49 protein-coding genes and 2 pseudogenes (2 of these 51 only partly in view) are annotated in these 56,384 nt (G+C 71.6%); 25 read left to right on the top strand and 26 right to left on the bottom strand.

Annotated features, from left to right (window positions below; genetic code table 11):
• Positions 1–284, bottom strand: partial view of an alpha/beta hydrolase gene (locus QQK49_RS21035; protein ID WP_284305703.1) — the beginning only. 1,204 nt of this gene lie to the left of the window's left edge; 284 of the gene's 1,488 nt are visible here — the first part of the coding sequence; its start codon is at positions 282–284; the stop codon falls past the left edge of the window.
• A gap of 430 nt (positions 285–714) precedes the next feature.
• Here QQK49_RS21035 and QQK49_RS21040 point away from each other — a divergent pair, with 430 nt between their 5' ends.
• Positions 715–1,755: a glycoside hydrolase family 26 protein gene (locus tag QQK49_RS21040; protein ID WP_284305704.1), complete on the top strand. Its 1,041-nt coding sequence runs from the start codon at positions 715–717 to the stop codon at positions 1,753–1,755.
• A 118-nt stretch (positions 1,756–1,873) separates the two neighbouring features.
• Here QQK49_RS21040 and QQK49_RS21045 read toward each other — a convergent pair whose 3' ends face one another.
• Together QQK49_RS21045 and QQK49_RS21050 are read right to left on the bottom strand one after the other, a co-directional pair.
• Entirely contained in the window at positions 1,874–3,043 is a 1,170-nt protein-coding gene (locus QQK49_RS21045; protein WP_284305970.1) for a glycosyltransferase, read from the bottom strand.
• A gap of 5 nt (positions 3,044–3,048) precedes the next feature.
• Positions 3,049–4,089, bottom strand: coding sequence for a DMT family protein (locus QQK49_RS21050; RefSeq protein ID WP_284305705.1), 1,041 nt, complete (start codon positions 4,087–4,089; stop codon positions 3,049–3,051).
• A gap of 532 nt (positions 4,090–4,621) precedes the next feature.
• On the opposite strand from QQK49_RS21050, the pseudogene QQK49_RS21055 reads away from it, so the two are divergent.
• Both QQK49_RS21055 and QQK49_RS21060 read left to right on the top strand, forming a co-directional pair.
• Positions 4,622–5,166 (top strand): annotated as a pseudogene (locus QQK49_RS21055) (alpha/beta-hydrolase N-terminal domain-containing protein); the annotation flags it as partial.
• 81 nt (positions 5,167–5,247) lie between these two features.
• Entirely contained in the window at positions 5,248–6,183 is a 936-nt protein-coding gene (locus QQK49_RS21060) for an alpha/beta-hydrolase family protein (protein ID WP_284305707.1), read from the top strand.
• Between the two features lie 42 nt (positions 6,184–6,225).
• Here the strand turns inward: QQK49_RS21060 and QQK49_RS21065 are convergent, their stop codons facing one another.
• Positions 6,226–6,918 (bottom strand): hypothetical protein, encoded by a 693-nt coding sequence (locus tag QQK49_RS21065; RefSeq protein ID WP_284305708.1) that lies wholly within the window; start codon positions 6,916–6,918, stop codon positions 6,226–6,228.
• A 130-nt stretch (positions 6,919–7,048) separates the two neighbouring features.
• A complete protein-coding gene (locus QQK49_RS21070; protein WP_284305709.1) occupies positions 7,049–7,471 on the bottom strand; it encodes a pyridoxamine 5'-phosphate oxidase family protein in 423 nt (140 codons plus the stop codon).
• Between the two features lie 280 nt (positions 7,472–7,751).
• Here QQK49_RS21070 and QQK49_RS21075 point away from each other — a divergent pair, with 280 nt between their 5' ends.
• Entirely contained in the window at positions 7,752–9,503 is a 1,752-nt protein-coding gene (locus tag QQK49_RS21075; RefSeq protein ID WP_284305710.1) for a BCCT family transporter, read from the top strand.
• A gap of 99 nt (positions 9,504–9,602) precedes the next feature.
• Positions 9,603–11,993, top strand: a complete 2,391-nt coding sequence (locus QQK49_RS21080) for a penicillin acylase family protein (RefSeq protein WP_284305712.1) — start codon at positions 9,603–9,605, stop codon at positions 11,991–11,993.
• A gap of 21 nt (positions 11,994–12,014) precedes the next feature.
• On the opposite strand, the gene QQK49_RS21085 is transcribed toward QQK49_RS21080, so the two are convergent.
• Positions 12,015–12,929: an alpha/beta fold hydrolase gene (locus QQK49_RS21085; RefSeq protein WP_284305713.1), complete on the bottom strand. Its 915-nt coding sequence runs from the start codon at positions 12,927–12,929 to the stop codon at positions 12,015–12,017.
• Between the two features lie 190 nt (positions 12,930–13,119).
• On the opposite strand from QQK49_RS21085, the gene QQK49_RS21090 reads away from it, so the two are divergent.
• The 4 genes from QQK49_RS21090 to QQK49_RS21105 are packed head-to-tail and all read left to right on the top strand — an operon-like array spanning position 13,120 to position 18,375.
• Complete coding sequence (locus tag QQK49_RS21090) at positions 13,120–14,142, top strand: 3-oxoacyl-ACP synthase III (RefSeq protein WP_284305714.1); 1,023 nt, start codon at positions 13,120–13,122, stop codon at positions 14,140–14,142.
• Complete coding sequence (locus QQK49_RS21095) at positions 14,139–16,874, top strand: alpha/beta fold hydrolase (RefSeq protein WP_284305715.1); 2,736 nt, start codon at positions 14,139–14,141, stop codon at positions 16,872–16,874. The genes QQK49_RS21090 and QQK49_RS21095 overlap by 4 nt, the downstream gene beginning before the upstream one ends.
• On the top strand, positions 16,871–17,896 hold the full coding sequence (locus QQK49_RS21100; protein WP_284305716.1) for an NAD-dependent epimerase/dehydratase family protein: 1,026 nt from the start codon (positions 16,871–16,873) through the stop codon (positions 17,894–17,896). The genes QQK49_RS21095 and QQK49_RS21100 overlap by 4 nt, the downstream gene beginning before the upstream one ends.
• Positions 17,893–18,375, top strand: coding sequence for a hypothetical protein (locus QQK49_RS21105; RefSeq protein ID WP_284305717.1), 483 nt, complete (start codon positions 17,893–17,895; stop codon positions 18,373–18,375). Before QQK49_RS21100 ends, QQK49_RS21105 begins: the two co-directional genes overlap by 4 nt.
• Before the next feature lie 100 nt (positions 18,376–18,475).
• Here the strand turns inward: QQK49_RS21105 and QQK49_RS21110 are convergent, their stop codons facing one another.
• The 4 genes from QQK49_RS21110 to QQK49_RS21125 all read right to left on the bottom strand — a co-directional run bounded on the left by QQK49_RS21110 (position 18,476) and on the right by QQK49_RS21125 (position 23,061).
• Positions 18,476–20,428 carry a PhoX family protein gene (locus QQK49_RS21110; protein ID WP_284305718.1) on the bottom strand — a complete coding sequence of 651 codons (1,953 nt, stop codon included), beginning with the start codon at positions 20,426–20,428 and terminating at the stop codon, positions 18,476–18,478.
• A gap of 156 nt (positions 20,429–20,584) precedes the next feature.
• Positions 20,585–21,355: a hypothetical protein gene (locus QQK49_RS21115; protein WP_284305719.1), complete on the bottom strand. Its 771-nt coding sequence runs from the start codon at positions 21,353–21,355 to the stop codon at positions 20,585–20,587.
• Positions 21,356–21,494: 139 nt separating this feature from the next.
• Positions 21,495–22,442, bottom strand: a complete 948-nt coding sequence (locus tag QQK49_RS21120) for a DMT family transporter (protein ID WP_284305720.1) — start codon at positions 22,440–22,442, stop codon at positions 21,495–21,497.
• A 61-nt stretch (positions 22,443–22,503) separates the two neighbouring features.
• Positions 22,504–23,061: a GtrA family protein gene (locus QQK49_RS21125; protein ID WP_284305721.1), complete on the bottom strand. Its 558-nt coding sequence runs from the start codon at positions 23,059–23,061 to the stop codon at positions 22,504–22,506.
• 173 nt (positions 23,062–23,234) lie between these two features.
• On the opposite strand from QQK49_RS21125, the gene efeU reads away from it, so the two are divergent.
• From efeU to QQK49_RS21145, 4 genes are all read left to right on the top strand, one after another.
• Positions 23,235–24,101 carry an iron uptake transporter permease EfeU gene (efeU, locus tag QQK49_RS21130; RefSeq protein ID WP_284305722.1) on the top strand — a complete coding sequence of 289 codons (867 nt, stop codon included), beginning with the start codon at positions 23,235–23,237 and terminating at the stop codon, positions 24,099–24,101.
• Positions 24,098–25,273, top strand: coding sequence for an iron uptake system protein EfeO (efeO, locus tag QQK49_RS21135; protein ID WP_284305723.1), 1,176 nt, complete (start codon positions 24,098–24,100; stop codon positions 25,271–25,273). The genes efeU and efeO overlap by 4 nt, the downstream gene beginning before the upstream one ends.
• A gap of 1 nt (position 25,274) precedes the next feature.
• A complete protein-coding gene (gene efeB / locus QQK49_RS21140; RefSeq protein ID WP_284305724.1) occupies positions 25,275–26,558 on the top strand; it encodes an iron uptake transporter deferrochelatase/peroxidase subunit in 1,284 nt (427 codons plus the stop codon).
• Positions 26,559–26,661: 103 nt separating this feature from the next.
• The gene (locus QQK49_RS21145) at positions 26,662–27,702 is read left to right on the top strand and encodes an NAD(P)-dependent alcohol dehydrogenase (protein WP_284305725.1); all 1,041 of its coding nucleotides are present in this window, start codon (positions 26,662–26,664) and stop codon (positions 27,700–27,702) included.
• A gap of 45 nt (positions 27,703–27,747) precedes the next feature.
• On the opposite strand, the gene QQK49_RS21150 is transcribed toward QQK49_RS21145, so the two are convergent.
• From QQK49_RS21150 to QQK49_RS21185, 8 genes are all read right to left on the bottom strand, one after another.
• Positions 27,748–28,695, bottom strand: coding sequence for a cation diffusion facilitator family transporter (locus QQK49_RS21150; protein ID WP_284305726.1), 948 nt, complete (start codon positions 28,693–28,695; stop codon positions 27,748–27,750).
• Positions 28,692–29,405, bottom strand: coding sequence for a cation diffusion facilitator family transporter (locus QQK49_RS21155; protein WP_284305727.1), 714 nt, complete (start codon positions 29,403–29,405; stop codon positions 28,692–28,694). The genes QQK49_RS21150 and QQK49_RS21155 overlap by 4 nt, the downstream gene beginning before the upstream one ends.
• Positions 29,402–29,776 carry an ArsR/SmtB family transcription factor gene (locus QQK49_RS21160; RefSeq protein ID WP_431310561.1) on the bottom strand — a complete coding sequence of 125 codons (375 nt, stop codon included), beginning with the start codon at positions 29,774–29,776 and terminating at the stop codon, positions 29,402–29,404. Before QQK49_RS21160 ends, QQK49_RS21155 begins: the two co-directional genes overlap by 4 nt.
• 76 nt (positions 29,777–29,852) lie before the next feature.
• Positions 29,853–30,917, bottom strand: coding sequence for a hypothetical protein (locus tag QQK49_RS21165; RefSeq protein WP_284305728.1), 1,065 nt, complete (start codon positions 30,915–30,917; stop codon positions 29,853–29,855).
• Positions 30,907–31,560, bottom strand: a complete 654-nt coding sequence (locus QQK49_RS21170; RefSeq protein WP_284305729.1) for a PHP domain-containing protein — start codon at positions 31,558–31,560, stop codon at positions 30,907–30,909. The genes QQK49_RS21165 and QQK49_RS21170 overlap by 11 nt, the downstream gene beginning before the upstream one ends.
• A 178-nt stretch (positions 31,561–31,738) precedes the next feature.
• Positions 31,739–32,392, bottom strand: a complete 654-nt coding sequence (locus QQK49_RS21175) for an NUDIX hydrolase (RefSeq protein WP_284305730.1) — start codon at positions 32,390–32,392, stop codon at positions 31,739–31,741.
• A gap of 54 nt (positions 32,393–32,446) precedes the next feature.
• Positions 32,447–33,346, bottom strand: a complete 900-nt coding sequence (locus tag QQK49_RS21180; RefSeq protein WP_284305731.1) for a threonine/serine exporter family protein — start codon at positions 33,344–33,346, stop codon at positions 32,447–32,449.
• Positions 33,267–33,713 carry a threonine/serine exporter family protein gene (locus QQK49_RS21185; RefSeq protein ID WP_284305733.1) on the bottom strand — a complete coding sequence of 149 codons (447 nt, stop codon included), beginning with the start codon at positions 33,711–33,713 and terminating at the stop codon, positions 33,267–33,269. The genes QQK49_RS21180 and QQK49_RS21185 overlap by 80 nt, the downstream gene beginning before the upstream one ends.
• A 490-nt stretch (positions 33,714–34,203) precedes the next feature.
• Between QQK49_RS21185 and QQK49_RS21190 the strand changes: the two genes are divergently transcribed.
• The 5 genes from QQK49_RS21190 to QQK49_RS21210 all read left to right on the top strand — a co-directional run bounded on the left by QQK49_RS21190 (position 34,204) and on the right by QQK49_RS21210 (position 37,785).
• Complete coding sequence (locus tag QQK49_RS21190; RefSeq protein WP_284305734.1) at positions 34,204–34,827, top strand: C40 family peptidase; 624 nt, start codon at positions 34,204–34,206, stop codon at positions 34,825–34,827.
• A gap of 500 nt (positions 34,828–35,327) precedes the next feature.
• Positions 35,328–35,810 (top strand): C40 family peptidase, encoded by a 483-nt coding sequence (locus QQK49_RS21195; protein WP_284305735.1) that lies wholly within the window; start codon positions 35,328–35,330, stop codon positions 35,808–35,810.
• Between the two features lie 69 nt (positions 35,811–35,879).
• The gene (locus QQK49_RS21200; protein WP_284305737.1) at positions 35,880–36,491 is read left to right on the top strand and encodes a DNA-3-methyladenine glycosylase I; all 612 of its coding nucleotides are present in this window, start codon (positions 35,880–35,882) and stop codon (positions 36,489–36,491) included.
• Positions 36,492–36,742: 251 nt separating this feature from the next.
• Positions 36,743–37,069 carry a Fic family protein gene (locus tag QQK49_RS21205; RefSeq protein ID WP_284305738.1) on the top strand — a complete coding sequence of 109 codons (327 nt, stop codon included), beginning with the start codon at positions 36,743–36,745 and terminating at the stop codon, positions 37,067–37,069.
• Between the two features lie 5 nt (positions 37,070–37,074).
• Positions 37,075–37,785 carry a Fic family protein gene (locus QQK49_RS21210; RefSeq protein WP_284305739.1) on the top strand — a complete coding sequence of 237 codons (711 nt, stop codon included), beginning with the start codon at positions 37,075–37,077 and terminating at the stop codon, positions 37,783–37,785.
• 138 nt (positions 37,786–37,923) lie between these two features.
• Here QQK49_RS21210 and QQK49_RS21215 read toward each other — a convergent pair whose 3' ends face one another.
• Positions 37,924–38,946 (bottom strand): glutathione S-transferase family protein, encoded by a 1,023-nt coding sequence (locus QQK49_RS21215; protein ID WP_431310562.1) that lies wholly within the window; start codon positions 38,944–38,946, stop codon positions 37,924–37,926.
• A gap of 245 nt (positions 38,947–39,191) precedes the next feature.
• On the opposite strand from QQK49_RS21215, the gene QQK49_RS21220 reads away from it, so the two are divergent.
• The 5 genes and pseudogenes from QQK49_RS21220 to QQK49_RS21235 all read left to right on the top strand — a co-directional run bounded on the left by QQK49_RS21220 (position 39,192) and on the right by QQK49_RS21235 (position 45,778).
• The gene (locus QQK49_RS21220; protein WP_284305740.1) at positions 39,192–39,647 is read left to right on the top strand and encodes a DUF3817 domain-containing protein; all 456 of its coding nucleotides are present in this window, start codon (positions 39,192–39,194) and stop codon (positions 39,645–39,647) included.
• Positions 39,648–39,656: 9 nt separating this feature from the next.
• Entirely contained in the window at positions 39,657–42,128 is a 2,472-nt protein-coding gene (gene hrpB / locus QQK49_RS21225; protein WP_284305741.1) for an ATP-dependent helicase HrpB, read from the top strand.
• Positions 42,129–42,217: 89 nt separating this feature from the next.
• Positions 42,218–44,770 (top strand): alpha/beta fold hydrolase, encoded by a 2,553-nt coding sequence (locus QQK49_RS21230; RefSeq protein ID WP_284305742.1) that lies wholly within the window; start codon positions 42,218–42,220, stop codon positions 44,768–44,770.
• A gap of 79 nt (positions 44,771–44,849) precedes the next feature.
• Positions 44,850–45,413 (top strand): annotated as a pseudogene (locus QQK49_RS23480) (alpha/beta hydrolase fold domain-containing protein); the annotation flags it as partial.
• 29 nt (positions 45,414–45,442) lie between these two features.
• Positions 45,443–45,778 carry an alpha/beta hydrolase family protein gene (locus QQK49_RS21235; protein WP_284305743.1) on the top strand — a complete coding sequence of 112 codons (336 nt, stop codon included), beginning with the start codon at positions 45,443–45,445 and terminating at the stop codon, positions 45,776–45,778.
• A 40-nt stretch (positions 45,779–45,818) separates the two neighbouring features.
• On the opposite strand, the gene QQK49_RS21240 is transcribed toward QQK49_RS21235, so the two are convergent.
• Both QQK49_RS21240 and QQK49_RS21245 read right to left on the bottom strand, forming a co-directional pair.
• Positions 45,819–47,699 carry a sugar phosphate isomerase/epimerase and 4-hydroxyphenylpyruvate domain-containing protein gene (locus QQK49_RS21240; RefSeq protein WP_284305744.1) on the bottom strand — a complete coding sequence of 627 codons (1,881 nt, stop codon included), beginning with the start codon at positions 47,697–47,699 and terminating at the stop codon, positions 45,819–45,821.
• Positions 47,692–50,274: an AMP-binding protein gene (locus QQK49_RS21245; RefSeq protein WP_284305745.1), complete on the bottom strand. Its 2,583-nt coding sequence runs from the start codon at positions 50,272–50,274 to the stop codon at positions 47,692–47,694. Before QQK49_RS21245 ends, QQK49_RS21240 begins: the two co-directional genes overlap by 8 nt.
• A 179-nt stretch (positions 50,275–50,453) precedes the next feature.
• Between QQK49_RS21245 and QQK49_RS21250 the strand changes: the two genes are divergently transcribed.
• Positions 50,454–51,431 carry an alpha/beta hydrolase gene (locus tag QQK49_RS21250; protein ID WP_284305973.1) on the top strand — a complete coding sequence of 326 codons (978 nt, stop codon included), beginning with the start codon at positions 50,454–50,456 and terminating at the stop codon, positions 51,429–51,431.
• 9 nt (positions 51,432–51,440) lie between these two features.
• Positions 51,441–52,139 carry a peptidylprolyl isomerase gene (locus tag QQK49_RS21255; protein ID WP_284305746.1) on the top strand — a complete coding sequence of 233 codons (699 nt, stop codon included), beginning with the start codon at positions 51,441–51,443 and terminating at the stop codon, positions 52,137–52,139.
• An 86-nt stretch (positions 52,140–52,225) separates the two neighbouring features.
• Here QQK49_RS21255 and QQK49_RS21260 read toward each other — a convergent pair whose 3' ends face one another.
• The 5 genes from QQK49_RS21260 to QQK49_RS21280 all read right to left on the bottom strand — a co-directional run.
• Positions 52,226–52,771, bottom strand: a complete 546-nt coding sequence (locus QQK49_RS21260) for a YceI family protein (protein ID WP_284305747.1) — start codon at positions 52,769–52,771, stop codon at positions 52,226–52,228.
• Positions 52,772–52,909: 138 nt separating this feature from the next.
• Positions 52,910–53,935, bottom strand: coding sequence for a DUF2332 domain-containing protein (locus QQK49_RS21265; RefSeq protein ID WP_284305748.1), 1,026 nt, complete (start codon positions 53,933–53,935; stop codon positions 52,910–52,912).
• 132 nt (positions 53,936–54,067) lie between these two features.
• Positions 54,068–54,730: a TlpA family protein disulfide reductase gene (locus tag QQK49_RS21270; protein ID WP_284305749.1), complete on the bottom strand. Its 663-nt coding sequence runs from the start codon at positions 54,728–54,730 to the stop codon at positions 54,068–54,070.
• Between the two features lie 39 nt (positions 54,731–54,769).
• Positions 54,770–55,687, bottom strand: coding sequence for a c-type cytochrome biogenesis protein CcsB (gene ccsB / locus QQK49_RS21275; protein WP_284305750.1), 918 nt, complete (start codon positions 55,685–55,687; stop codon positions 54,770–54,772).
• 3 nt (positions 55,688–55,690) lie between these two features.
• Positions 55,691–56,384: the 3' portion of a cytochrome c biogenesis ResB family protein gene (locus QQK49_RS21280; protein ID WP_284305751.1), read on the bottom strand. Its footprint extends 230 nt past the window's final position; only the last 694 of its 924 coding nucleotides appear in the window; its start codon lies off the right edge, out of view; the stop codon is at positions 55,691–55,693.

The raw sequence follows: 56,384 nt of genomic DNA on the forward strand, positions 1-56,384 counted from the left end.
TCGGGGGTGTCGTCGCGGGGGCGAGGGGGCAGGCGGAGTCCGGCGACCGTGAGGTCGGGGGCGCGCCGGCGGGCGTTCTCGGACTCCTCGCGCAGCCCGGCCACGAGGTAGCCGGCGGTGTACAACCCGACGCGAGTGCGTTGCACGAGGATCTGATCGGCGAGGGTGTCGTGCCGGCGCGGGAGTGCCGCGTAGGCGTCGTGGGCGCGGCGGGCCTGCGCGAGCGTGGCCTCGAGTTCACCGGCGAGGCGGCCCAGGGTGTCGGCGATGCTCTCTTCCTGCATCGGCGGCCCTCCCTCACCCGCGTCGTCGTGCCCTCCAACGTAAGCCATCGCACCTGGCGGGGCTGTGACCCGCGCGTCCCGCACGGTGTGATCCGGGCCCTACGAAGTGGGTCGCCGGCAGCGTCAATCGTCCTGGTACGTGAGATCCCTCCGTCCATCATGCGGGCAACTGCGTGGCCTCGGATGAATTCTGGGGGTCGACCGGCGTGTCGACCCCGGCCGAGGGTGCAGGGGCCGCCGCTCTACGAAGTTGGACGAATGTCCATTTGGGGCAGGGGTACCCGGATGAGTGACTCGTCCTCGGGCACGTGCCGTGGCCCGGCGTGCACAGGCGCGAGGGGTCTGCGGGCGCCGACGAGGGAGGAGACCGGCGTCATCCGGACGGTTACGGTGCACTCGCCCACCGCTGCTCGCATCGTCAGGACACACCATGTCTTTCCGCCGTACCTCGTCCGTGGTCGCCGCCGGCGCGGCCGCCATGCTCACCCTCGGTCTGGCGGTGCCCGCCCAGCCGGCCCACGCGGAGCCGCGCAAGGCCGGTGCCGCCGCCAAACGCATCCTCGGCACCAGCGCCTCCAGCAACTCCTGGTACTCCGGGGCGTGGACCGGGGGATACCTCAGCGGTCAGCGCGCCGCCGACTGGGGCGCGTGGCGCGGCTCGCCCTCCGACATGGCGACGACCTACCCCGAGCGCGGCTCGTGGAACGCGATCAAGAACTCCACCTGGCACATCGAGACCTTCCGCAGCTTCCGTGGCGGCCTCATGTACGGCGTGCCCCTGCTGCCCTCGGACGGCTCGGCCTCGCTCAAGGACGTCGCCGCGGGCAAGCACGACGCGGTCTTCCGCAAGGTCGCCACCGACCTGCGCAAGAAGGGCCGCGGCAAGGCCATCGCCCGCATCGGGTGGGAGGCCAACGGGCACTGGTACCCCTGGAAGGCCACGGCGGGCAACGCCGCCGACTACCGACGCGCCTTCGCCCGGGTCGCCACCGTCATGCGCAAGGCCTCCCCGCAGATCGTCATCGACTTCGACATCAACTGCGGCTCGTCGCTGGCGGGGCAGAGCAACCGTCTGGACTCCCTCACCAAGCTGTACCCCGGTGACAAGTACGTCGACCTCATCGGCTGCGACGTCTACGACTGGCACCAGACGGGCGCGACCAACGCCTCCCAGTGGCGCTCGGCGCTGCAGCCGAAGAACGCCCCCGGCCTCGCCGACGTGGCGGCCTTCGCCCGCAAGCGCGGCAAGGGCATGTCCGTCCCCGAATGGGGTCTGGCCAAGCCCGGCGCCGGCGGCAACGGCGACAACCCGTTCTACATCACCCAGATGCGGCGGTTCTTCGAGCAGAACAGCGACGTCCTCGTCGTCGAGAGCTACTTCAACGAGCACGCCGACTACATCCAGAACTCCCTCTGGACCGAGAACCCCCAGAACCTCAAGTCGGCCGCCGTCTACCGCAAGCTCTGGTAGTCACGACCTCCCCGGTCGGGGATGAGAGACCCACGACGTGAAGAAGGGCCCGGGCGGCGAGTGCCGACCAGGCCCTTCTTCATGTCCGAGGCTGCGGGTCGCCCGCCTCGACGGGGTGTCAGGCGGCGGTGCGCCCCTGACGGCCCGCGCCACGCACCGTCTCGTAGACGTCCTCGAACTTGTCGAGGGTGGCCTCGAGGCTGTGGCGCCGCACGATCTCGCGGCTGGCCGCACCCATGCGGCGGCGCATGTCGGAGTCGGTCAGCAGCCCGGCGAGACGGTCGGACAACGCGGCGACGTCACCGGGCGGGTAGAGCCAGCCGTTGCGGCCGGGGTGGACCAGGTGCGGCAGGGCCATCGCGTCGGCGGCGACGACGGGCTTGCCCGCCGACATCGACTCCAGCGTCACCAGGCTCTGCAGCTCGGCGACTCCCGGCATGCAGAAGACGTCGCAGCGCCCGTACGCCTCGAGCAGCTCCGCCTCGGACACGAATCCGCGGAAGGTCGTGTGTTCCTCGATGCCGCGGGCCCGGACCTGGGCCTTCCACTGCTCGCGCATGGTGCCGTCGCCGACGATCTCCAGGTGGTACGGCGTGGAGCGCGGCAGCGCGGAGACGGCGTCGATCAACTCGCCGACGCGCTTCTCCTGGTCGAGGCGGCCGACGAAGAGGATGCGCGGGATGACGTTGCGCGGCGCGGCCTCGGCGGCGGCGGCATACGGGGCCGCGTCGATGCCGCAGGAGATCGGCAGGGCGCCGCTGATCTTCGCCTCGGAGTCGAGGAGCTCGGTGGCCCGCGGCGTGGGAGCCGTGACGACCTGCGCCTGGCGGAACACCCGCGCCAGGTCGCGCCAGGCCAGGCGGCAGCCCAGGCGCGCGATGCTGCCGTGGACGGGGATGGGGAGCTGGTCGGTGAGGTTCTCCGGCATGAAGTGGTTGGTGGCCACCAGCGGGATGCCGAGCTCGGCGGCGCTACGCGCGGTGTAGCGGCCGACGACGAAGTGCGCCTGCGTGTGCACCACGTCGGGACGCACCCGCTTCATGATGGCCGCCACCTCCGGCCGGGTCTGCCACGGAAGGCAGATGCGGAACTCCTCGTGGAAGGGATAGCGCACCGAGCGGACCCGGTGGACGACGACGCCGTCGCGCTCCTCGACCCCCACGGGCCCGGTGGTGGACGGCGCGGCGACGTGCACCTCGTGGCCGCGACCGACCAGCCCGATCGACAGTCGCTCGGCGAAGCGGGCCGCGCCGTTGACGTCGGTGGGGTACGTGTCACACCCGATCATGATCTTCACGGGGTGTGCTCCTCTCGTGGCTCAGGAGTCATGCGGGACTCCGAAGGGGACGGACCGGGGCGGTCCCGGGGGTCGGTGGACGGGTGGTTCTCGGGATGATGACGCGCCAGCAGGACGACCCCGATGGCGGCGACGACGGCCGAGAAGGCCATGACGGCGATGTGGGTCGGCGCGAGATGGGCGCCCTCACCGAGGAAACCGATCCCGAACAGGACCGCGACGATGGGGTCGACCACGGTCAGGCTACCCAGGACGACGGCCGGTGGGCCGTTGGCGTGGGCATGTTGGATGAGCCATCCGCCGACGGCGAACGCGGCGATGACGGCGGTGGTGTAGGCGAGGACGTGCCAGTTCATGAGGCCGCCCTGCGCGATGAGCATCGTGTCGGTGCGCAGCAGCGCCGAGGCCAGGCCGTACACGACGGCACCGGCGGAGGCCCAGGCGACGCAGCGGACCCAGCGGGGGCCGACCGACCCCAGCAGGGCCAGTACGGCGGCGATGACGCCGATCCCGACGGCGGACCACGCCACCTCGAGCGCGTCGATGCGTTCGGCGTTCTTGCCGTCGCTGGCTGCGGCGAGGACGAAGGCCAGCACGGCGAGCATGGTGACGGTGACCGCCATCATCACCGACGCCGGCGGACGCTGCCGGTGCTTGCGGGCGGCGATGAGGACGGCGAAGGGGATGGCGAGGACGCCGATCGGTTGGACGATCGAGATCGGCGCGAGCGCCAGCCCGACGGCGTGCAGGCACCCGCCGACGACGATGATGCCGACGGAGGCGAGCCACGTGGGATTGCGCAGCAGCGAGGCCATCGCGCGCCCGCCGACGACCCCCTGGATGTGGGCCCGGTCACCGGGGCCCTGTTCGGCATCGACGGCCCGGCCGACGGCGTTCGACTGCAGGGACGCCCCGATCGCGAACACGGCGGCCGCGATGGTTGCGAGCACCACGGCGAGGGCGATGTACAGGGCGGCCCCTCCTCCCATGACCGTGCCGGCCCGACCGGTCGGCAGCGTCTGCGCCGCGCCTGGCACCCGACGTCCTGACCAGTCTAAGCACGCCGGTTCGGGCGTCTCCCGCCCGAAACCCGCATGTGGGCCGCTGATCGGCCCGTCACCACGAGTCAACACGCGGCGTTCGCCGTGCGCCATGGGTGAGGACCCTGGCCGGCCCCCGATGTGCGAGGTCGCAGCGCTGCGGCAGAAGATTCCAGCGGCCGACGACGCCTGTTCACCGCGACGTCGCCGTCACGTGACCGTCCCTGCCCGCGACTCGGCGTGCCGGGCCGGGCTCTGTACCGAGGGTCGTCCGCGACGGGTCGTCCCGAGCGGGTGCACGGGGGAGCGCGTCGTTCCGGCGATGCTCACCACCGATAATGCAGACGTGGAGACGGAGGCGGCGCGCGATCGAGGCGGGGACGTCCGGTCGCAGGTCGGGCGGGCGACCCGGACGGGTTCGTCGTCGACGACGCCGGTCTCGGCACGTCCGACCTGGCCGGGTCTGCTCGGAGCCCTCGTCCTCGGGGTGTCGGCGTTGTCGCCCAGCCTCATCCCGCGCACGTGGTGGATGACCGCGTTCAACCTCGGCATCTGTCTCACCTACGGCTACGGACTGGGTCTGCTGCTGGCCTGGATGGCCCGGCTCTTCTCGCGGTGGACGGGGCTGAGCATCCGCATGCGCCCCGGAGCCGCGCGGCTGGTCGGCCGGGTCCTGCTCGTCGCGATCCTGCTGGCCGCCCTGGAGATGATCCGCCGCAGCATCGAGTTGCAGGACGACATCTCCCGGCGGATCGGCGCCGACCCGTTTCCCCTGAGCGACCATCTGCTCGGCATCGTGGCCGGGGTGGCGCTCTTCGGGGCGTTGTTCCTGGTGTTCCGGACCCTGCGCGGGATGTGGCGCCTGCTCCGGCGCATGTCGCGGCCCTTCCTGCCGGGCATCGCGTCCGCGACGACGTCGCTGATCATCATCGTGTGGCTCGTCGTGTTCGTCTCCAACGACGTGTTCTTCGCCCGTTTCGTCGAGTCCGCGACGCGTCAGGCGGCCCTGGTCAACGCCCAGTCGCCACCGGGACGCACGCCCCCACCGAGACCACCCGCTCCGGTGGTCCGGGATCTCCCGAGACGTGGGCGACCCTCGGCCGACAGGGGCAGGGTGTCGTGGCCGACGGTCCCCGCCGGGACCGGATCGAGGAGGTGACCGGCCGCCCCGCCAAGGAGCCCATCCGCGTCTACGCGGGACTGCACGAGAGCCGCGATCTGGAACGCACCGCCGAGGCCGTGGTCGACGAGCTCTACCGCACGGGCGCCTTCGACCGCTCCGTCCTCGTCGTCATGATGCCCGCGGGGGAGGGGTGGATCCCCGAGTGGCATCCCAGCTCGGTCGAGTTCCTCACCGGGGGCGACAGCGCCATCGCCTCGATGCAGTACACCTACCTGCCGAGCGCGCTCGCCTACTACACCGACAAGGAGACGGCCGGTAAGGCGGCGCGGATCCTCTTCGACAAGGTCGAGGCCGAGGTGCGCCGGCAACCCGCCGACGGGCGGCCCAAGCTCTACATCGGCGGGGAGTCCCTCGGCGCGTACGGCGGCCAGGCCGTGTTCGCCGACAAGGACGACCTGCTCGACCGCGTCGACGGCGCCGTGTGGACCGGCACCCCGCGTGAGAGCCCCCTGTGGCAGGAGCTCACCGCACAGCGCCGTGACGGCTCACCCGAGATCGCACCCGTCGTGGACGACGGCCGGCACATCCGGTTCGTCACCGAGAGGCAGAACGCCGTCAACGACTTCTACGGCCGTCCGTTCGGGATGTGGGAGGCCCCGCGGGTCGCGTTCGCGCAGAACCCGACCGATCCCATCGTGTGGTGGTCGTGGGATCTGTTGTGGAACGAGCCCGACTGGTTGCGTGAGCGCGCCAGCCGCAAGGTCACCTCGGCGATGCGGTGGGTGCCCTGGGTGACGTTCTGGCAGATCGCGAGCGACATGCCCCGCTCGGTCCGCGTGCCCGGCGGCGAGGGGCACCGCTACCAGGAGGACCTCGTGCCGCTCTGGGCCGGAGTGCTCGGCCAGGACCCCATGGCCGACTACTCGAAGATCCAACGGGCCATGCGCGAGGACTACCGGGTCTTCTGAGGACCCACCTCGCGCGATCGACGTCCTCCGCGTGGCGCGTCGTCACGGTGTCGATGTCGGTGGCGATATCGGTGCCTCTGTCGGCACCGAGCCCGAGACCGGGAGCGGCCCCCTCGCCCCACCGGCGGCGCGGGCGGCCTCGACGAGTTCGCACGGCACCAGCGGAAAGCTCGCGTGGGTGGGCAACCCGCGGCACCGGACACTGCTCTCGGCGAACACCTCGGTCGGAGAGTCCTGTCCGCCCCCCACGCCCACGGTCGGCGCGTCGCCCGGGGCAGGCGTCCCGGCCGTGCCCGGGCCACTCCAGGTCGTCCCGCCGACGGCCCGGGCGAACGCAGCCCTCAACTCGGGCGGCCAGGAGGAGGCCTCGGCGTGGGCGATCTCGTGGGTCATCGAGGCCTCGGTGTAGCCGGGGCTCTGCCCCTCGAGGACGACGATGCGGCGTTCGGCGCGACTGCTCATCGCCGAGGTCGGTCGGTCCCCGGTCGCGGCGTTCCAGTCCGGCGGGAGTTCGGAGCGGCATTCGAGGGTCCACCCGGCGGGCAGGCTCTGGCGCGCGGCCGACTCGGTGCACGCCGTGCGGGCGGTGCCGGCGACCGGTGGTGAGGCAGGCACGGGGTCGGCGCCGGCGCTACGGGCGCCGCCGACGGCCGCCGCGATCAGCAGGAACAGCAGGGTGGCCCAGGCGGCCCGGCGTGGGACCTCGGGCGGCAGGGGGCGGCGGTGACGCGACACGGGAGACCTCCGAGCGGTGAGGAGTGGGCCTGATGCCACCCTCACCCGGTTCGGGGCGCCCGCCCGTGGTCGTCCACAGACACGGCGCGAACCGCGGCGGTGCGTCGGAGGTTGGGGAAACCCGAGGAGCTCAGGGTTGGGGGAACATCGACGTCCACGGCCGGTGCAACCGGTAGCGCAGCCCCGACATCTCGGTCGGCTGGATCGCCACGACGTACTGCTTCTCCGACCGGATCCACGGCCGCAGCCGCAACTGGTCGGCCCAGCGGGCGTCCTCGGGCGGTAGTTCGGAGGCCGGACCGCGCACGATCACGCTGGAGGCCCATTCGTCGCCGATGTCGTCGATCTCGAAGGCCACCGTGCCGCCGCGCAGGACGGCCAGGAGCTTGCTGCCCTCGGCGGTGCGGAACACCAGCCGACCGGAGTCGACGGCGTAGTTGATCGGGACGATGTGCACCTCGCCGTCGAGGGAGTACGCGAGGCGTCCGAACTCCTCGCGCTGCAGCATGTCCCAGCAGTCCTCGTGCGAGAGGGAGGCGACTTCGGTGGCCATGGGGAGTCCTCGGATCCTCGGGCAGACAAGCAGGTCGCGGGGTCGCGGCCAGGCCATCTCAGCCTAGGCGAGGCCCGGCCCGGGGGAGGTTTGAACACCCCTGGGTTTCCGACCTGGGCGGATGTCCACTATGGTCGGCACGTCACCGAGGAGGGGCGGACCATCGCTTCGCCGTCCTCGACGAGACGTTCTCGGCGCCTTGTCGCCCACTCATCACCGTTCGATCCGGGCCCCATCGGGCGCCGATCAGGGCCTCGTCGGGCCCGCGACCAGGAGGACCATGTCCACGACCGCGTCTGATTCATCTGCACCGTCTGCGTCCGAGCCCACCGCCGGCTACGAGAAGCCTCAGCAGGATCTGGTCCCACGGCGGGCCGCCTACTGGCCGGTGCTCGCCCCCGCCGGGCTGATCGTCACCGTCTTCGTGGCGGTCGCGGCCTTCGCTCCCACGTGGTTCGCCGCGCAGCTCGAGGTGGTCAACAAGCTCGTCGTCAGCAGCATCGGTTGGTACTACGTGCTGCTGGTGGCGGCGTTCGTCGTCTTCAGCCTGTGGTGCGGCATCTCGCGGTACGGCGACGTGACCCTGGGCCAGGACGACGAGGAGCCGGAGTACGGCCTGTTCTCGTGGTTCGCCATGTTGTTCGCGGCAGGCATGGGCATCGGGCTCGTGTTCTGGGGTGTGGCCGAGCCGCTCAACCACCTCGCGACGCCGCCGCCGGGCGGGCCCACGCTGGAGCAGAACCCCGGCGTCGCGGCGCAGAACGCGATGACGACGACGTTCCTGCACTGGGGTCTGCACGCCTGGGCCATCTACGTGGTCGTGGGTCTGGCCATCGCCTACGCGGTGCACCGCCGCGGCCGCCCGGTCTCGATCCGCTGGGCCCTCGAGCCGGTCTTCGGCGACCGCGTCAAGGGTGTCCTCGGCGACGTCGTCGACATCGTCGCGATCGTCGGCACGGTGTTCGGTGTCGCCACCTCGCTCGGGTTCGGTGTCGTGCAGTTGTCCGCGGGCCTGGAGGTCCTCGGGATCGCGGGGCAGTCGATCTCGCTGCTGCTGTGGCTGACGCTCGGCATCACGCTGCTCGCGCTGATGTCGGTGGTCAGCGGCCTCGACGTCGGCATCAAGTGGCTGTCGAACATCAACCTCGTGCTGGCCGGCGTGCTCGTCCTCGCCATGCTCCTCCTCGGCCCGACGCTGTTCATCCTGCGCGAGTTCGTCCAGAACATCGGCCTGTACGTCGCCCGCCTCGTCGAGCTGAGCTTTCGCACCATGCCCTTCCAGGGCCAGGACGGGGAGGCGTGGCTCGGCGCCTGGACCACCTACTACTGGGGTTGGTGGATCAGCTGGTCGCCGTTCGTCGGCATCTTCATCGCCCGCATCTCCCGTGGCCGCACGGTGCGCGAGTTCGTCCTCGGCGTGCTCCTCGCGCCGACGCTGCTGACGTTCACGTGGTTCTCGATCCTCGGCGGCAGCGCGATCTACCGCGAGCTGTTCGGCGGCGGCGGTCTCATCGGCGCCGACGGCAGCGTGGCCACGGAGGCGTCGCTGTTCTCCCTGCTCGCCGACATGCCAGGCGCGGCCGTGCTGTCGGGTCTCTTCCTCATCCTCATCGTCGTGTTCTTCGTGACGAGTTCGGACTCCGGCTCCTTCGTCGTCTCCATGCTGAGCGCCGGTGGGGATCCGCAGCCGCACGTCGCGATCCGCGTGTTCTGGGGTCTGGTCGCCGGCGCGATCGCGGCGGTCCTGCTCTGGGTCGGACACCAGCAGGGTGAGGGCGGTCTCGAAGCCGGTCTGTCTGCGTTGCAGACCATGGCGATCCTCGTGGCGGCGCCGTTCACCCTCGTGATGATCGCGATGTGCGTCTCGACGTTCCGCGCGCTGCACGCCGAACACCGTCGCACCGTGCGTCTGGAGCGTGCGACGCTCCGGCGCGAACTCGCGCTGGAGCTCGCGGAGTCGGGTGATCTTGCGCCCGCCGCCGACCGCCCCGAACAGCCGCGGGGGCGAAGCAGATTCGGTCGCAGGCGCTGAGGCTGGTCTCGACGCAGGTGAAGGGGCGTGTCCGTACGACGGACGCGCCCCTTCCCGTATGCCCACTCCTGGCGCCCGACGGGCTGACATGATCGGCCGGTGCGCACCGCTCGGATCGCCCGCCGCGTCCTGATCGTCCTCCTCACGCTCACCGTCGTGATCGTGACCCTCGGCCTGTCGGGAGTCGCGTGGCTCCGGCACGAGAACCGGCCGGCCACGGGCGAGGTGCCACTGGCGGGACTGCACGGCCCGGTGCAGGTCACGCGCGACGAGTGGGGCGTGCCCCACATCCGTGCCGACACCGACGAGGACGCCGTGTTCGCCCTCGGATTCGTGCATTGGCAGGACCGCTCCTGGCAGATGGAGTTCCAGCGGCGCATCGTCGGCGGCACGCTCGCCGAGGTCCTCGGCCCGGGGGCGGTCGAGAAGGACCGGTTCCTGCGCACGATGGGCTTTCGTCGCGTCGCCGAACAGGCCCTGCCCGCGCTGAAACCCGAGAGCCGACAGCTCATCTCGGCGTACACGGCGGGCGTCAACGCCGCCATGGGGCGCACGGCGCCGGCTCCGGAGTTCCGTGTTCTCGGCATCTCACCCGCGCCGTGGTCCGACATCGACGCCGTGTCGTGGAGCCAGATGATGTCGTTCGACCTGGCCGGCAACTACGTCGACGAGATCATCGCCGCCCGCGCGCACGCCCGCGCCGGTCAGGCGGGGATCGACGCCTTGTACCCGCCGGCCGTGCCGGGCAGCGCGACGATCCTCTCGGACGAGGATCGGGCTCGGCCCGCCGCTGCGGGTACCCGGTCGGACGCGGGCGCCGACCGCCGGGACAGTGCGGCCGTGGCCGCGGCAGGGGCGGGCGCGGTGCGTGCCGCGTACTCCCTCGGCATGGCGCCGGCGCCCGGTAAGGGCAGCAACAACTGGGTCGTCGACGGCTCCCGCACCAGGAGCGGCGCCCCGATCCTGTCCGACGACCCGCACCTCGGGCTGAGCTCGCCGATGCTCTGGTACCTCGCGGACGTGCGGGGCAAGGACCTGCGGGCCATCGGGGCGAGCATTCCCGGCCTGCCCGCGATCGTCATCGGCCGCACCGACACGTTCGCGTGGGGTGTCACCAACGTCGGCGCCGACGTGCAGGACCTCTACGTCGAACCGAAGGACGCGCCGCTGACGTCGCGGCAGGAGGTCATCGCCGTCAAGGGTCAGGACGACGTGAGCGTCACCGTGCGCGAGAGCCGGCACGGGCCGATCGTCAGCGACGTGGGGGTCAGCGACGCCCCCGAGGTGAGCGGGCCGGACGGGCAGCCGCGCACCCTGGCGTTGCGCTGGGTCGCGCTCGACCCGGGCGACACGACGATGGACGCGTTCCTCGACCTCAACTACGCCCGCACGGTGGGCGACGCCGTCACGGCCCTGCGGCGGTACGTCTCACCGAGCCAGAACTTCGTCCTCGCCGACACCGAGGGCACCATCGGCTACTACGCGCCGGGAAAGCTGCCGGTCCGCAGCTGGGAGGGTCACCTGCCGGTGCCCGGCGACGGCAGCCACGAGTGGTCGGGGTACGTCCCCTTCGATGAGGTGCCGCACGTCATCGGCCCGGCGAGCGGCGCCGTCGTGTCGGCGAACAACGACCCCGGCCCGCCCGAGGCCTCGGGTCCGCGCCTGGCCGGACCGCGGGTCTGGGCCGATCCGTATCGGGCGCAGCGCATCCTCGACATGCTCGGTGAGCGCACCGACCTCGACGTGGCGGCCATGCGCGCGATGCAGATGGACGTGCGCAGCGGGCCGTGGGCCGAGCTCTCGGCCCGGTTGCTGGCGACGACGCCGCTGGACGAGGCCGGGCAGCGGGCGCTGGACAGGCTGCGGACGTGGGACGGCGTCGCGACGCGCGACTCTGTGGAGACGACGATCTTCGAGGCGTGGCTGTACCGGCTGCGCGGTCTGGCCACGGACGAACTCGGTGAGGAGGCGCGCTCGCGCACCCGCGCGGTGGGCGCCCAGCTCGAGCAGGGCGTGTTCTGCCCCGACGCCGCGGCGGGCGTGAGCACCTGCGAGCAGGCGCTGGCGCACACGCTGCGCGAGACGACCGACGACCTGCGCCGGCGCCTCGGCGCCGACATGGACCGATGGACCTGGGGCAGCACCCACGACGCGGTCCACGGCCACGGCGCCTTCGACGGTATCCCCGTCCTCGGGCGGATCTTCTCCTCCCGCATCCCCAACGGCGGCGGAACCGACACCGTCGCCCCCGCCCGCCCCGAGAACGCCTCGCTGGAGCACCGCAACGGCGCGAGCTATCGGCAGATCGTGGATCTCGCCGAGCCCGACGCCAGCCGGTACGTCGGGTCCCTCGGTCAGGGTGGGAGCCCGTGGCACCCGCACGCCCGCGACCAGTTGCCGTTGTGGCGCGACGGCGCCGACATCCCCATGAGCACCCGCGAACAGGACTGGGGAGGCACCGAGCACCTCACGCTGACGCCGGCCGGCTGAGCGCTCCGACCTGCTGCCTGCTCAGCAGGTCGACAGGCCCCGCGCCGCGGCGAACTCGCCGACCTCGCGGGCGAACACCGCCGGTGCCTCCAGCGGCAGCCAGTGCCCCACCCCCGGCACCTCCACGAGGCGCGCGTCGGGCATCTCGGCGGCGGCGCGGCGAGACCCCTCGACGGGGACGAGCGGGTCCTGCGGGGAGTGCAGGAAGAGGGTCGGGACCTCCAGGCTGCCGAGCCGGCCGGTGAGGTCGTTCCGCATCCCGGCCGGCCCCACCGAGGCCTTGTTGTAGCGCCAGTACGCGTATCCCGCTCCCGGCGCCCGTGATTCGCGGACGTACTCGGCCACGACCTCGGGCGGGAGGGAGTCGACGTCGGTGACGCTCCTGGCGAACAGGGCCTCGCTCCACCGGCTCGAGAAGTCGGAGGCGGGCATGACGACGCCGTCGGGGAGTCGGGTCGCCAGCCACGTCACCCGATGCATCAGCGGCCCACCGAACCGGCCGATGAGGCCACCGGCGGCCACGGGCACCAGCGCGGCGACACGATCCGGGTGGCGCAGCGCGAGGTTCATCACCACGTCGCCACCGAGCGACACCCCGATGGCCACGACCTTCTCCACCCTCAGCGCGTCGAGGAGCCCGACGAGACGATCGGCGATAGCGGCGGCGGACCCGGCGGCCGCCACGTCGGTGGACCCGCCGCATCCGGGCAGGTCGGGGGCGTACACCGGACGGTCCCGCGCGAGGTCGCCGATCGCGTGGTACCAGGAGATCCCCGCGTGATCCGACCCGCCTCCGTGGACGAGGAGCGCGGGAACTCCCGCGCCTTCGTGGGTCCCGCGCAGGACCCGCCAGCGTCCACCGGCCTCGGCGGTCGTCTCGCGTGTTCCGGGCGGGGTGAGCAGACGTCGGGCGGAAGGCCGTGCCTTCGAGGTCATGCCACCATCGTGCGCCATCGCTGCCGCAGGCTGCGTCCAGACTGCTGTGCGACGCTCGTCCGGTATGCCCGAAAGGGCCCTGACCTGCGGCATCTCTCCCACGTGGAGCGGTCCTGCGGCCGCTGGGTAGACTCGCGGTCACCCTACGGCCCGGTGCCGGCCGATCGCCCGAACTCCCTGAAGGACGTCCATGAGCGAGAACGCCTCGTACCGCCTTGCCAACTGCTCGATCCTGTCGGTGAGTACGGTCGAAGCGCCAGAAGTCGTCACGTCCGATCATCTCGACGAGCTGCTGCAACCGGCCTACGCGGCCACGGGCATGGTGCCGGGACAGATCGAACGACTGGCCGGGGTGAAGACCCGTCGCTGGTTCGCCAAGGACGAGGACTACACCGACGGAGCCGTCGAGGCCGGACGCCGTGCCCTCGCCGACGCGGGCGTCCACCCCTCCAGCATCGGTGTCGTCATCAACGCCTCGGTGACCCGGCCGCACCTCGAGCCCGGCATCTCCTCCAAGGTGCACCACGAGCTCGGGCTGCCGCGCAACGCGCTGGCCTTCGACGTCACCAACGCCTGCCTCGGCGTGGTCAACAGCCTCCAGATCGCCGGAACGATGATCGACAGCGGTCAGATCGACTATGCCCTCATCGTCGCCTCCGAGGGGTCGCGGCAGATGCAGGAGTCGTCGATCTCGCGCCTGGTGAACGGCCACGCGACCAGGCAGGACGTCAAGGACGCCTTCGCCACGATGACCCTGGGCAGCGGTGCAGTGGGACTCGTCCTCGGCCGTTCCGATCGTCACGGCGACGCACACCGCATCGTCGGCGGCATCACCCGCGCGGGCAGTGAGCACCACCAGCTCTGCATCGGCGGCATGGACGGCATGGTCACCGACAGCAGCCGCCTCTTCGTCGAGGGGCTCACCCTCGCCACCGACGCCTTCGCCGACGCCGAGGCCGAGTGGGACTGGAAGAACATGGACTGGTACGTCGCCCACCAGACGTCCACCGTCCACATCGCGGGCCTGTGCGACACCCTGCACCTCCCGCAGGAGAAGTTCCCGATCAGCGTCGACACCTACGGCAACATCGGCCCGGTCGCGTTGCCGTTCACCCTGGGCCTCGCGCAGTCGTCCTTCGCCAAGGGTGACCGGGTGCTGCTCATGGGCATCGGCTCCGGTCTCAACACCTCGTTCACCGAGGTCGTCTGGTGACCGACGCGGTCGCGATCCGTGAACGTCTCGTCCGCCTTCCCGGCATCGACCCGTCGTGGTCGCGCACGGTCGAGGCCCCCGATGCCGACGGCATCCGGCGCACGTGGCACCTGCTCGACACGCACGCGACCGCCGAGGTGAGTTCGGTCCGGGGCACGGTGCTGGCCGTCCACGGCAACCCGACGTGGTCCTACCTGTGGCGCCGGTTGCTCGCGAGTCCGCCGGCGGGGTGGCGGGTCGTGGCCGTCGACCAGCTCGGCATGGGGTTCTCCGAGGACCCCGGGGGCACCATCGCCGCGCCGCGGTCGCTGGCCTCGCGCATCGAGGACCTGGGCCGGCTGACCGACGTGCTCGACCTCGGGCCGCGTGTCGTCGTGGCCGGTCACGACTGGGGCGGCATGGTCGCGAGCGGATGGGCGTTGGCGCACCGCGACGTCCTGGCGGGGATCGTGCTGGCCAACACCACCGTGCGCCACGACTTCGACTCCGGACTGCCGCCGGCGCTGTCGTTCAGCCGCCTCGCGCCGCTGCTGCGCCGGGTCACCGTCGACACCCCCGCGTTCGTCCGCGCCGCCACCGCGGTGAGCACCCCGCGCCCTCCGCGAGAGGTCCGCGACGCCTATGCGCTGCCGTACGGCTCGCGCCAGGACCGCCGGTTCGTCGGCCAGTTCGTCGCCGACATCCCCACCGCCTCCTCCCACGCCACCCGCGCCACGATGGACGCGCTCGCCGAGGGCCTGTCCGCGCTCGGCGCCGAGTCCGACACCCCGGCGTTGCTGCTGCGCGGCCCGGCCGACCCCGTGTTCTCCGAGGCTCACCTGCGTGACCTGCGACGACGCCTGCCGCACGCCGACGTGCACAGGTACGAGGGCGCCTCGCACCTCGTCCTGGAGGACGCGCCCCGCACGGCGACCGACATCGCCGACTGGATCGTCGCCCGCGTCGATCGTGACGTCCGTGACGGTCGCGAGGAGGACCCCGCTGCGGCGGAGGATCGCCCCGCGCCCGGTGCCTGGGCCGTCGGTACCTCGGCCCGCCCGTGGGCCGGTCTCACCGAGATGGCCCGCACGAACCCCGAGGCCCTGTGCGTGGCCGAGGTGCGTGAGGGACGACGTGCGCGGTCGGTGAGTTTCGGTGAGCTGGAGGCGGACGTCGAGCACGTGGCCCTCGGTCTGCGTGAGGCGGGGGTGCGGCCCGGTGACCGTGTCGGACTGCTCGTCGAGCCGGGTGTCGAACTCACCGTCGCGGCGTACGCCTGCTGGCGGGTGGGTGCCGTCATCGTCGTGGCCGACGCGGGTCTGGGCCTGTCCGGCATGGGTCGGGCCCTGCGCGGTGCCGGCATCGACCACGTCATCGCCATTCCCAAGGCGCTCGCCGCGCTGCCCGTGCTGCGGGTGCCGGGCACCCGGATCCTCGTGGGGGACATGCCGGCCGCCGTGCGCCGGGTGCTGTCGGTCGCTGCGTCCTTCGACGAGCTGCGCGCCACCGGGCGCCGGCTCGCCGCCGCCGGGCAGGTGCTGGAGGACGTCTTCACGGGAGACGCCGACGCCGCCGTCCTGTTCACCTCCGGGGCCACCGGTCCGAGCAAGGGCGTCGTCTACACCGTCGACCAACTCCGCGCGCAGATCGGCGGATTCGGGCACATCTACCGCCTGAGGCCGGGTGGGCGACTCGTCGCCGCGTTCGCGCCGTTCGCCTTGTACGGACCGGCGCTCGGCGTGGCCGGGGTCACCCCGGACATGTTGGTCACCGCACCGGCGACGCTCACGGCCGCCGCGCTCGCCGACGCCGTCGTCGCCGCCGAGGCCACCACCGTGTTCGCCTCTCCGGCCGCGCTGCGCAACGTGCTGCGCACCGGGGGTGACGTCTCCGAGGTCCAGCGCGAGGCCCTGGGGCGGGTCGAGATCCTCATGTCGGCCGGGGCGCCGGTGCCGGCGGGGTTGTTGCGCGAGCTCGGGGCGCTCATGCCGCGGGCCGAGATGCACACGCCCTACGGCATGACCGAGTGTCTGCCGGTCGCCGACATCACGCTGCACGAGATCGAATCCGTCCTGGCGGCAGCGGGCGCCGACGGCGACGGTGCCGTCGAGGGAGTGTGCGTGGGCCGCCCCCTGGACGGGGTGTCGGTCGCCGTCGCGCCGCTGCCCGATGAGCACGACGGCGAGGACGGCCCGTTGACCGGCGAGCCCGACGTCACCGGCGAGATCTGTGTTCGTGCGGCGCACATGAAGGACCGCTACGACCAGCTCTGGGCCACCGAACACGCCGCCGCGGACCACCCGCGGGGTTGGCACCGCACGGGCGACGTCGGGCATCTCGACGCCGACGGACGGCTGTGGGTCGAGGGCCGGCGCGTCCACGTCGTCCACACCCCGACCGGACCCGTCACGCCCGTCGGTATCGAACAGCGCGTCGAGGCCCTCCCGCAGGTGGCCTCCGCCGCCGTCGTCGGCGTCGGGCCCGCCGGGGTGCAGCAGGTCGTCGTGGTCGTCGTCCCGGAGTCGTCGGACTCGGAGTCCTCGACCTCGACGGACGTGTCGGGTCCGTCGCGGGCCGTACTGGCCGACGACGCCTTGGCGACGGCCGTACGTGAGTGCAGTGGGCATCCGGTCGCCGCGGTTCTCGTGCGTTCGTCCATGCCGGTCGACATCCGGCATCAGAGCAAGATCGACCGCACCGAGCTCGCCGGGTGGGCGCAGGACGTGCTCGCCGGACGGGGAGGGGCGCGATGAAGGTCCTGGTCACGGGCGCGTCGGGGATGCTCGGCGGGGGTGTCGCCCGGGCTCTGGCCGCGCGCGGTGACGACGTGAGCGTGCTGCAGCGCCGGCCGAGTGGGCTCGCCGACGAGGGACTGCGCGAGATCCTCGGGGACGTCTGCGATCCGGCTGCCGTCTCGCGCGCCGTCCGCGGTCAGGACGCGGTCGTGCATCTCGCGGCCAAGGTCAACGTGACCGGCGCCTGGAAGGACTACGTCCGCGTCAACGTCGGAGGCACTCGCGCCGTCGTCGACGCCTGCATCGAGCACGGCGTGCCGCGTCTGGTGCACACCTCGAGTCCGTCGGTGGCGCATGCCGGCACCTCGATCGTCGGCGAGGGTGCCGGGCCGGCCGATCCCGAGCGGGCCCGGGGCTCCTACGCGCGGAGCAAGGCCATCGCCGAGCGCATCGCCCTGACCGCGGACGCACGGGCCCGGCGCGACGGCCGTGGCCCGGCGGTGGTCGCGATCCGTCCGCATCTGGTGTGGGGGCCGGGCGACACCCAACTCGTCGCGCGCATCATCCGGCGGGCCGAGTCGGGCCGCCTGCCCGTGATCGGTTCGGGCGCAGCGCTGGTCGACACCACGTACATCGACAACGCCGTCGACGCGTTGGTCGCCGCGCTGGATCGGTGCGAGCAGATCCGGGGTGAGGCGTTCGTCGTCACCAACGGTGAGCCGCGGCCGATCTCGGAGATCTTCGCCGCGTGGGCGCGCGCGGGCGGGGTCGACGTCGAACCCAAGCGGATCCCCACGCGTGTCGCGCTGCTGGCGGGGAGTGCCGTCGATGTCGTCACCGCTCTGCGTGAGCGCCTCGGTGACGCCGACGACGTCGATCCGCCGCTGACCCGGTTCCTCGTCGAGCAGCTCACGACGGCGCACTGGTTCGACCAGCGCCGCACCCGTGAGGCGCTGGGCTGGACACCGCGGGTGAGCCTGGAGGAGGGTTTCGCCCGCCTCGCGGCCTCGGGTGGTGAGGCTGGCAGACTGGTTGCATGACTGATCACGCGGATGCAGCCCCGCTCGCCCAGGACCTCGACGCGCCGATGGTCGCGTTGTTCGCGGCCATGTCGGCCGTGTGGACCGCGCTCCCGGACTACGTGGAGAGCCCGGCCCGGCGCCGGTTGCTGAGGGCGGCTCTCGCCGCGGGCACGGTCGTCGTCGCGGCGCGATGGATGACCGAGCACGAGAGCATCGACACGCAGCGTCGGGGCGGAACCGAGAGCCGTCTCGACGCAGAGGCGCCGGTGGAGACGTCGCAGGAGTCCGAGGAGTCCCGTCCGTGGATGACCGCCGGGATGGTGGTCGGTGGACTGGGTCTGCTGGTCGGCGGCCTGGTGGCGGGGCAGAAGCTCGACGACGCGACCGCGGGCTGGTTCAGCCGTCGCGGCGTCCGCCACCCCTACACCGCGACCGGACTGCTGTGGGGCGCAGCCGAACTCGCCCTCCACCCGGTGGCCAGGCGCTGGGACAGCTGACACGCAGAGCCGTGTGAGCCCGGAGCCCGGAGCACAGGGGATGGAGACGCCGACGCCCGGCGGACCGCTGAGGTCCGCCGGGCGTCGGTCGCGTGGTGCGTCAGGAGCCGATGACGCCGCCGTCCTTGCGACGGATGACGATCGTCGACGGGCGCGGACGGCCCTTGGGGTCGTGCTCGGGCCAGGAGCTGACGGCCTGCGGGTTCTTCGCGGTCGGTTCGCCGATGGCCTTGGTGGACTCACCCGGGTGCTGGATGTTGACGAACATCGTGCGCATGTCCGGGGTCGCGATGACACCGGTGACCTCGCAGCCCTTCGGCCCAGTGAGGAAGCGGCGGATCTCGCGGGTCGTGGGGTCGGCGCACAGCATCATGTTGTTGCCCAGGTGCTCGTACTCCTTGAGGTGCTGCGTGGAGTTCGACACATCGGTCTGGATCCAGATGCGGCCGTGCGGGTCGCCCCAGATGCCGTCGGGGGAGCCGAAGGAGTCACCGTTGATGTTCACCATCGGGTCCTTCTCCGGGTCGCCCGCGATCACGAAGATGTCCCAGTCGAACTCGGTGCCCGTCTTGTCGCCGTGCTTCTCCATCCAGCGGATGATGTGGCCGTACGGGTTGGGCTTGCGCGGGTTGGCCGGGTGCGGGCCGGAGGAGCCGTTGGTCAGCGTGCAGAACACGTGACCGGTCTTGGTGTTCTCGGTGATCCACTCGGGACGGTCCATCTTGGTGGCGCCCACGGCGTCGCCCGCGCGGCGGGTGCGCACGAGCACGTCGGCCTGGTCGGCCCACCCGTTGGCCTTGGTGAGCGCGCCCTGCCCGAAGACGAGCGGCAGCCAGGTGCCGGTGCCGTCCTCGTTGAACCTGGCGACGTACAGCGTCCCCTCGTCCAGCGGGCTCTTGCCGCGGGCGCGCATGGAACGCCACGGGGCGGCGCTGACGTACTTGTAGATGTACTCGCCGTTCTGGTCGTCACCGGTGTAGACGACGACGCGGCCGTTGGACTCCGCGAAGTGGCAGTTCTCGTGCTTGACGCGGCCGAGGGCCGTGCGCTTGACCGGGACCTGGTCGGGGTCGAACGGGTCGATCTCGACGCACCAGCCGAACCGGAACTGCTCGTGGGGGTCCTTGACGAGGTCGAAGCGCTCGTCGACCTCCTCCCAGCGGTAGTCGGTGCCGCCGGTGGGCAGGCCGTACCGCTTCTCCTCCGCGGTGGCCTCGTGGCCCTTGGCGGTGGTGCCGAAGTACTGGTTCCAGTTCTCCTCGCACGTGACATACGTGCCCCAGGGGGTGTGCCCCATCGAGCAGTTGTTGAGCGTGCCGCGCGGCTCCGTCTTGGCCTTGAGCTTGGGGCTGCCGGCGGCGGGGCCGGAGAACCGGACCGGGGTGTTGACGTGCACCCGGCGGTTGAACGGGGAGTCCACGTTCTTCCACGAGCCGTCGCGCTGCTGACGCACCGAGACCACCGAGACGCCGTGCGCGTGCTGGTGCTTGCGGGCCTTCTCGAGGGTCATGTCGCCCTCGAGGCCGTCGATCGTCAGCATCGCCGGGTCGGTGTACTCGTGGTTGAGGACGAGCAGACCGGCGCCGTTGTTGTCGTGCTTGCCGCCACGGCTCTTCATGCGGCCACGGGTGTCGAACGGGAAGAAGTGCATGCCGTCGTGGTTGAAGCCGACCTGCACGGCCTGGTCACGCGCGCTGTTGGTCGCGTTCTTCTTCCACGCCGGGCCGTCGGAGTGGATGGGGGTGCCCCAGGGGATGAGGACCTCCGCGACGTACCCCTCGGGCACGTGCACCGTGTCGTCCTTGCTGACCGGGACGGCCTTGAAGCCGATGAGCGGACGCTTGGGGTCGCCGCCCGCGACCGAGGCGGTGGACGTCGCCGGCACGGCCGCCGCCTGGGCGACCGGGGCGCCGGCGAAGAAGCCGACGGCGGCGACGCCGATCGTGCCGCCCAGCATGTTGCGGCGCGAGACGTCGGCAGCGAGGACGTCGGCGAAGTGCCGGTTGCCGCTCGGGTTGGTGATCAGGTCGTCGGGGTCGAACGAGTCGCTCATATGGACCTCACGGAGTCGAAGAAGGGGTCATCTGACGGCAGGCCGAAGACATGCACGTATGCCGTGACGCTATGGAGGGGCGATGACGCGGGAAGGCCGCTGAGGCGAACTCTGAGTTCCCGGCAGGTGTCCACGAGGTTGCCTGGGGCGTCTCGATCACGCCGAGTGGTTCTCCCGGGCCGATTCCAGCCGTTGCCGGGCCTGTTCGTAGGCGTCCGCCGCCGTCTCCCGCTCCTCGCGGGCCGCCTGCGCGGCCTCGGCGCTCGCGCGGGACTCCGTCGCGGCCGCCTCCATCAGGCGCGTCAGATCGGCGAGGCGTCGGGCGGCCTTCTCGGCCAGACGTTCGCGCTCGGCCTCCACCAGGGAGGCGCGCGCCAGTTCGCGGTCGGCGTCCGCAGCCTCCTGCTCGAGCCGGGCCAGCCGCCGCCGGCTCGCGGCCGTGGTCTCGGGTTCGGTCGCCGTGTCCGCCTCCACCGCAGGAGCGCTCGCGTCCTCCGAGGCCTCGCCGGTCGTCGCGTCGGCCCGCTCGGAGGTGGGCGCGGATCGCTCCCGGCGTCGCCCCAGGGCGTGGGGCGCGGCGATCGCGTCGGACACGTCGACCTCGCCGAACCCCGCGTACTCCAGCGTGCGCACCAACGCGCCACCGGCGAGCGCGTCGGCGGCGGCCTCGTCGGCCAGCGCCGCGACGCCCGTGCTCCGGATCGCCGTCGCCGCACTCATGCTGAGGCCGTGCCCGTGCGCATCCGCGACGAACCGGGCCGCCCGGGTGAACCCGTCCAACGTGGTCTCCCGCTCGACGCGCAGCGCCCGCAACGCGTCGACGTCCAACTGCGACTGCGCGGCCCGCATGCGACGTCCGAGGTCCAGCAGACGATCCACCTCGACCGGACGATCCCGCACCACCAGGTTGAGCGCCCACGCCGCCACGGTCGGCTTGCGCAGTTCACCGATCTCCGACGCGCGCTCGCGATCACCCCCTCGCGCGCCTCCTTGGCGAGCCGGGTCCGCGTCGCGACGAACTCGTCCGGATCGACGCCGTACAACTCCTCGAGGACCTCGGGCGGGATCATGACCGCGCGGTGTGTGTCCGTCGACGCCACCTGCGCGGTCGCTCAGGGACGCGTGTCGTCGTGTTCGGGGGTGTGCGTTGGCTGACGAGGATGCCCGCGAACATGAGGGAGAAGCCCGTGAGCTCGCGCCAGGTCAACGGCTCGCCGAGCATGATGATGCCGCCCAGCGCCGCGAAGAGCGCCTCCATCGACAGGATGATCGCCGCCGCAGCCGGGGCCGCGTCACGCTGCCCGAACACCTGCAGGGTGTACGCGACGCCGACCGACAGGACGCCGCCGTAGAACAGCGGGACGAGGGCCGAGCCGGTGCCGGCGAAGGGGTCCGACTCGAAGAGCAGGGCCGCGACCAGGGCCAACACCGAGGTCGTGGCGAACTGGATCGCCGAGAACCGCAGCGCGTCCAGGCGCGTGAACCGGTCGACCACGAGGATGTGCGCGGCCCAGAACAACGACCCGATGAGCACGAGCCCGTCGCCGGGGTCGGGCGTCAGGGAGCCGTGGACCGACAGGACGTACAGGCCGCCGAGGGCCAGCAGCGCCCCGACCCAGGTGGACGCGCCGGTGCGGTGGCGCAGGAAGACGCCGAAGATCGGCACGAGCACGATGTACAGGCCGGTGATGAATCCGGCCTTGCCGGCCGTGGTCCAGTTCAACCCCCACTGCTGCAGCCAGGACGCGGTGAACAGGATCATCCCGGCCGCCATCCCCGGCAGCAGCGCCGCGCGGGTCCGTTCGCGGCGCGCCCCGAGCCCACCTCGAGCCGTCCGCAGATGGTCGAAGAACACGATGACGGGCAGGAGCGAGAGGGCGCCGAGGCCGAACCGGATGCCGTTGAACGCGAACGGCCCCATGTGCTCGGCCCCCACGCGCTGGGCGACGAACGCCAGACCCCAGATCGCGGCCGTGAGGAACAGCAGCAGGTTGCCGCGCAGGCGAGGGGTCATCGACGGATCCTGTCGGGCGAGAACGGGTGTGGATCGATCGTAGAACCCCGGATGCCTCAGATCAGACGCGGGATCGCGCCTTCGTGCTCCGCGCCGGGTCCGGCGCACCCCGCGACCGGCTGAAGGTCCACAGGCGGTTGAGCAGGAACGACAGGGGCGTCACCGCGATCACCGTGATCAGCTGCGCCCAGTAGGCGCGGGTGCGGAAGCCGGTCGTGCCGTCGAGGACGTCGGTGGGCAGCTCCAGCGGCGAGTACGGGTGCATCAGCAACGTCATGAGCAGCAGTTGCACGACGAGGACGGCGAGTCCGATCGTGAAGAACCGGAGGAACCGCGTGCGCTCGGTACGCGCCCCGGCGCGGAACGTCCAGATGCGGTTGAGCTCGAAGTTGCACAGGTTGGCGACGAGGAACGCCAGCGAGGCGAAGACGTGGAACCACCGGATGTTGAAGTCCGTCGGCAGCAGCGGCAGGAACACGGACTCGGGGTCGAAGGGCGTCAGCCGGTTGAGCAGGATGACGACCCCGAGATTGACGAGGACGCCCGAGCCACCGACCAGCGCGAACCGCATCATCTCCCCGACGTGCGTGCGGGTGATGGAGAACCGGCGCGACGGCATGGGTCCTCCTGAGGCAGGTCGGGTGGGTGTCTCGGGCGCGCCTCGTGGGCGCGGGCGAAAGGGCAGCCTACCGCTGTTGCATGGATGCGGTTCCGTACCCCGGGTCGTAGGCGTAAGGTGTGCCTCGCCTAATTCCACCGGTGCGTCGGCGCCTTCACAGAGAGCACGGGTGCGTGTTCGCCAACTACCTCATCGGCCTGCGTGAGGGCCTGGAGGCCTCGCTGGTCGTGGTCATCCTCGTGGCCTACCTGGTCAAGTCCGGTCGGCGTCATCTGCTCCCGGCCATCTGGGCGGGTGTGGCCGCCGCCGTCGCGATCTCGCTCGGGTTCGGGGCGTTGCTGACGTTCGGGCCGAAGGGCCTGACGTTCGAGGCGCAGGAGGCGATCGGCGGAGGTCTGTCGATCGTGGCCGTCGCGTTCGTCACCTGGATGATCTTCTGGATGGCCCGCACCGCGCCCACGTTGTCGGGGGAGTTGCGCGGGTCGGTCGACCGGGCGGCCGAGGCGGGTCGAGGCGCGTTGGTCGTGGTCGCGATGCTCGCGGTCGGCCGCGAGGGCCTGGAGACCGCGCTCTTCCTCTGGGCGGCGACGAAGGCTGCCGCGCGCGACAACGCCTCGACGACGGCGCCGCTCCTCGGTGGGCTGCTCGGCATCCTCACGGCGATCCTCATCGCCTACCTCGTCAACCGCGGCGTGCTCAAGCTCGACCTCGGCCGGTTCTTCACCTGGACCGGCGGCCTGCTCATCTTCATCGCGGCGGGGGTCCTCGCCTACGGCGTGCACGACCTGCAGGAGGCCCGCATCCTGCCCGGCCTGCACGATCAGGCCTTCGACCTCAGCGGCGTGCTCGATCCCAACGGGGTCCCCGCGGCCCTGCTCAAGGGGTTCTTCAACATCTCCCCGGTGATGACCCGCCTCGAGGTGGGGGTGTGGATCGCCTACGTCGTGCCCGTCCTGTTCTTCTTCCTCCGTCAGATCCGTCGTCCCGCGACCCCGGCCCCGGCCGCCGCGCCCGCCCATGCAGAAGGAACCCGCCCGTGAGTCTCCGTCGTCTCCTCACCACCGCCGTCGTCGCCACGTTCGCGACGGGAGGTCTGTCCGCCTGCACCGACAACGCGCCGGCGAGCTCGGGAGCGACGGGCACCGCCGGGTCAGGGCCACTCACCGTCGCGGCGAGCGACACCGAGTGCCGCGTCTCGGCCGAGTCGGCGGGCTCGGGCAACCTCGTGTTCTCGGTCACCAACAACGGCAGCAAGGTCAACGAGTTCTACCTGCTCGGTGAGGACGGTCTGCGCATCATCGGCGAGGTCGAGAACATCGGCCCGGGCCTGACCCGCGACCTCGTGGTGCGCGCCGTCCCGGGGTCCTACTTCACGGCGTGCAAGCCGGGCATGGTCGGCGAGGGGATCCGGTCGGCGTTCACCGTCACCGACTCCGGCGCGGACATGAGCGCGACGGGTGCCGACAAGGAGTTGATCGACCAGGCCAACGCCCAGTACGCCTCGTACGTCAAGGACCAGACCGAGCAGCTCAAGACCAAGACCGCCGAGTTCATCGCCCTCTACAAGGCCGGCAAGGACGACGAGGCGCGAGCCCTGTACGCACCGGCCCGCGTGCACTGGGAGCGCATCGAGCCCGTCGCGGAGAGCTTCGGCGACCTCGACCCGAAGATGGACCTGCGGGAGGCCGACCTCGAGCCCGGACAGAAGTGGACCGGCTGGCACGTCATCGAGAAGGACCTGTGGCCGCCGTCGTCCGGGTACACGCCGCTCACCCGGGCCGAGCGCGGGGCGATGGCCGGTCAGCTCATGTCCGACACCGGCGAGCTCTACGAGCGCACCCGCGACATCACCTTCACGACCGACCAGATCGGCAACGGCGCCAAGTCGCTGCTGGACGAGGTCGCCACCGGCAAGGTCACCGGCGAGGAGGAGATCTGGAGCCACACCGACCTGTGGGACTTCCAGGCCAACGTCGACGGTGCGCGCGTCGCGTGGGAGGGGCTGCGGCCGATCCTCAAGAAGAAGGACGCCACCCTCGACTCCCAGATCCAGTTGCGGATGAGCGAACTGCAGAAGCTGCTCGACCAGCACAAGAAGGGCGACGGGTTCGTCACCTACGACACGCTGAGCAAGGCCGAGGTCAAGCAGCTCTCGGATGCCGTCAACGCCCTGAGCGAGCCGCTGAGCAAGCTCACGGCCGCCGTGATCTGAGATGGACTCGAGCGGGGATCGACGTGGCCCGAGTCGGCGCAACCTTCTCGCGGGTGCGACCGGAGCCGGGATCGCGCTGGGGACGGCCGGATTCGTCGCCACCGGTGCGCGCGGCGCGACGCAGCCGGAGGAGTCGTCGCCGGCCGCACCGCCGGAGGCCTACCCCTTCCACGGTCGGCATCAGGCCGGCATCGTCACCCCGGCGCAGGACCGGCTGCACTTCGCCGCGTTCGACCTCACCACCACCTCGCGGGACGACGTGATCGCGCTGCTCACGGCGTGGACGGCCGCGGCGGCGGAGATGACGGCGGGACGTCCCGTCGGTGGCGATCCGACCTCCTACGACTCCCCACCCAACGACACCGGTGAGGCGCAGGGGCTCCCCGCGGCGCGGTTGTCGATCACGTTCGGGTTCGGGCCGACCTTGTTCCGTGATGCGAGCGGCGCCGACCGGTTCGGCCTCGCGGCCCGGCAACCCGCGGCGCTGACCCGCCTGCCGCACTTCCCGGCTGACAAGCTCGACCCGCGACGCAGCGACGGGGATCTGTGCGTGCAGGCCTGTGCCGACGACCCCCAGGTCGCGGTGCACGCGGTGCGCAACCTGTCGCGGATCGCGTTCGGCACGGCGGCGCTGCGGTGGAGCCAGCTCGGCTACGGCCGCACCTCCTCGACCTCGACCGAGCAGGCGACGCCGCGCAACCTCTTCGGGTTCAAAGACGGCACCGCCAACCTCAAGGCCGAGGAGCCCGCCGAACTCGACCGGCACCTGTGGGTGGGGCGCGGCGACGACCCGAAGGCCGACTGGCTCGCCGGCGGCTCCTACCTCGTCGCGCGGCGCATCAACATGAACATGGAGACGTGGGACCGCTCCTCGATGCGGGAGCAGGAACGCATCGTCGGCCGCGACCGCCCCGCCGGGGCCCCGTTGTCCGGCGGGGAGGAGTTCTCCGAGCCGGACTTCGCGCTCGCCGGACGCGGCGGCAAGCCGCTGATCGACGAGAACTCCCACGTCGCGCTGGCCCACCCCACGCACAACGACGGCGCGCGGATGCTGCGACGCGGCTACAACTTCATCGACGGCAACGACGACCTCGGACGCCTCGACGCCGGGCTGTTCTTCATCGCGTTCGTGCGCGATCCGGTGCGCCAGTACATCCCGATGCAGACCCGCATGTCCCGCCAGGACCTGATGATGGAGTACCTCCAACACCGCGGCTCCGGCCTGTTCGCCGTGCCGCCGGGAGCGGCACCGGGGGAGTTCGTGGGGCAGGCGCTCTTCGCCTGAGGGCCATTCCGTTTTGCGCACATCGGGCCCTGGTTTTGCGGTCCTGCGGCGCAGGGGAGGACGCTGGGGGTGAGCACGCCCCGCCCCGAGGAGAGGAACCCTCATGCAGGTCAAGGCCATTGCCGCAGTAGCCCCGGACAAGCCGTTCGAGCGGACGACCATCGAGCGTCGTGAGGTCGGTGAGCACGAGGTGCGCATCGCGATCGCGTTCGCCGGCATCTGCCATTCCGACATCCACACCGTCCGCGCCGAGTGGGGCGAGATCACCTACCCGATGGTCGTCGGCCACGAGATCGCCGGGGTCGTCGAAGAGGTCGGGTCGAAGGTCACGAGGTTCGAGGTGGGCGACCATGCCGGCGTCGGCTGCTTCGTCGACTCCTGCCGGGAGTGCGAGAACTGCAAGGCCGGGCTCGACAACTACTGCCTGAAGGGCAACATCGGCACCTACAACGGCATCGGCCGCGACGGTGAGCCGACGGCCGGCGGGTACAGCACGCACATCGTCGTCGACGAGAACTACACCCTGCACATCCCCGAGAACATCGCCCTGGACGAGGCCGCGCCGCTGCTGTGCGCCGGCATCACGACGTACTCCCCGCTCGCCCACTGGGGCGCGAAGGACGGCGACAAGAACGTGGCCGTCATCGGCCTCGGCGGCCTGGGCCACATGGCGGTCAAGATCGCCCACGCGATGGGGTGCGAGGTCTCGGTGCTCTCGCAGTCGCTCAAGAAGAAGGAGGACGGCGAGCGTCTGGGCGCCGACCACTACTACGCCACCTCCGACGACTCGACGTTCGAGGACCTGCGAGGCCGCTTCGACCTCATCGTCAACACGGTCTCGGCCGACCTCGACATCGCGAAGTACCTGTCCCTGCTGGCCACCGACGGCACGCTCGTGCAGGTGGGCGGCCCGCCCGTGCCGATGCAGGTGCCGGCGTTCGCGCTCATCCCCGGCCGCAAGTCGCTGGCCGGCTCGATGATCGGCTCGATCGCCGAGACCCAGGAGATGCTCGACTTCTGCGGGGAGAAGGGCATCGGCGCCGAGGTGGAGGTCATCTCCGCCGACCAGGTCGACGAGGCCTACGAGCGGGTCATGGCCTCCGACGTGCGCTACCGGTTCGTCATCGACACCAGCACCCTCTGACGACTCGGGGGACCGCCCCTCGGTTCGAGCGCGTTCTCGGGCCGGTCAGTCGTGGGTGGGGTACTCGTGGCCGACGTGGGTCGGTCCCTCGAGCTGGATGGTCGAGTGGGCGATGTCGAAGTCGTCGCGCAGTCGTGCCTGGACGGCGTCGAGCAGTTGGAGGGCGTGGGCATCCCGGAAGCACCCGTCGTCGACGACCACGTGCGCGGTGAGGACGGGGATGCCGGTGGCGACCTGCGTGGCGTGCAGGTCGTGCACGTCGCGGACGTGATGCAGCCCGAGGATGCCCTCCCGCACCGCGGCCAGGTCGAGGCCGGGCGGCGTGGACTCCATCAGCACGTGCACCGCGTCACGCAGGAGCCGGATCGTCCGGGGCACGATCAGCGCGACGATGACCAGCGAGGCGATGGCGTCGGCACGGTCGAAGCCCGTGGTGGCGATGACGATCGCGGCGACGATGACGGCGACCGACCCGAGGGCGTCGTTGACGACCTCGAGGAACGCCGCACGCATGTTGAGGTTCGAGCTGCGTGAACCGGCCAGGATCATCATGCCGACGACGTTGGCGAGCAGGCCGACCACACCGAAGACGATCATCGCGGTCGAGGCGACCTCCGGCGGCCTGCTCAGCCGTTCGATGCTCTCGACGAGGATGAACACGCCCACCCCGAGCAGCAGGATCGCCTGCGCGGCGGCGCCCAGGATCTCGGCGCGCACGAACCCCCAGGTGCGGAACGGGGTGGCGGGACGACGGGCCAGCGTCGCCGCGACCATGGCCATGGCCAGGCCGGCGACGTCGGTGAGCATGTGCCCGGCGTCGGCGAGCAGGGCCAGGCTCCCGGAGACGATCGCGCCGACGACCTCGACCACCAGGACGGTGACGGTGATCGCGAGCACCGCCGCGAGCCGGCCACGGTGGTCGACGAGCGCTCCGTGGTCGTGACCGTGCCCGTTGTGGTTGCCGTGACCGTGCCCACCCCGCTCCCCGGTCATGTCCGTGCCGTCGGGCTCGCCGCGTCGCTGGTGGGGGCGCCGCCACAGCACGTGGCGGGCTCGTCGGGCAGGGCGACGGGGCCGCAGCCGCACTGCTCACCCCGCCAGGCCTCGATGCCCTCGCGCACCGCGACCGCGCTGATCACCAGGGCGGCGATCGGGTCGGCCCACCACCAGCCGAGCGTCATGTTGGCCAGCAGCCCGACGAGGAGCACCGCGGAGAGGTAGGTGCACAGCAGGGTCTGCTTGGAGTCGGCGACGACGCTGCCCGAGCCCAGCTCACGCCCGGTGCGCCGCTGCGCCCATGACAGGAACGGCATGATCAGCAGCGACAGGACGGCGATGACCACGCCCACCGTCGAGGCGTCCGGAGGTTCGTGGGCGACGAGGGCGCCGATCGCCTCGACGGCCACGTACCCGGCGAGGGCGAAGAACGACAGGGCGATCATCCGCAGGGCCGCCGCCTCACGCGATTCGGGCAGGCGGTGACGGAACTGCCACAGGATGATCAGTCCGCTGGCGACCTCCACGGTCGAGTCGAGGCCGAATCCCACCAGGGCCATGGACGAGGCCGCCGCGCCGGCGCCGACCGCGACCACCGCCTCGATCACGTTGTACGCCACCGACGCCCCGGCGAGGAGCTGAGCCCGGCGGCCGAGTACCGCTCGCCGCTCGGGCGAGACCACCACGGGCTGCGCGTGCGCGCTCATGACCGCTCCGTTCCGTACCGGGGGCACAGCGCGACGGCGTCACCGGTCGCTCCGAGCAGTCGTTCCGCGGCCGAGAGCAGGTCGAGCGTGGCCTGCGGGTGGGCCACGGAGTACATCGACGCGCGGCCCTCCGCCCGCACGCTGACGATGCCGCAGTCCAGCAGGCACGCCAGATGCTTGCTCACGGTCGACTGCGCCAGGCCCAGGTGCTGGGTCAGGTCGACCACCCGGTGTTCGCCGAGCAGCAGGTGTTGGACGATCACGAGCCTGGATCGGTCACCGAATCCGTTGAACAGGCAGGCCGCTGCCTCGGCGGCACCCTCTTCGGCAGGGACCTCCGGAGCATCGTCCGTGAGCGTTTTCATCGTCATGCAGCGATGATAGCGCTCGCCGGTGTGACTGCGACAGGGGTCGACAACCCGGTCGCTCGGTCTGCCTCCGAGCGCCCTACCGGACCTCGACGAAGACCGGGTTGGTGTAGAACCACGTGTCGAGCCAGGGATTGCCGGCGCCGGGCTCGGAGCCGTGGGGGATCGGACCCCGCGGGTCGATCGACGCGCCCAGCGGGCCGACGCAGCCGCGATTCCCGTCGCTGCCGCGCAGGCGCAGGTAGAACGACTCGTCCGCGGTGAACCGGTAGGTCAGCGTGTAGGTCCCCTCGCGTCCGGAGACGTCGGTCTGCTCCACCACGCGCGTGTCGGGGGCCCGCCAGGAGTCCCGGTCCTCGCGGGGGCCGGTGATCCTGCCCCGGATGACGTCGACGTGGGCGAGCCGAGGCCGGATCTCGACCGCGTTGCGGTAGTCGGTCGGCGTGATCGTCACCGAGAGTTCGACGGTGCTGCCGCGCCGCACGACGAGGCGTCCGCCGAGAGTCTCCGCGCGGTGCCGGCCCGGGCCCTTTCCTCGTCGGGTGCGCCGACCGCGCACGACGACGACGTCGGCCACGAGATGACCGTGGTCGACCCAGGACCGCCCGGCCCGCAGGCCCGCCATCACGCCGCGCGGGCTGCGCCTGGTGACGAAGGTGTGGTTGCGGCTGAACTTGCCCGGCCAGTAGTCGCTTCCGTGCTGGGGTGTCTCGGTCGGCACGGGCAGGGGGTGACGGCCGAGCGTGTCGAAGGTGTGCCCGGGAGGGTAGGGGCCGACCGTCGTCGAGTCGTGGGCCTCGAGGTGGTGATCGGAGTTGGCCGTGATCCAGAACGGCAGCCCTTCGGCGAGCAACGAGTCCCACAGCCCGCCGACCACGGACGTCGCCCAGTCGAATCCGCCTCGGGTGCGGTAGACGTCGGCGGGATAGTCGGGCCAGGAGTGCGGGGTGGGGGAGTGCTCGTACTCACCCCGCTGGTACCGCGGGTGACCGAACGTGCCGAACGCGCCGGCCTGGGCGCCGGGGGCGCCCTCCATGCCGACGACCAGGTCGGGGGCCGCGTCTCGCCAGCTCCGCAGTTCGTGCGGGGAGTTCAGGCCCAGTCGCATCGGGTGGCTGACCAGCACGAGCGCGTCATCGACCACCCGGCGACGCCGTTCCCCCTCGAGCCACCTCAGCGCCTGCCGCGCCCTCTCCTCGCACTGCACCACCCGCGGACTGCCGGGGGGGGGGGGGGGGCTCCAGCCAGCCGTTCAGCCGTCCGTCCCACAGCTTCTCGAAGGCCCGCAGGAGTTCGGCGTCGTTGTCTCCCGGCGCCACGACGACGCAGGCCTGGCCGGCGGCGGGGATGGACCACTCCAGGCCCTGGAAGAGCATGAGATCGGGGTACTGGCGCCGGAGGTGGGCCAGTTCGGCCTTCTGGTCGAGTGCGCCCTTGGCGTGGTGGGCGTAGTTGCTGTGCTCGGTGAACACCAGCCAGTCCAGGCCGAACGCGTGCGCCTTCTCGACCTGGGTGCGCATGAGGTACTTGGCATCGTGGCTGAAGATCGAGTGCACGTGATGGTCGCCCACGACCCACTGACCGCGGCCGTGCCGGGGGATGCCGGCCAAGGGGCCCGCCGCCCGGGCGAGGCCGGAGAGGATCCCGGCTCCGGGGCCGGCCGTGTACGTGCCGGTGAGGAGCCCGTGTCGGGAGAGTCCACGTGCCGCGGTGAGCGGGGCGACGGGGTCGCCCCAGTCGGCCGGCGGTGTCCCTGGAGCCGACGCTGGGTTGCACCGCAGGCACATGGTGGTCCTTTCAGGATCCATGGAGGAGGGACACAGACACTCTGGTGTGGAAAACGGACTCGAAAAGTATTCTTTCGGTAAACTTTCGCGCCCCGAAGTGCAACCGCTGCCTCGCGCGGGACGGGATGAGTTCGCTTGACGTCCAGACCGATCCACGTGATCCGGGCGAGCGGAGCGATCAGCGCAGGTAGGGCGCGAGCAGATGTGGCGGAAGGGGGCGTTCGCGGCTCTCGTCCCACTCCCGGGTGAGGCCCGCCAGGTCGAACACGTGGGTGAGCAGCGTGGCCGTGAATCCCCAGACGAAGAGCCCGTCGACCTCGAAACCGGGGCCGCGGTAGCCCTCGAACGCCCGCACGGTGAACCGGTTGCGCGGGTCGAGCAGATGCTCGACGTCGGCGCGGACCACGCGGGCGACCTCGGCCTCGTCGACGACGCCGATGGGGTGCGGCCGCTGCCACCAGGCGAGCACCGGGGTCACGGCGTTCTCGGTGGGGTGCATGTACAGGGGCGGCAACTCGTCGACGATCCGCACCGAGGAGGGGTCGAGACCCACCTCCTCCTCCGCCTCGCGGATCGCGGCGCCGACGGCCCCGTCGTCACCGGGGTCGACGTGGCCACCCGGGAAGGAGACCTGCGCGGCGTGCGAGCGCAGCGTGGAGGCGCGCTCGGTGAGGATGACGTCGCGGCCGTGCTCGCCGTCGGCGAAGACCATGAGTACTGCGGAGCGCCGCTTCGGTCGCGGCGGTGGCACGAACTCGGCGAACCAGCCGGGGAGGTCGGCCTCGAGGGCGGGGCGCACGCCGGTGAGCCACTGCGGTGGTTCGTCGGTCATCGGCGTCCTCCCTCTCTGCGCTCGCGGCCTGCCCCATCATGGACCCCGCAGGGCTCAGCGGGATCGGCGCTGCCGGTGGCGGCGGCTCCGGACGAGATTCTGCCGACGCCGGCGGGCCACGGCCACCATGCGCGCAGCCGTCGTGCCGAGCAGCAGCCCGAGCGCGATCGCGCACATGACGCTCACCGCCTGCAGCGTCGTGGAGCCCGCCAGTGACGACTCCAGGCCCAGTTGGGCGACCGAGACGACGCCGAGCGATCCGGGGACGAGCAGCCAGAAGCTCGGCAGGAAGACGACCAGGCGGGGGAGTCGGGGCCGGTACAGCTCGACGAGCGCGGCGCCGAAGCTCGCCGCGGTGGCTCCGAGGAGTGCCCCGAACCAGGGCGTGGCGACGACGGTCTGTCCGTAGATCTGGAACGACAGCGTCACCGCGAGCATCAGGGCGATCCAGGGCACGAGCGAGGGCGGCACCGACTCCATCAGGCTGATGCCGGCGGTGAGCACGAGGACCCCGACGAACGGACTCCACGGCCCGATGTCGTTGACCAGGTCGATGGTGAGGTCGGTGGCGGGGATCTTCAGCACCCACGCGGCCCCGGCCACCCCGAGCGCGAACAGCAGCAGTTGGCCGCCGCCGTAGACGAGTCGGGACGTGCCCGCGGTCATGGCGCCCGCGGCGAGCTCGGCGAGGCCGGTGACGATGAGCGCCCCGGGCAGCAGGACGGCGATGGGCGGCAGCAGGCTGCGCAGCGGTCCGGTGATGAGCCCCAGGTCGGCGGCGCCGAACGCGGCGAGGGCGATGACGAAGCTGGCGAGGAAGGGCGTCAGCGTCGACAGCGCCCGCCAGCGGGGGCGAAGCGGATGAACGCGGCCGTCACCTGGCCCGCGATCGCGGCGAACAGCACGCTCGGCCAGGTGGGCTGCAGGACGAGCGCGATGCCCGTGGCCACGCACAGCATGCCGATCTCCAGGCCGCCCCTGGGGTAGCGGTGGGGGTGTGGCGAAGGGTCTGCAGCCGGGCGAGGGTCTCGGTGGGCGTGATGATCCCGGCCTCGAGGTCGGTGCGCAGGGCGTAGGTGTCGGCGCTCTGATCGAGGCGCAGGGCGCCTTCGACGGCCTCGAACGTGGCCGGCGTGCCGCCGCCGAGGGACAGGACGACGCCCGTGGGCGACGCGTCGACCTGCACTCCCGGATGTCCGAGGCGGCGGGCGAGGCGGCGGATGTCGTTCTCGACCTCGTGCACCGGCTGGCCGCCCGCGACCGCGGCCGCCGTGAGGTAGGCGAGGAGACGGCGCGTGCCGGTCTCGTCGAGTTCGTTCATGGTGTCCTTGCGTCGTGGAGGATGTCTGTGTCGCCGGGTGGCATCGTGGGATTCGCCTGTCTCCGTAGGCTATTCGGCGTCGCCGCCCGGCTCTTGACCCACCGATCCCGCTGAATCTCAAGGGGTGGCGTCTGCCGTCTCGAATCATAAGACACAGGCGCGCCGCCATGACCTGCATCGTCTCTCGTGGTGAGACATGATCGTGATGGATCCGTAACGAATTCGATACCTGGGCGCATATAACCAATGCCAAGCCATTGCGATGCCCCTCCGCCGAGTCCTGCCCTCGGAGCATCGCAAGATGGATCGCGTGACCCACCCCTGGGGCTACGCAGTTGACCAGAAGGGATCGACGGTAAAGGGCAGGAACGGGGCTCACCACTCTTGTCGCACCCCGCGACTCGGGGCGAAGCGCACCAGCGCAGAGGACCGGATTCCTCCAGCCCGACAGGTGATGTCTCCGCAGGCGTCTCCGGAAAAACACACACGAATGAAGCGTCTCCTCGTCGCGGCCACGGCCGCCGTCGTCGCCATGCCTGTCATCGCCTCCACCGCCCCCGCCGCCCACGCGGCGCCGGCGCAGGTCACCTCGACCGCCTCGGTCGCCTCCCTCGCCGGCGTCAACGCCGCACCGGCCGCCTCCTCGATCGCCGCCTACCGCGCCGCCGCGATCAACCAGGCCAACCGGTACTCGCGCCAGGCCACCAAGGTGAGCTGGCGCCAGAAGGGCCGCAACGCCACCCACCTGGGCAAACTCACCCAGCAGGCGCGCCTGCACCACACCAAGCGGGCCGTGTTCATCTCCCGCACCCAGCTCGGTACCCGCTACCGCTGGGGCGGGACGACGCCCGCCGGGTTCGACTGCTCCGGCTACACCAAGTACGTGTACGGCAAGGCCGGAAAGAACCTGCCTCGCACGGCGGCCCAGCAGTTCCGCGCCACCAAGCGCACGAGCAACCCGGCTCCCGGCGACCTCGTCTTCTTCGGCGGTGCCCGCGCGCACCACGTCGGCATCTACCTCGGCAACGGCCGCATGATCCACTCGCCGCGCTCCGGCAAGTCGGTCGAGGTCGCGAAGGTGTGGCGCGGCGCCTCCTACGGCAAGGTCCGCTGAGCCCCGTCCCGCACGGCACTCACGCCTCGACGCCCGGGTTCGTCCCGGGCGTCGAGGTGTCGGCGTTGGCGTTGACGAGTTGTGACACGCGCGGCGGCGACACGCGTCCTCGCGGCGGTGCCGCTACGGCTGTCAAGGACGACATCCAGCGGTATCTCGCCCTGCGAGACGAGCGGTGAGTGCCTGACCTGCATTTCTGTCGAATCGAGATCTTTTCGTGATCGTCTGGTAACATTCCTGGGACGAGGGCGGATGTCCCTCGTGGCAAGCGTTCGCGGCGTCCCCGCCGAGTCCCGCCCGGGGCGCCGCGAGGAACGAACCGGCGCGGCCCACCCCTGTGGTCGCGCCAGAAACAGAAGGGATCGACGGCCAGGGCGGGAACGGGACCCACCACTTCCGTCGCCCCACGCGACTCGGGGCGTAGCGCGTCCGCGCAGAGGACCGGATCCTCCAGCCCGACAGGTGAGTGTTTCGTAGGCGTCTCCGGACGACTTCACAGCATGAGGCGAATCCTCGTTGCGGCCACCGCCGCCGTCTTCACCGTGCCCGTCGCCGCCGCCGCGGCCGAGTCCGCCCAGGCGGCTCCCCGGGTGAGTGCCCAGGCCACCGCCGTCTCCGCGGCGGTTCCGGCGCAGGCCACGGCCGCCCAGCGGTCGACCGCGATCAGCTCGGCCCGCGCCCAGCTCGGCACCCCCTACCGCTGGGGCGGCACCAGCCCGTCCGGGTTCGACTGCTCCGGTCTGGTGCAGTACGCCTTCGGCAAGGCGGGCAAGGACCTGCCGCGCACGGCGGCGGCGCAGTACGCGGCCACGCAGCGCACGTCCAGCCCGCGCCCGGGCGACATCGTGTTCTTCGGTGGCGCAGGCGCTCACCACAACGGCATCTACCTGGGCAACGGCAAGATGATCCACTCCCCGCGCTCGGGCAAGAGTGTCGAGATCACGAACGTCTGGAAGGGCGCGTCCTACGGCAAGGTCCGCTGACCCGCTCCCCGGCTGCGCCGGCGCCCGGCATGATGGCCGAGGCGCCGGCGCAGGCATGGAGGCAGTGAGATGGACGACCCGACCACCGAGCCGATCGCCCACGTCGTCGTGGGTGAGGATGGGCTCCCGCGTCCCGCGTGGGCCGCGACCGACCCCCTGATGCGGGAGTACTACGACACCGTGTGGGGGATGCCCGTCCGCGACGAGCGCGGCCTGTTCGAACGGCTCAGCCTCGAGGCGTTCCAGTCCGGATTGTCGTGGGCGACGATCCTGCGCAAGCGGGAGGCGTTCCGGGCGGCGTTCGCGGACTTCGACCCCGACGTCGTCGCGGCGTTCGACCAGGCGGACGTCGAGCGGCTGATGGCCGACGCCGCGATCGTCCGCAACCGGCGCAAGATCGAGGCGACGATCCGCAACGCCCGGGCCACGATCGACCTGCGCGCCGAGGGCGGTCTCGTGGAGTTCATCTGGTCCCACCGGCCCGAGCGCACCCCCGAGCCGATGACGATCGCCGACATCCCCACGACCTCGCCGGAATCCGTCGCACTCGCGAAAGCACTGAAGAAGCGCGGTTTCGCCCACGTCGGCCCGACGACGATGTTCGCGCTCATGGAGGCCGTCGGCATCGTCGACACCCACCTGCTCGGCTCCCACCGGCGGGGGTCCTCCGGGGTGTGGTGAGTCGGGTCAGGCTCGGCCGCCTCCTGTGTCCGCCGTCGCGTGCAACGGGATCCTGCCGGCAGGCGTGATGAGGCGTTCGTCATCCTGGATGCGATCGAGGACGGCGCGTCGGAGGGACCGGGAGCGCAGGGCCCGATGACCAACTTGATGAGATCAATTGTATCCAGCGACGCCTCATCAAGTTCCAGACGCGAGGGCTAACTTGATGAGATCATTTACCTCACGTCCCACCTCATCAAGTTGGAGGCCCCATGCCCCGCGGTAGGCCGAGCCGGGCCGGCGTCTTCACGCGACTCGAGACTCAACTGCAGGAACTGAACAACCGGCTGGGCGGTCTGCCGACGCCGAAGGAGTCGGAGTACATCTGGTCGGACATCTGGCACCTTGAGGCGCACCACTCCACCGCGCTGGAAGGCAACACCTTGGTGCTGCGTGAGGTGGAGGCACTCCTCGACCAAGGGCGGGCCGTGGGCTCCAAACCGCTGGCCGAGTACGTGGAGGTCAAGGGGTACGGCCAGGCGGCCACGTGGGTGTACGCCCAGGCGCGCGGGGAGACTCTGACCAGCCTGCTTCCCTGATCGCCATGCGGGAGGTCCGCCATATTCACCACCTGGTGATGTCACCGGTCTGGACCGTCGCGCCTCACCCGGATGCCACCGACGACGAGGCTCCCGGCAGCTTCCGCCGACACGACATCGCGCCGTTCTCCGGGGGCATGACACCGCCGTCCTGGCCACAGATCGACGCGGACCTGACCACGTGGATCGACGACGTCAACTCCCTCGGGACACAGATATCGACCGGCCACCTCACCGGCCCGCTGCCGGAGGCGCTCGCCGAAGCCCATGTCAGGTTCGAACAGATCCACCCGTTCCTCGACGGCAACGGGCGCACGGGGCGACTTGCCCTCAACCTCGCTCTCGTCCGGCTCGGCTATCCACCGGTCATCATCCTCAAAGCTCAGCGCCCCGCCTATCTGGCGGCGATGCAGAGCGCGGACCGTGGCGAGTTCGGTCCGCTCGCAGAGATCCTGGCCCGCGCCATGATCGACAACCTCAACCGCTTCATCCTCCCGAATGTCGCCGGCCCGGCGAGACTGCTGCCGCTCCCCGCCCTGGTGGATGGGGACATCACGCTCGTGGCCCTTCGCCAGGCCGCCGCCCGTGGCCGGTTGGACGCCGTACGCGCGCCGGACGGGTCATGGCAGAGCACCCGCAAGGCTGTCGACGCGTACAAGAAGTCACGTCAACATCGCGGTCGACGCTTCTCTTCGGATACCGCAGAGAAGGGGTAGTCGGTCCTGCACTCCTCTGGGGCGGCGTCGACCGTTCGCCCCCGCGCGTCAGTCGCGCTGACCGTACTCGCCGCCCAGCAGGACGAACCGTTTGCCGTGCCGGAGGTGTTCGTGTGGCTGCCGCCCCCGCTCCTCACCTCATGCCGGTCGATGCCCTTCAGGTACTTCTTCGCCGGCGGGGACGGGTCCGGGTGGGGTGCCGTCGCCGAAGGGTCGGCCGCCGAGCGCTTCGCGGCTGTGCGGGGTGAGCAGACCGTCGAGGTCGGGGCCGCTCGGCACGACCTTGGTGGGGTTCACGTCGGTGTGCACGATGTAGTAGTGCTGCTTGATCTGCACGAAGTCGGTCGTGTCGCCGAACCCGGGCGTCTGGTACAGGTCGCGCAGGTACCCCCACAGCGCGGGCATCTCGGTGATCTTGTGCCGGTTGCACTTGAAGTGGCCGTGGTAGACGGGGTCGAACCGCACGAGCGTCGTGTACAGGCGGATGTCGGCCTCGGTGATCGTGTCCCCGACGAGGTAGCGCCGCGTCGTCAGGCGCTCCTCGAGCCGGTCCAGCGCCGTCCACAGGCGGTCGTAGGCCTTCTCGTAGTGCTCCTGGTCGGCCGCGAACCCGCAGCGGTACACGCCGTTGTTGACCTCGGTGAACACCCAACCGTTGATCTCGTCGATCTCCGCGCGGTGCTCCTCCGGGTAGAGCACGGGCGCACCCTCGCGCTGGAACTCCGTCCACTGCGAGGAGAAGTCGAGCGTGATCCGCGGGAAGTCGTTGGTGACCACCGCTCCGCTCGGCACGTCGACGATCGCCGGGACGGTGATGCCCTTGGGGTAGTCCGGAACGCGCGCGAAGTAAGCCTCCTGCAGGCGCTCGATGCCCAGCACGGGATCCTTGCCGCCGGGGTCGAGGTCGAAGTTCCAGGAGCGCACGTCGTGGGTCGGCGCGGCCAGGCCGAGGGAGATGACGTCCTCGAGACCGAGCAGCCGCCGCACGATGACCGTGCGGTGCGCCCACGGGCAGGCACGCGCCGCGACGAGGCGATAGCGACCGGCCTCCACCGGCCACTGCGCGCCGGGATCGGCCTCGATCCGGTCCGTGATGTAGTTCATGTCGCGCTCGTACGCCCCGCTCTTCGAGGCGTTCTTCGCGTCTCCGTACTCGCTCATCCGGTCCTCCCGAAAGTCGTCGACGGTTCAATCATCCCAGCACCGACGCTTCCCTGCCCCCTCGGCCCGGGCACCCCGCAGGCCTCGGCCCGGCGTCGAGCGCGACGATTCGCCGCCCCGGTGGCCTCCCTGCGAGACTGGACGTCCGGAGCGCCGGCGCACGTCGGTCGGCGCCGGACGCCCCCGAGCACCCCACCGGGCCGCGGTGACCCCGCCGGCCCGGATCGATGAATCGAGAGGACCCGATGTCGCCGCGGAAGTTGTTCACCCTGTTCGCTTTCGCCGAGGTGGTGACGTGGACCCTGCTGCTGCTCGGCATGTTCCTCAAGTACGTCACCCAGACCACCGAACTCGGGGTGCGGGTCTTCGGCCTCGTGCACGGATTCGTGTTCCTCACCTACGTGGTCGTGACGATCGTCGTGGGCGTCAACCAGCGCTGGAACCGCCGGACGACCCTGCTGGGCGTGCTGGCCGCCGTGCCGCCCTACGCGACCATCCCCTTCGAACGGCACGTGAAGCGACACGGGTTCCTCGAGGGAGGCTGGCAGGCCCGTGACGGCGCCGCCCCGCGCACCGCGCCCGAGCGGATGGTGGCCTGGGCCGTGAGCAACCCCGCCGTCGCAGCAGGCACGGCCCTGGTCGGCGTCGCCCTCGTGACCGGCGTGCTCGTGTGGCTGGGACCCCCGATCCCGCAGAGCTGAGCGACGCGGGTGGGTGATCCAGCCGCGCGCTTCGACCTCGACCGCATCGGGGCCGGTCTGCCCTTCGCCGCCGCCGTCGGCGACCTGGAGGACGCGCTGAGTGCCGGTGCGGTGGTCATCGAGGCGCCGCCGGGCACCGGCAAGACGACGCTCGTGCCCCCGGTGGTGGCCAACGCCGTCCCCGGACGGGTCGTCCTCACCCAGCCCCGGCGGATCGCCGCCGGTGCCGCGGCGCGGCGGCTCGCGAGCCTCACCGGGACGCGCGTCGGCGACCTCGTCGGCATCACGATCCGGGGCCGCCACGAGGTCGGCCCCGCCACGCGGATCGAGATCGTCACCCCCGGAGTCCTCCTGCGGCGCCTCATCGGCGATCCCGCGCTGACCGGCGTCGATGCCGTCGTGCTCGACGAGGTGCACGAACGTGGCCTCGACACCGACCTGCTCGTCGGGATGCTCGCCGAGGTGCGCGCGCTGCGGGACGACCTGACGCTCGTCGCGATGTCCGCCACCCTCGACGACCGGCTCGCCGACGTGCTGGGCGCCCGGGTGGTCCGCGCCGAGCACGTCCTGCATCCGCTCGAGGTCGACTGGGCACCGCCACCCGGCCCGTTCGCCGACACCCGGGGGCTCGCCCGCGACTTCGTCGACCACGTCGTCGCCGTGACCCTCGACGCCTGGGAGCGCACGCCGGCCGCCGGTGACGCCCTGGTGTTCATGCCGGCGGTCGCCGACGTCGAGCACGTGGCGCGCGGCCTGCGACCCCGCCTGCCCGGAGTCGACGTCCTCGAACTCCACGGCCGCCTCCCGCTCGCCGACCAGGACCGGGTCACCGCCGGACGCGGCGAGGGCGACCCGCCGCGCGTCGTCGTCACGACCGCCCTGGCCGAATCGAGCCTCACGGTGCCCGGGGTACGGCTCGTCGTCGACGCCGGGCTGTCGCGGGAGCCGCGCCGAGACGCCGCCCGGGCGATGAGCGGCCTGGTCACCGTGCGTTGCTCGCGCGACGCGGCCATCCAGCGCGCCGGCCGCGCGGCGCGCGAGGGTCCGGGACGGGTGGTGCGCTGCTACGACCGGCACACCTTCGGCGCGATGCCCGCCCACGTCACGCCCGAGGTCGCCGTCGCCGACCTCACCGCCGCCGCGCTGACCCTCGCCGCCTGGGGCGCACCCGCCGGAGTCGGTCTCCCGCTGCCCGACCCGCTGTCGGGACCGGCTCTGACCGACGCGCTGCGCATCCTCACCGACCTCGGCGCGATCGACGACGACGGCCGGATCACCGACGAGGGCCGCCGCCTGGTCGCGCTTCCCACCGACCCCCGGCTCGCGCGCGCCCTCCTCGCCCCCGAGGTCGGGACGGCCGCAGCGGCCGAGGTCGTCGCCATGCTCGGTGACGACCTGCGCCCCGAGGGTGCGGATCTCGAACGGCTGCTGACGGCCCTGCGCTCCGGGCGGCACCCGGCGGTCGGTCGGTGGCGTCGGGAGCGTGATCGACTGCGCCGCATCGCCTCCGGCATCGCCGATCCGTCGAGCGCCCCCGACGGACACACGCCGGTGGGGGCCGTCGTGGCCCTCGCCCAGCCCGGGTGGATCGCGCGGCGCAGCGGGGAGTCCTACCTGCTGGCCACGGGGACGCGCGCCGCACTGCCTCCGGGGAGTTCGCTGGCCGGTCACGCGTGGCTGGCGGTCGCCGACGTCGCCCGGGCGCAGGGGAGGGCGACCGCCGACAGCGGAGCGATGATCCGTGCGGCCGCGCCGTTGACCGAGGACGGTGCGCTGCGGGCCGGCAGCCACCTGGTGGCGGACGAGGAGCGGTGTCTCCTCGACGGCGGCAAGGTGGTCGCCCGCCGGATCCGCCGCCTCGGGGCGATCGAGCTGAGCACCACCCCGACTCCGCCCTCGCCCGCGGCCGTGGAGGCCCTGTGGCGCGAGGTGCTGCAGCGCGACGGGATCGACGTGCTGCGACCGAGCCGCGCCGGGGTGGCCTTCCGCCGCCGCCTCGCGTTTCTGCACCACCACCTGGGCGCTCCGTGGCCCGACGTCTCCGACGCGGCCCTCGCGGCAGCGCCGGAGTCGTGGTTCGACCTCACGGTCACCCGCGTCGACGCCGTCGACCTCGCCGTCCGGCTACAGGCCCTCCTGCCGTGGCCGCAGGCGGCCCGCCTCGACGAACTCGCGCCCACCCACCTGGTCCTGGCCGGCGGCACGCGGGCCCGGGTCGAGTACCCGGTCGATCCGTCCGCCGAACGCCCCGTCGTGGCCGTGCGACTGCAGGCGTGCTTCGGGCAGGTGCGCACCCCTGTGCTCGCCGACGGCCGTGCCCCGGTCGTGTTCCACCTGCTGTCACCGGCCGGGAGGCCGCTGGCGATCACCGACGACCTCGCCTCGTTCTGGGCCGGACCGTATGCGCACGTCCGCGCCGAGATGCGTGGCCGATACCCCAAACACGCTTGGCCGCAAGACCCTTCGCGCGAGCATCCCTGAGAATCAGGTCGGACGTCCGACTGTTGTGCCCGTGGGCGCTGGCGTAGGTTCCGGTAGTGGGTCTACCTTCGATGCTCGGGGGAGAACACATGATGAACGCACGCAGGGGAACCAGGCTCGCTCCGCTCACGGCGAACGATGCCGCGGGCGGTGTACTCGAGCGATTCGCGACGGTGCTCACCGCGCTGCCCGACGAGGTGGCCGTGGCCGACTCCGACGGCGACATGACCTTAGCGCAGCTGGCCGATGAGGCGGCGGCGGTCAAGGCCGCGGTCGTCGCCCACACCATGCCCGACGACCCGGTGGCGATCGTGTTCGCGCACCGACGGGACGCCGTGGCGTCGATCCTCGGGGTGCTGGCCTCGGGGCGGCCTCTGCTCGTCCTCGACCACCGCACCCCGACCCCACGCCTGAAGCAGCTGTGCGACAGGGTGGAGGCCGCCACCGTGCTCGCCGGCGCCGACCAGCTCGAGGTGGCCGGCGCCCTCGGCCGCCCGGTCATCGGCCCCGACGCGATCGTGCCCACCGCGCGCGAGAGGTTGTTCGAGGAGCTGCCCGACCCGGCGCGACCCGCGATCCTCGCCTTCACCTCCGGCTCCACGGGCACGCCCAAGGTCGTCGTCAACGACTCCCGGATGCTCGTCTCCGACGCCTGGCGCAACTCGGCGGCCACCGGCTGCTACGACGCCGACGACGTCATCGCCCACACCCTGCCCATGGCCTTCCACGCCGGTCTCATGGTGACCGTCGCCGGTCTCGTCGTCGGCTCCACGATGCGCCTGTTCGACACGCGCGCCCGCGGCATCGCCGGCCTCCCGGCCTGGATCGAGTCCGTCGGGGCGAGCGTCATGCACACCAGCCCGGCCATCCTCCGGGCCTTCGTCGGCGCCGGGCCGACGCCCGAGCAGCTCCGGTCGTTGACCACCGTCACCATCGCCGGCGAGCCCGCCCACGGCCGCGACGTCGAGGGGCTCCGGCCGCTGCTGTCGCGGCGGTGCGTCGTCCGCAACCGGTACGGCTCGTCCGAGACCGGGCTCATCGCGGAGTACGCGATCGGCCACGACCACCCGCCGCTCGCCGGACCCCTGCCCGTGGGCAGCCCGGTGGGCCTGACCGACCTCGTCTGCGTCACCGACGACGGCACCCCCCAGCCCGAGGGCGAGCCGGGGGTCGTCGTCATCACCCGCGACCACGTCGCCTCCGGGTACCGCGGCGACCTCACCACCACCCTCGAGGCGTTCCGCACCGAGCCCGACGGCCGACGCACCTACCGCAGCAGCGACATCGGCGTCCTGCGCGAGGGGCGACTCACGCTCCTGGGCCGCCGCGACCACTCGATCAAGATCCGCGGCTACATGGTCGAGCCCGGTGAGGTCGACGCGGTGTTGTTCACGCTGCCCGACGTGGCGGAGGCCCTCACGGTGGGCGTGCGCGACGAGGCGGGGGAGCGCTACCGGCTCGTCTCCTACGTCGTCTCCCGGGCCGAGCGGCCGTCGGCGGCGGCGATCCGGTCCGCCCTGCGCGACCGACTCCCGGGCCACCTGGTTCCCGACGCCGTCGTGTTCCTCTCGGCCTTGCCCCGCACCGAGCGCGGCAAGCTCGACCGCTCGGCGCTGCCGGCCGCGCCGCGGGCCGACGTCGGCACCGAGCCGTGGTCGGAGTGGGAGCGACTCGTCGCCCAGGTGTGGGCGCGTGCGCTCGGCCTGGAGGAGGTCGGCCGCGACGCGGACTTCTTCGCCCTCGGCGGAGATTCGCTCGCCGCGGAGGAGGTGACGACGATGGTCGTCACCGATCTCGGCGTCGACGCCTCCGACGTCACCTCGGCGATGTTGGCGCAGGCCCCGACGGTCGCCGAGTACGCGCGCCGCCTCAAGCGCAAGCCGGAGCGGCGCAAGCAGATCGTCACGCGACTCGCCGAAGGCGGCGACCGCCCGCCGTTGTTCCTGGTCGCCGGCGGTGGCGGTCTCGGTATCGGGTTCGTCCCGGTGGTCAGGCACCTGGCCAAGGACCTGCCGGTGATCTCCTTCCACTCCCACGGCCTGGAGAGCACGGCCCTGCCGGACTGGTCGATCCCCGCCGCGGCCCGGCGCAACCTGCGGATGCTGCGCGAGATCCAACCGCACGGCCCCTACCACCTCGGCGGGCACTCCTACGGCGGGCTCGTGGCGCTCGAGATGGCTCAGCAGCTGCGCGCCGCCGGCGAAGAGGTCGCGATCCTCATCGAGCTCGACTCCTTCCCGCCCGACCCGGCCCTCATCCCGCCGCTGCGCACCGACGCCTCCTTCTACCGCAAGGTGCGGGACTGGTGCGGACTGCTCGTCACCGGCCTCGTGCCCAACCCCGGTCTGGGCCAGTACTGGCGCTTCCACGCCCAGAGCCGCGCCCTGTCCGTCCGCTACCGCACGACCCCGTACCCGGGGCGCACGGTGGTGGTCGTCGCCGACAGCGAGGACAAGGAGGCGCGGGCCGCGTGGGCACCGCACCTGTCGGGGCCGTGGACCGGCGTCACGACGCCCGGAAACCACGTGTCGATGCTGCGTGACCCCCACGCCGCCACGCTGGCCGGGCACATCATGGATGCATTGGACTCCGTGCGTCCGCCGCGAGAGGTCGGGGCGCCGCGGGTGGACTCGGTAGCCTGAATCGGTGGGTCGTCTGCTGCTGCGTCGGTGTCGCGCGCTCATGGCGGGGCTCGTCGTCGCAGCCGCCCTGATCGCGACGATGCTCGTTCCCGTGCAGCAACCCCGCATCGAAGCGGTCTCCGCCGAGCGGCCGCCGCCTCGGGTACCGCCCAAGGTCAGCCTGGACCTGCGGTACGTCGAGGGTGGTGACCCGGCGCATCGGCTCGACCTGTTCGTCCCCGGTGGTCACACCACGCCGCGGCCGCTGGTGATCTTCATCCACGGCGGGTCGTGGAGCCACGGCTCCAAGTCCGTCCTCGGTGGCGGTAGCCCGGAGCGCGTCGAGTCGTTCCGCGACATGCTCCTCATGAACGGGTACGCCGTCGCGTCGGTGGAATACCGGTTCAGTCAGGTCGCGCGCTTTCCGGCGCAGTTGCACGACGTCAAGGCCGCCGTCCGCTACCTCCGGTCCCGCGCGGAGGAGTACCACCTCGACCCCGATCGGTTCGCGGCGGCGGGTCAGTCCGCGGGAGCACACCTGGCGCAGTTGGTGGCCTACACCGGCGACAGCCACAACCCTCGCCTGGAGGGGGATCTCGGCGTCACGGGCTGGAGCACCGCGGTGTCCGCGCTGGTCAGTTACTACGGGCCCTCCGATCTCGCGCGGGTCGTGCCCGACCGCCTGAAGAGCCGTTGCCAGCGGGGGACCACGGCGCGGCCTCCACGCGCGGCAGGCTCATCGGTGGGGACCCGGAGGCACCCGACATGCGCGCGCGCGTCAAGCTCGCCAACCCGCTCACGCACGTCCGGATCGGCTCACCGCCGTCGATGCTCCTGCACGGCACCCGCGACTGCATCGTGCCCGCACGCCAGTCGGCGCGGCTGTACCGTCTGCTCAGCTCCCTGGGCGTCGAGGCGGACTACCTCCCGCTGGACGCCCCGCACGGCGGCCCGAAGTTCCACACCCTCCCGGTCGTGACCACGAGGGTCCTCGACTTCCTCGACGCGCATCTCGACGTGGAGCCCTGACCGCCGCCTCGACGAGCCGGCACGGTCCCGGAGAGCGGCGTCAGCGCGTCGTGCGGCGTGAGGACCGGGCCTGGGCCGCCAGTCGGACGTGGGTGCCGGCTGCGCCGTAGCCCGCATAGCCGCCCTCGCGCTGCACGAGTTCGACGTAGAAGCTGCCGCCGATGGTCGTCGTGTACGCGTGCAGCAGACGGCCGTTCGCGTCCTCGTCGTACATGAGGTCGTGACGGCGCAGCGTCTCGATCAGCGTCTCGTCCAGGTCGAAGCGCGCCCGCAGGTCGTCGTAGTAGTTGTCGGGGACCTCGAGGAACTCCACACCCGCCGCCGTGGCCGCCTGCACGGCCGAGACCACGTCAGGGCAGGCGAAGGCCACCTGGTCCAGGCCGGCGCCGTCGTCGTCGCCGACGGCCAGCGCCACGCGCACCCCGCCACGGTCCGGACGGAACGGGCGGCTGCGCAGCCGGCCGGTCGGACGCATGAACTCGCTCATCGCCCCGCCCTGCAGGCCCAACACGGTGCGGTAGAAGGACTGCTCGGCCGGGTAGAGCTCCGCGGGCACGGTCGCCCCGACGTGGTCGATGCCCGACCAGTCGCCGTGGGCCACCTCCTCCGGTGTACCGGGATACCCGCTGCGCCAGTCCTGTTCGCTGCCGTCGGGGCCGCCGAGGAAGACGTGGATGCCGCTCGGGGTGTCGATCCCCGGCAGGGCGGCGGTGTAGCGGCCGCGCCGGAAGGCGACCGTCGGCCACAACAGCGCGCTCGCGCGGGTCGCCACGTCACGGACGTCGTCGACGCCGAGCGCGATGGCGCTGACGAAGGGCCGGTGACGCGGGGGTCCGGGGACGGGCAGGGTCGTCACGCAGACGTGCGCGTCGCCGTTGCGCCACCACTGCACCCCGCGGGTGGCGTGCGTGGAGACGTGGGCGAATCCCAGGCCGGTCAGGAGGGCGGTCAGGCTCGTCCCGGGATCGGTGTCGGCGAAATCGTCCTCGGTGACGGCGAATTCGACGAATCCGGCGTCGACCCGGTCCGGGACGGGCGGCGGGTCGAACAGGTCGACGACCGGCCGGACCGGCCGGACGGGCTCGTCGCCCGCGATCCGGGCCTGGCCTCGGCTTCGCAACTGCTCCTCGAGGTGGAGCAGGGAGCGCATGCCGTCGAGGGCGTTCATCCTCGGGTCGGCGACGCGCACGACGTCGGAGAACACCTCCAGCGACAGCGGTCCGCGGTACCCGGCGTCGATCACCGCGCCCACGAGCCCGGCCACGTCGAGGTCGCCCTGCCCGGGGAAGCACCGGTAGTGCCGCGACCAGGTGAGCACGTTCATGTCCAGGCGGGGGGCGTCGGCGATCTGGAGGTAGCCGATGCGGTCTCCGGGGATGCCTGCGAGTGCGGTGGCGTCGTCGCCGCGGGAGAGCACGTGGAAGGTGTCGACGGCGAGTGAGACGTGCGGGTGCGCGGCGCGTTCGACGGCCTCCCACGACTGCCGGACCCGGTTGACGTGGGTGCCCCAGGAGAGCGCCTCGTAGGCGACGCTGACACCGTGCTGCGCGGCGAGTTCGCCGACGGCGTGGAGCTGTTCGGCGACCAGGTCGAGGTCGTCCACGGCGTCGTGTTGCACGCTCGAGCACGCGAGGGCGAGGTCGACGCCGAGGCGGTTCATCACCGAGAACTTGTGCTCGAGGCGGCGCAGCACCGCGGGGAAGGCCTCGGGGCGCGACCCCTCGATGTCCCGCAGCGGCTGGAAGAGGTCGATGCTCAGGCCGAGGTCGGCGCAGCGCTCGGCGATCCGGCCCGGTGACAGGTCGCTCGCGATGAGGTCGTTGTCGAAGATCTCGACGCCGTCGAACCGCGCCGCGGCGATCGCGGCGAGCTTCTCCGGCAGCGATCCCGAGATCGAGACGGTGGCGATCGACTTACGCATCCGCAGGCTCCCGCTCGAGGGTCACGCCGGCCAGGACGTCGTCGAGGGCCGTCCGCAGGTGCGCGGCGACCGCGTCGACGTGAGGTGGACGCACCATGGTGAGCGGACCGCCCGGAACGTGACGGTGCACCATGCCGGGCAGCACCGCACCCCAGGAGGCCTGACCCTCCGGCGCGGGACCGTCCGAGGCCGTCAGCACCAACGCACGGCCCCTCCGTGGCGTCGGCGTGTGGCCCATGGCGAGGGTGTCGGCCTGCAACTGCCACCGCCACGCCTCGGCGCCGCCGGTGGTGTCTCGCACCGAGGCCAGCGCGAGCCCTAGTCCGCTCTTGGCCCGTCGCCAGGCGGGGCGGGTGTCGCCGCGGGTGAGTGCCGGGGGAGTGGTGTCGAGCAGGGCGACGAACGGGGCCGACTGCCCGGAGGCCTGGGCGAGCCGCGCGATCTCGAGGGCGACCAGCCCGCCGAACCCGTGACCGGCCAGCAGCAACGGACCCCGGGTGATGCCGCGGATCGAGGCCAGGTGCCGGCGTGCCATGACCGTGATGGACGTCTCCGGCAGCGCGCGCGACTCCAGTGACGGCGACTGCAGCGCGTGCACGGGTTGGTCGGCGCCGAGCCTGCGGGCCAGGGTGCCCAGCGTGCGGCCCAGTCCGCCGGCGCCGGCGAGGATGAACAGCGGCGGACGCGAGCCCGCCGCGTGCAGGGTGACGATGCCCGCCCGGGAACGCTGCCCGTCGGGGGCCAGCGCGGAGGCGAACTCCCGCAGCGTCGGCGCCTGCACGAGGGTGCGGCTCGTCGTGCGTGCCGGCGGGGCGCCCAGGTCGTCGCGCAGCCGGGTCATCAGTTCCTCGGCCGACAGGGAGTCGCCGCCGAGGGTGAAGAAGTCGTCGTCGGGGCCCAGGTCGTCGACCCCGAGCACCTGCGTCCAGGTGTCGGCGACGAGCTGCTCCCAGTGGGTGAGCGGTTCGTGGCCGCGGTCGCCGCGCACGGGCAGCGGCAGCGCGCGCCGATCGACCTTGCCGCGCTCGGTGCGGGGCAGCGCCGACATCGCGACGACCTCCGCGGGCACCATGTGACCAGGCAGGCGTTCACGCAGGCGGGCGCGCAGCGCGGTCGGGTCACCGGCCGCCTCGCCGACGACGTAGGCCACGAGCCGGGTCGTCGTGTCGGTCTCCTGACCGGCCACGAGGCACTCGCGGACGCCGGGCAGGGAGCGCAGGACGGCCTCGACCTCGCCGGGGTCGACGAGGTACCCCCGGACCGACACGGCGTGGTCGCTGCGGCCGGTGAGGTCGATCGACCCGTCCGGCAGGCGGCGGCCGAGGTCGCTCGTGCGGAAGGTGCGGGTGCCGTCGGGGTTGTCGGTGAAGGCCGGGTCCTGCGGTCGTCCCCAGTAGCCGAGGGCGATGTCGGGGGCCGTGACGACGATGACGCCCTTCTCGCCGATGTCGGCGGAGGTGCCGTCCTCGCGCACGACGTCGACGCCGGTCCATCCGATGGGCCGGCCGATGGGCAGCCGCCCCTCGGGGGCCTCGCCGACGACCTGCTCGCAGATCAGCCCGACCTCGGAGGCGCCGTAGCGGTTGCGGACGACGCAGTGCGACCCGAGCAGCTCGCTCGCGCCCGCGATGTCGCGTGCGTACACCGACTCGCCGGCGACCGTGAGCCCGTGCAATCCGGCCAGGAGGTCGGGGTCGGGCCCGCTCGCCACGAGGCTGCGCAGGATGGCGGGGCTGGTGACCAGCAGCGTGGCCCCGCTGTGGGCGATGGTGTCGGGCAGGGTCGCGACGCCGGTGGCGCGCACGTCGACCAGCCGCATCCCACACCCGACCAGGAGGGTGTGGATCGTCGTCGTCAGCCCGGCGTGGAACGGCAACGGCAGCGTGTGGACCACGACGTCGTCGGCGTCGTAGCAACAGGAGGCGACGGCGGAGTTCCAGGCGTCGCGCACGAGGAGGCGGTGCGATCCCACGACCGGCTTGGTCGCCCCCGTGGTGCCCGAGGTGAAGGCGATGACCGCCGGCGCATCGGCCGGCGGGAGGTCGCGCCACAGGAGGCCGGCGTCGGCGCTCTCGTCCGTCGTGGTCAGCAGCGTGGCCGTGCCACCCGCCGCGTCGACGAGTGCGGCCGCGACGTCGGCCCGGGACGCGTCCGCGACGACGACGTCTGCGCCGACCTGGGCCAGGAGCCGGCGCTGCCAGGCGGCGGGCGTGCGTTCGTCGAGGACGACGACCGGATGGCCGGAGGCCAGCAGCGCGACCAGCGCGATGACCGAGGCGGCGTCGTGCCCGGCGAGCAGGGCGACCGGCTCCTTGGTGCCCATCGCCGGCGCGGACTCGACCGGGCGGCCCGCCATCAGGTCCTCGAGCCGCGCACGGATCGCCGCCGCGCGGACGGCGAGCTCGGCGAAACTCACCCGGGTCGTGCCGTCGTCGACGGCGACGTGCTCACCCCGTGCGGCCACGACGTGCTGCAGCCTCGGCAGCACTCCGCACGCGATGTCCCTCTCGCCGACCGCTGCCAGGTCGCCCGTCGTCGTCGACCCCACTGCGGGTCGGATGTCGTGTCGATCCACGGAAATCCCCCAATCCCCTCGCGCGTCATCGTGCCACCGGCGTGCTGACCGCGTCACATGGTCACGTGTCCATCGGCACCTGAGGCCGTCGCGCGGGCGGGTTCGGACGAGCCCGTCGACTGCGCGGATCGCCATCGGCCGCGGCCGGTGTGACAATCACGAGGGAGGTGAAGCCGGTGATGGAGTCGACCTGCAAGGCGTCGGACGGAACGACCCTCGCCGTGCGAACGACCTTGCCCGCGGGGCCTGTTCGTGGCGTCGTGCAGATCCTGCACGGCATGGCCGAGCACGCGGGCCGCTACGACCGGCTCGCCGGGGAACTCGCGGACGCGGGACTCGCCGTCGTGGCCCACGACCAGCGCGGACACGGCGCGACGTCGCCGACATCACTCGGTCACGTGGCCGACCGCGACGGGTGGGGTCTGCTCGTCGAGGACGCGCTGACCGTCGGTGAACTGGCTCGGGCGCAGCACCCGGGTGCGCCGCTGGTGCTCCTCGGACACAGCATGGGCTCGCTCGTGGCGCGCACCTTGGCCGCCAAGGACTCACGGACGATCGACGGGCTGGTGCTCTCGGGCACCGTCGCGCTCCCGGGACGCCTCGAGCGCGTCGCCGGCCTCGCGATCGCCCGCGCGTCGTGCCGGTTGCGCGGTCCGGGTCGTCCGGCCCGGCTGCTGGATCGTGTGCTCAACGGCGGGTTCAACCGGGCCTTCAAGCCTGCACGCACCTCTTTCGACTGGCTCTCGCGTGACGAGGCCGTGGTCGACGACTACATCGCCGACCCGGCGGCCGGGTTCGTCTGCTCCAACGGCTTCTACGTCGACCTGTTCACGGGGCTGGGGCAGGCGTTCGACCGGGGCGGCGTCGCGAGCGTGCGCTCCGACCTGCCCATCCACCTGCTCGCGGGCGAGGAGGACCCCGTCGGGGATCGGGGCGGGGTCGTCGCCGACGTCGCCGCGTCCTACCGGCGCGCGGGGGTGCGCGACGTGACGACCCGGCTGTACTCCGGCGGACGCCACGAGATGTTCAACGAGACCTCACGTGAGGAGGTCGTGGCCGATCTCATCGCGTGGATCGAGGGGCACGTGGTCGCCGGTTCACAGGGTGGGGATGTGATCCCCCTGCGGCGCAAGGAGATCGACGGGGATCGACCGTAAGGTCGGGGTATGTCCACGCTGCGCCGTACCTGCCTCGCCCTGGCCGTTCTCACCCTGTCCGCCTGTGGCAGCGCTCCCGGGCCCGGAGGATCGAACGCTCCCTCCACCCCGGGCGTCGCGGCCACCGGAGCCACCGCGACGCAGGGCAGTCCTGCCGTCGCCACCGACTGCCCGCCGGAGCAGGGCGCGGCCGAACGCACCACGCAGTTCGCCGCGCCGCCGGCGATGTGCATCGATCCGGCAAAGACGTACACCGCGACGGTGACCACGGACGTGGGGGAGTTCACGGTCGACCTCGACGCCCGCAAAGCGCCGGCGACCGTGAACAACTTCGTCTTCCTCGCCCGGCACAAGTTCTACGACGGCGTGGTCTTCCACCGGGTCATCCCGGGGTTCATGAACCAGACCGGCGACCCGGAGGGCACCGGCCAGGGTGGCCCCGGGTACGCGTTCGGGGACGAACTCCCGCAGGCGGGGGAGTACGAGGTCGGGTCGGTCGCGATGGCCAACGCCGGACCGGACACCAACGGCAGCCAGTTCTTCGTCGTCACCGGGGACGACGGGGTCGCCCTCCCGCCGGACTACAGCCTCTTCGGCAAGGTCACCTCAGGCATGGACGTCGTGCACCGGATCGAGCAGGACGGCTCACCCGGCGGCGCCCCGTCGACCGAGCACCGCATGGAGTCCGTGCGGATCACCGAGGGCTGATCCTGCCGCGACAGACGACTCGGACCACCTCCACGTGGAGGCGGTCCGAGTCGGTGCGTAGCGGTTCGAGTCGGGCTCGAGTTGCCTCAGGCGTTCTTGATGGCGGAGATCTCGAGCTCGAGGGTGACCTTCTCGCCGACCAGCACGCCACCGGTCTCCAGCGCGGCGTTGAACTCCATGCCGAAGTCCTTGCGGTTGACGGTCGTGGAGCCCTCGAAGCCGATGCGCTCGTTGCCGTAGGGGTCCGTGGCGATGCCACCGAACTCGAAGTCGATGGTGACGGGCTTGGTGACGCCCTTGATGGTGAGGTCGCCGGCGACACGCAGGGTGTCCTCGTCCTTGGCGGTCACGTCGGTCGAGCGGAAGTTCAGCGTCGGGAACTGCTCGGCGTCGAAGAAGTCGTTCGTGCGCAGGTGGCCGTCGCGGTCGGCGTTGCGGGTGTCGATGCTGGCGATCTGCGCGGTGACGTCGATGCGGGCGTCGGTGAGGCCGGCGCCGGTGGTGGCCGACCCCTCGAACTCGTTGAAGGAGCCGCGGACCTTGGTCACCATCGCGTGGCGGGTGATGAAGCCGAGGCGGGAGTGGACCGGGTCGATGGTGTAGGTGCCGTCGAGCTGCTGCAGGTTGCTCATGAGAACTCCTTCGAAAGGTAAGTAGTTGATGCGTCACCAATAACGATAGGGGGACGTAGTTGACGTGTCAAGTAGGAGCGGAAAATCGGTAGTTCGGGCTGACACGAGCACGCGGACAGGCCTGTGCCCGGCGGCGATTCAGTCCAGCAGGCGCATCGAGCTGCCGTGACCGTGAGTCCACGCCACGGCCTGGCCGTCGAGCCCGAGGACGAAGGTGGGGTGCCCCGTCGGCACCGGCGGGCCGGTCCGCGTGACCTCGGGCAGGACGTCCTTGCCCTCGTTGCTCACCCAGCGGCAGGCGCCCGACGCGACCAGTCCGGTCATGATGCCGGCGAACCGCTCCCGGTCCGGCGGCGCGAGGTAGGCCACGACCGCGCTGTGGAACACGACGACCTCACCGTGCGCACCGGCCTCGGCGACCAGCTCGGGCAGGTCGCGCAGGATGTCGCCCGCGCGCAGCTGCGGCGGCTCGGAGCGGGCGATCTCGACGGCGGCGCGCAGACGGTCCCGCCGACCGTCCTGCTCGGGCCACACGAGCATCTCGAGCCAGGCCGTCTCGTCGGCGTCGTCGACGTGCATGGGGGACAGGTCGAGCCCACCACGCCACCCGACCTCGAAGCCCGTCGGCAGGTCGAGGTGACCGCCCTTGACGGTGCAGGTCAACTCCGGCCCCGGAACCCCCGGTGTCCACGTGACCTCGGTGGTGCCGGTGTCCCCCTCGCCGTCGCCGGCATCGTCGAGGAGATAGCGGTAGGTGTAGCGGTCGGGATAGAGGCACAGGCCGGCGCTGGCACCCGCCTCCAGCAGCGCCAGCGGCCGACCGCTCTCGGCGGCGATCCGCGCGAAGACCGGTGCGAGCGTGGCCGATCGGCCGACCTCGTTGGTCTGGGTCGCACGACACATGATCGTCATGACGATCGCGCCGTCGTCGGCCAGCAGCGACTCCCGCAGGCCCTCGTAGGGGCCGGGAGCCGGCACGCCCTGCCACCGCGCCGCCGCGAACACCAGGTTGGGCTGCTGTTTGATCGGCGGGAGCTGGGCGATCCACCCCTGCAGCTCCGCGTCCTCGGTGACCCGGTGGGCCCAGTCGGCGAAGCAGGGTGAGTCGGTGGCGTTTGCCGCGAAGTCCTCGTACTGCCGGGCGACGCTCGTGAACAGCTCCATGAGCGAAAGCTAGTCCTCCGCACCGCCGGGCGACACACCGGCACGCGAACGGAGCCCGCGGCCACCGGCCACGGGCTCCGTTGCGTCTGAGTGTCCCTGTCTCGCGGTGTCTCCGAGTCGAGAGCCGCGACCTCAGCCGGTGATGCTCGCCAGCTTCTCGTCCATCGTCGAGCGGTCCAGGGCGCCGATGTCGATGGAGGCGATCTTGCCCTCCTTGTCGACGAAGTAGTGGGCGGGGATGCCCATGACGCGGTAGGCGGAGGCGACGTCGGTCCGCGGGTCGGGCACGTGCAGGTAGCTCAGACCGGTGCCGGAGGTGTAGTCCTGCACCGTGCCCGCGTCCTCGGACAGGTACAGCGAGATGATCTCGACCCCGGCGTCCTTGGCCTGCTGGTAGGCGGCCTCGACATCGGCGACCTCCGCCCGGCAGGAGGAGCACCAGGTCGCGCCGAACAGCAGCCACACCGGGCGGCCCTTGTAGTCGCTGAGCCGCACCTCCTTGCCGTCGAGGGTGCGGGCGGTGAAGTCCTGCGCCGGTGCTCCCACGGCCGGCGGCGGTCCGAGCTGCTCCCCGGTGACCGACACCGCGGTCACGTCACCCTCGGCCGAGCCCGACGGCTTCTGGGCGAACCAGGCACCGACCATGACGAGCAGGGTGGTCACCACGAGCACACCGATCGTTCCGAATCGACTGGTGCGCAGCCGCTCCCGCCAGTCCGGCGTCCTCGACCCGTTCCCGTCCGCGCTCGTGCTGCCGCGGCCGGAGGGCTCTCGCCGCTGCTCATCGGTCTTCACGACCGTCTCCTTTCGTGTGGGTGGGGGTGCCTACGGCGATCACGCGTAGGAGTGCATGCCCTCGAAGAACAGGTTGCCGTAGTAGGTGAACAGCACCGCGGCGAAACCGAGGATCAGCAGGTAGGCGGCCTTGTTGCCACGCCAGTCGCGCACGACGCGGGCGTGCAGGTAGGCGCTGTAGATGAGCCAGGTGACCAGCGAGGCGGTCTCCTTGGGGTCCCAGCTCCAGTAGCGACCCCAGGCGATGTCGGCCCAGATGGCGCCGAGCACGAGCATGGCGGTGAGCATCGGGTAGGTGAACAGCGCGCCGCGGTAGCCGATCTCGTCGAGCAGGTCGCGGCTGGGCAGCCCGTTCCACTTGACGTGGGGGCGGATGAGGTACAGCGCGGCCGCAGCGAAGGAGACGGCGGCGCCGCCGTAGGCGAGGACGGCCGTGGCCACGTGCAACGTCAGCAGGAAGTTGTTCTGCAGCGCCGGCATGAGCGGGCGGACCTCGGAGTCGATCGACAGGGCGTAGAGCAGCATCGCGCCGGCGATCGGCAGGACCAGGAGGGCGAGCGTGCGTGCCTTGTAGCGGTACTCGACCCACACGTAGGCCACGAGCATGCCCCAGGCGAAGGACACGGCGAACTCGTGCTGGTTGGTGAACGGCCCGTGGCCGGTGACGATGGCCCGCGCGGCCAGGGAGGCCGTGAGGAACGCCAGAGCCAGCCACGTCATGCGGCTCCCGTACCAGATGAAGCCGTGGGGCTCACCGGAGCCGGCGCCGTGGCCGGTCTCGGGGGAGGCGAACGCGGGACGCTCCGCGAGGAGCACGCCGCCCTCGCGGCCCGTGGCGCTGTAGGCGTGGTCGGGGGACCGTTCCGAGCTACGGGCGAACCCGATGATCTTGGCGACGAGGGCCACGGCCACGAGGATCGCGGCGGCCACGAGGCAGTACTGGGAGATGTCGAACATGGCTCAAACCCTGGTCTTTCCGTCGGTCGAACTCGTGCTGGTGGGGGAGGTGGGGGTGCGCGCGCCGGCGGTGTCGGCATCGAGCCGCGCGATCTCGTAGGCGAAGCTGCGGAACCACTTCTGGGTGGCGAGGTCGGCCTTGTCGGAGGACGCGGCGCGGACCTCGGCGCCGTTCTCGCTCGGGTGCACCCGCACCCAGACGCGGCGGTGCTGGAAGCCCATCGTGGTGATGAGCCCGATCATCATGAGCGCGCATCCGATCCAGACCCAGATGGCGCCGTGGTCCTTGTTGACCATGAGGCCGGTGAACTTGGCCTCACGCTCGAAGGTGTAGGTGTGCTCGCCCAGTTGCATGGACTGCCCCTGGGAGAACCGGCCGCTGGCGACCGGGGCCTCCTGGCCCGTCCGCTGGATCTCGACCTGGGCCTGACCGGCGGGGATGTCGGAGGTCACCTGCCCGGAGGCGGGGGTGACGACGAACGCGATGAGGTCGGTGCCGGGGATCTCGACGCGGCCGATGGAGTTCTGCTCGTCGTCCGAGACGTACTCCAGGGGAACGCCGCCGGTGTAGACGGTGGCGCCCTGGGCGTCCTTGACCGTCAGGATGGCGGAGGTGCCGAAGTAGGACTGGTGGATCTTGACCCCGTCGTAGCGCAGCGGGGTGTTGACCCGGACCTCTTGGTGGGCGACCTGGGTC

Source organism: Mobilicoccus caccae, from assembly GCF_030161635.1.
In the GTDB taxonomy this organism is placed as follows: Bacteria; Actinomycetota; Actinomycetes; order Actinomycetales; family Dermatophilaceae; genus Mobilicoccus; species Mobilicoccus caccae.

What these genes read in the sequence shown, in the direction of transcription:
- QQK49_RS21155 (WP_284305727.1), bottom strand. Translation starts at nt 29,405, where the DNA reads ATGAGCGCGCACGCGCAGCCCGTGGTGGTCTCGCCCGAGCGGCGAGCG.
- QQK49_RS21105 (WP_284305717.1), top strand. Translation starts at nt 17,893, where the DNA reads ATGACTGATCACGCGGATGCAGCCCCGCTCGCCCAGGACCTCGACGCG.
- QQK49_RS21265 (WP_284305748.1), bottom strand. Translation starts at nt 53,935, where the DNA reads ATGGAGCTGTTCACGAGCGTCGCCCGGCAGTACGAGGACTTCGCGGCA.
- ccsB (WP_284305750.1), bottom strand. Translation starts at nt 55,687, where the DNA reads ATGTTCGACATCTCCCAGTACTGCCTCGTGGCCGCCGCGATCCTCGTG.
- QQK49_RS21210 (WP_284305739.1), top strand. Translation starts at nt 37,075, where the DNA reads ATGCGGGAGGTCCGCCATATTCACCACCTGGTGATGTCACCGGTCTGG.
- QQK49_RS21145 (WP_284305725.1), top strand. Translation starts at nt 26,662, where the DNA reads ATGCAGGTCAAGGCCATTGCCGCAGTAGCCCCGGACAAGCCGTTCGAG.
- QQK49_RS21195 (WP_284305735.1), top strand. Translation starts at nt 35,328, where the DNA reads ATGAGGCGAATCCTCGTTGCGGCCACCGCCGCCGTCTTCACCGTGCCC.
- QQK49_RS21190 (WP_284305734.1), top strand. Translation starts at nt 34,204, where the DNA reads ATGAAGCGTCTCCTCGTCGCGGCCACGGCCGCCGTCGTCGCCATGCCT.
- QQK49_RS21185 (WP_284305733.1), bottom strand. Translation starts at nt 33,713, where the DNA reads ATGAACGAACTCGACGAGACCGGCACGCGCCGTCTCCTCGCCTACCTC.
- QQK49_RS21160 (WP_431310561.1), bottom strand. Translation starts at nt 29,776, where the DNA reads ATGACGATGAAAACGCTCACGGACGATGCTCCGGAGGTCCCTGCCGAA.
- QQK49_RS21240 (WP_284305744.1), bottom strand. Translation starts at nt 47,699, where the DNA reads ATGCGTAAGTCGATCGCCACCGTCTCGATCTCGGGATCGCTGCCGGAG.
- QQK49_RS21045 (WP_284305970.1), bottom strand. Translation starts at nt 3,043, where the DNA reads ATGATCGGGTGTGACACGTACCCCACCGACGTCAACGGCGCGGCCCGC.
- QQK49_RS21175 (WP_284305730.1), bottom strand. Translation starts at nt 32,392, where the DNA reads ATGACCGACGAACCACCGCAGTGGCTCACCGGCGTGCGCCCCGCCCTC.
- QQK49_RS21100 (WP_284305716.1), top strand. Translation starts at nt 16,871, where the DNA reads ATGAAGGTCCTGGTCACGGGCGCGTCGGGGATGCTCGGCGGGGGTGTC.
- efeB (WP_284305724.1), top strand. Translation starts at nt 25,275, where the DNA reads ATGGACTCGAGCGGGGATCGACGTGGCCCGAGTCGGCGCAACCTTCTC.
- QQK49_RS21040 (WP_284305704.1), top strand. Translation starts at nt 715, where the DNA reads ATGTCTTTCCGCCGTACCTCGTCCGTGGTCGCCGCCGGCGCGGCCGCC.
- QQK49_RS21200 (WP_284305737.1), top strand. Translation starts at nt 35,880, where the DNA reads ATGGACGACCCGACCACCGAGCCGATCGCCCACGTCGTCGTGGGTGAG.
- QQK49_RS21090 (WP_284305714.1), top strand. Translation starts at nt 13,120, where the DNA reads ATGAGCGAGAACGCCTCGTACCGCCTTGCCAACTGCTCGATCCTGTCG.
- QQK49_RS21250 (WP_284305973.1), top strand. Translation starts at nt 50,454, where the DNA reads ATGGAGTCGACCTGCAAGGCGTCGGACGGAACGACCCTCGCCGTGCGA.
- QQK49_RS21230 (WP_284305742.1), top strand. Translation starts at nt 42,218, where the DNA reads ATGATGAACGCACGCAGGGGAACCAGGCTCGCTCCGCTCACGGCGAAC.
- QQK49_RS21110 (WP_284305718.1), bottom strand. Translation starts at nt 20,428, where the DNA reads ATGAGCGACTCGTTCGACCCCGACGACCTGATCACCAACCCGAGCGGC.
- QQK49_RS21070 (WP_284305709.1), bottom strand. Translation starts at nt 7,471, where the DNA reads ATGGCCACCGAAGTCGCCTCCCTCTCGCACGAGGACTGCTGGGACATG.
- QQK49_RS21170 (WP_284305729.1), bottom strand. Translation starts at nt 31,560, where the DNA reads ATGTGCCTGCGGTGCAACCCAGCGTCGGCTCCAGGGACACCGCCGGCC.
- QQK49_RS21255 (WP_284305746.1), top strand. Translation starts at nt 51,441, where the DNA reads ATGTCCACGCTGCGCCGTACCTGCCTCGCCCTGGCCGTTCTCACCCTG.
- QQK49_RS21260 (WP_284305747.1), bottom strand. Translation starts at nt 52,771, where the DNA reads ATGAGCAACCTGCAGCAGCTCGACGGCACCTACACCATCGACCCGGTC.
- QQK49_RS21220 (WP_284305740.1), top strand. Translation starts at nt 39,192, where the DNA reads ATGTCGCCGCGGAAGTTGTTCACCCTGTTCGCTTTCGCCGAGGTGGTG.
- QQK49_RS21075 (WP_284305710.1), top strand. Translation starts at nt 7,752, where the DNA reads ATGTCCACGACCGCGTCTGATTCATCTGCACCGTCTGCGTCCGAGCCC.
- QQK49_RS21120 (WP_284305720.1), bottom strand. Translation starts at nt 22,442, where the DNA reads ATGACCCCTCGCCTGCGCGGCAACCTGCTGCTGTTCCTCACGGCCGCG.
- QQK49_RS21215 (WP_431310562.1), bottom strand. Translation starts at nt 38,946, where the DNA reads ATGAGCGAGTACGGAGACGCGAAGAACGCCTCGAAGAGCGGGGCGTAC.
- QQK49_RS21150 (WP_284305726.1), bottom strand. Translation starts at nt 28,695, where the DNA reads ATGACCGGGGAGCGGGGTGGGCACGGTCACGGCAACCACAACGGGCAC.
- QQK49_RS21205 (WP_284305738.1), top strand. Translation starts at nt 36,743, where the DNA reads ATGCCCCGCGGTAGGCCGAGCCGGGCCGGCGTCTTCACGCGACTCGAG.
- QQK49_RS21125 (WP_284305721.1), bottom strand. Translation starts at nt 23,061, where the DNA reads ATGCCGTCGCGCCGGTTCTCCATCACCCGCACGCACGTCGGGGAGATG.
- QQK49_RS21085 (WP_284305713.1), bottom strand. Translation starts at nt 12,929, where the DNA reads ATGACCTCGAAGGCACGGCCTTCCGCCCGACGTCTGCTCACCCCGCCC.